The sequence below is a fragment of the Pelagimonas sp. genome (genome assembly GCF_058892305.1).
Window position 1 is genome coordinate 56,207 of sequence record NZ_JBZXVN010000035.1, and the last position, 57,671, is coordinate 113,877.

Below are 57,671 nucleotides of genomic sequence, written 5' to 3' on the forward strand. Positions count from 1 at the left end.
TGCTCAAGTTGGGTTCAGAGCAGACTTGCGGCGATGCGGCAGCATGGTCGCAGCAATTTCGCATGAGTCCCAAACTGCCAGATGACCGCAGGAGCCCAAAGCGGACCGAAAGGCAACCACTGACAATTAGGTTTCAGAAAATGCTGCACCGGCAACGTAGCAGGCCCAGCTTCCCCTAAGCTGCCGTTTGATCTGGAGTTGCCGAAGTTTTCAGGTCGATGTCGGTCTGGAGCTCTACCCCGTAGATGTTACAAGTTGTTCAAACGTCTGCGGCGGGCGTTAGAGTGTATCAGGTTAACGGTCGTTTACTTGATACACTTCTAGAATTATGATGACCACTGTCCGCTTGGGAAAGGCTCAATGCAAAATTAAACTTACAGACTTGATTTTAACTTTACGTCAATGATTCCCGTTCCTGTGTTGTTTCTAGAAGAGTGTTTCTAAATGCCTGATTTTATTCCTATTGTTCCCATTGGTGTTGTACGCCCGTTCATTTCGCCACATCCGGATGGTGGTTCATTTGTTTTCTGGACCGAGCGGCAATGGGACCCAATCACAGCGGATTACCTCGTTTCGATCTTTGTTTCGACGACATCGATAGATGGCCATTTTTCAGAGCCAATTGAACTTGTTCAAGGAAATGCTAGTTTTTCTGGTCTATCGATATTTTCTGCTCCGGTTATAGACATTAATGGCACTTTCACACTCGTTATCTTTGGTGCTTTACGGACTGACCCTGCCATTCGGTATACGTTTGCCCCAGATTTCACCCTAATTACGGGGCCCGTTGAGGTTGATAATTTGGCACCCAATTTTGGAAGCGTTTCTCTCGGGGATACCTATCTAACATTCGCGTCGGGCGAGACACTGATTATCGTTCCCGACGGCCAAATAGTCCTAATGAGTGTCGATGGCACTGTCCTGTCGAGGTTGTCTGGACAAGGAGATTTGCGGCAAGCCAACGTTTCAGAATTGGCCACCGGCGGCTTTTTGCTGGCCATACGAAACGACGATGGCGGCATAGATGTACGGCACTACGATGTGGTGGAAACCATCCTGCAAGAGCCGCAGCGCATCGACACATTTGATTTTCCCATGGGGTTTCGAGATCCAGTGATCACTGCCCTGAACGGCTCGGGCATAGCAACTGAGACATATGTCATCATCACTTCTACCCGTGCTTTGGGCGACGTCGGCGATGCTGCGGACAATACAGATACGATCAACATCTACCTTGTCTCGACACAGACCGGCGAAATCTTATCGTTTGATGAGGTGTCGTTTGAGACGGGTCTGCTTGCGATGTCAGACGCAGTCGTTCCCACATCTGATGGCGGGTTCGCTTTGGCCATTCATTACGGACCTTACGGGATCGGCGGTTCCTTCGCCATCCGCAGGTATGACGCAAATGGCGTGTTCCGCAGTGAGCATGTCGTCGGGGAGGGGCAAGGCTCAAGCAATAACGGTGGGTACGATCACCAACTCGTAGAGTTGGACGATGGATCATTGTTGTTCACGTGGCAGACGCCGACCCCTGAAGGCGGGCGTCGGGGGGGGCACCTTTTTGAAATTCTTCCTGCGGAGTTGCACGGGACTGACGACAACGATGTCTTATATGGCGGTGCAGGCGATGATCTGGTTTTTGGCTATGAAGGCCGCAACCACCTTTCAGGTGAGGCGGGAGATGACATCCTTATTGGCGGTTCAGGAATAGACATATTTGCGTCAAGCGAACAAGTCGGCGACTACGCGGCGAGTTTGTTGGGGGCGGACACAATGATCGGCGGACTGGGTGACGATTACTATTTCATTGATAACATCGGGGATGTAATCGTTGAATACTCTGACGAGGGGACCGACAGAGTTATTACTGAAATCTCTTTCGATCTCGGCTTAGACGGGCAAAATGCTGAAATGCTGTCTCTGTCAGGAACCGAAGATATAGATGGTTTCGGGAATAGCCTAGACAATCTTGTTTCAGGAAACGATGGTAATAACCAACTACGAGGCGGTGGCGGTGACGATACTGTTTATGCTCTAAGTGGTGTTAACCTCGTCCAAGGCGGTGACGGCTCAGATACCTTATACCTGTCGGGAGACACCTACCACACATCTGGTTACGCAGCTTTCAATGTCAGCTCCACAACCCAAGTGGGCACACAAGTTCGCATAAACCTAGAAGGACTCGTTCGCATAGAGGCGGTTACCGATGGCGGCACGCAAAGTGATACAATCCAGCTGAGCCACGAGAGCGACGCGTTTTTCTTACACGATGCTTATTCCGGCTTTCACGGAGCTGTAGTGCTGACGGGCGATTCCACTGGCATCGACAGCGCGGTTCGTTTCACCAACATCGAAGTCATTCATGGCATGGGTGGAGATGATATTATCGACCTGACCAGCTCTGATTACAGCCTTGCTGGCGTCGCCATGTTTATAGACGGTGGCGAAGGCGATGACGTTATCTGGGGGTCAGATGCCGACGAAACCGTTTCTGGTGGAAATGGCGATGATACAATTTTCGGCGGCATTGGCACCGATGTTCTAACGGGTGGCTCAGGGGCCGATGTGTTCGAATTTACGCGTACATCAGTCGATACATCAGTGACCGATTTCAACATTGAAGAGGGCGACACCTTGCGGTTCTACAATACAGGCGGTGCAGAGTTCGATGTATCCAATGCTGTTCTAACTGCTGATGGAATAACTATTTCTTACTTGGACATAGCTACAGGAATTGAACACGATATTTCTATTGCCCTCGTGCTGAACGCTTCGGACTTTTCAACAGCGTTACCGGATGTCTTGGGCGCGCTTGAAATCATCTAACTCCAAAACGGAATCAACTTAATTTCGGTTACCGGCCATTGGTTCGTACGCTCAACAGGCCTGCACCCCTAATTTTCCCTGACAGGTTCGTCAATGACCGGTTTTATCGCGGCGTTGCAGCGCATCTGTGTTAGGTTGCCGGGGTGATGGCTTGGCTTTGCAAAGCTCGCAACCTGAGCACAGCTGCCCTTGGTGGCCTGCGCAGCATCGAAGGCCTGACCATTTGCGGTTGAATGGCCGCTTTTGCCCGTCCGGCACGGAGCCTTCGCAGACGCAGCTAAGGTCTGGTTTCCGCCCTTCCTGCCCAAGGTGGAACCAATGCAGCTCCTTGCAGGTATGACTTGGAAGAACCAACAGCTGCCCCTAGTTAGACATGCCTCCTTCCAACACTGTTCGAAGACCCTTCGAACAGCCTTCGGCCTACCTTGTTTGAGCGTTTTAGAAGTGGTCGATTGACAGTTTGCAAATATCTCTGTCTCACTGGCAGATCCCTGGTATCCCCCCGAAGCCCTATCTAATTTGACATCAGGTCAGATCTTGGCCCAGTTCAAAACGACATAATCGTCATTGTCTCTTGTCAAACGGTCAGAACCGCCTCAAATCGCAAAAAAACCGTTTGCTGCAACTCTCTCTGTCTTTCTTTGCAAAAATCTATGTCGCGCTACAGCTACAACAGGCACAAAATTCACCTCCATCCATCTGATAACAAATGATAATTCAAGAAAATGTAAAAAACATTCACATCCGCTCTTGAAAACCCCGCCTCACGTCCCGATCTCTTCAATGTGAAAGACATTCACATACACACAGAACGGAGACACAAATGACCACCGCCACTTATTCCGCTGACGTTCCCGCCAATGCTGGTTGGTTCTCTAAAAGCGAGGCTTGGCTCGATCAGCGCGGCAAAGGCGCGTGGATTGCGGCCATGGTTCTTGGCTTTATCTTCTTCTGGCCCGTTGGCCTCGCCCTTCTTGCATATATGATCTGGAGCAAACGCATGTTCTCGAAATCCTGCCGTCACTCATCCCACCGCGCCGCCCGTCGCACAGCATGGTCGGCCATGAAGCCAAGCGGCAACACCGCATTTGACGCATACAAAGCCGACACACTTCAGCGCCTGCAAGACGAACAGGATGCCTTTGAAGCCTTCCTTGAGCGTCTGCGTGAAGCCAAAGACAAAACTGAGTTTGACCAGTTTATGGACGACCGCGAAAAGCGCGCCAAAGAAGTTATGGAAACTGAAGACGCCTAATCGCATACTTCCCATAGCCAACATCTGCCGGCCCTTTCCCTCGGGGCCGGTCATTTATCAAAGGAGCCCAAAATGTATTCCGAGCCGCTGTCCCATCTGCCCGACCCCCATCGTCAGGCCGAATTCTATGACGGCGTCGCCTTTAAACGCGGCATTGCCTGGTTCATCGACTGTGCTGTGATTATTGCGATTTCCCTGCCGCTGGCCCTATTCACCATTGTTGGGCTCTTTATGATCCCGGTGTTCTTTATGGTTGTTGGCTTTTTGTACCGTTGGTTCACGATCTCTGGTGGGTCGGCAACATGGGGTATGCGCCTAATGGCGATCGAATTGCGTGACGCCTATGGCCGCCGCTTGGACGGGCAACAGGCCTTGTTTCATACGCTGGGATATACCGTGACGATGTCGACGGTGATTTTGCAGATCATTTCGATCTTCTTGATGCTGACAAGCGAACGCGGTCAAAGCCTGACCGATATGTTCATGGGCACCACTGCGCTTAACCTACGTGCCTAAGCGCCTCTTAGGTTTTGGCAAGAAACTGCCACCACCATAGCGATATTAACCCAAACCCAAGAAAGGTCCCGGATTCTGGGGCCTCCTCAATTTCGGGGGGTTGGAGCTGCGCAAAAATATTGTTACCGTTTTGTTAAAGTCTTATCGGTTAACGGAAACAGATGCGCCATTCGCTACCCCTTGCCCCACAGTTCTATGTAACGGCCCCCCAACCCTGTCCCTACCTCGAAGACAGGATGGAGAGAAAGCTGTTCACCGCCCTGCAGGGCGATCAGGCACAGGTTTTGAATGATAGCCTATCCAAGCAAGGGTTTCGGCGGTCACAAAACGTGTTGTACCGCCCATCCTGTTCGGATTGCTCGGCCTGTATGTCGGCGCGCATTGTGGTTGACGATTTTAAACCGTCCCGCTCGCAACGGCGTCTGTTAAAACGCAATGTCCAGTATGAGCGCCGCGCCACAAGCCCTTGGGCCACAGACGAACAATACGAATTGTTCCGGAGCTATCTCGACAATCGCCACGCCGATGGCGGCATGGCGGATATGGATATTTTTGAATTTGCCGCGATGATCGAAGAAACACCGATCCGCTCACGGGTTATTGAGTACATCGACCGTGAGACCGGCACATTGGCGGCCACCTGTTTGACCGATATGTTCGATGATGGCCTGTCGATGGTCTATTCCTTTTATGATCCAGCCCATACCCGCGCCAGCCTTGGCACTTGGATGATTTTGGACCATATCGACATCGCACGCGCCGCGGGTCTGCCCTATGTCTATCTTGGCTATTGGGTGCCAGGCAGCGATAAGATGGGCTACAAAGCTCAGTTTGATGCGCTGGAAATCTATCGCAATGGCGGTTGGGAACGCCTTGGTGACCCCGAAGCCTATGAAGACGATCTGCATCCGTTGTCCAACGACCCGATAGCGGAACAGGTCGCAAATATTTCCTTTCCGGATGGTCGCAGTCAGTCCGGTTGATTTACGCTTAAAGAACCGAACCCCAAAACGCCGAGGCCACGGGCGACAGCAAAACTGCCACAAATGCGAGGACAACCAATCGGGTCATAGGGCTTAGGAATTGGCCCTCATCATTGGCTATGTGAAACCCCGAATGGGCGTATGGTAACCCGCGCAGCTTCATTTGGGTTTGCGAAGCCGTGGTCCTTTTCGCGCGGTGTCGCACCATTTCTGCATCCGCTTTGGCAAACAAATCACGTTGAATGCTGCTTTGCACATCCATGCGGCTGAGCGCTTCAATCCGAGTACCGGCCATTCTGCATTCCTTTAGTCTACTGTTGCGTGATCAACGTCTGATTGTTTGCAGGGTGGCGGTTGTTTGCGGTTCGTTAACGTAAGACCTGCGGCGCAGATGGTACGATTTTGAGGTTTTATCGAGGCATAGAAAAAGGGCCGCCCGCTTGGGCGGCCCTTTCTATTTGAATTTACGAGCAGATCAGTTTGACATCAAATCCGGTACGATGGTTACGATCGACGGGAAGTACCACAAGATCGCCAAGCCAACCACCTGGATCAAGACAAACGGGATCACACCACGATAGATGTGGCCGGTTGTGACCTCTTTGGGGGCAACGCCGCGTAGGTAGAACAGCGCAAAGCCAAAGGGTGGTGTCAGGAACGAGGTTTGCAGGTTCACCGCAATCATGATGGTCACCCATTTCGGATCGAAATGCGCGCCATAGATGACCGGGCCAACAATCGGAACCACGATGTAAATGATCTCGAGGAAGTCGAGAACAAATCCCAAGATGAACAACACCAGCATCACGATCAGGAACACCGTGCCGACGTCGTCAAAGCTCTTGAGGAACTGCTGGATGTAATGTTCACCGCCAAAGGAGATCACCACAAGGTTCAACAGCTGGGACGCGATCAGGATGGTAAAGACCATGCTGGTCACTTTCGCTGTTTCCCGTACAGCCGGGCTTAGAACCCCCGCCTTGAACAAGATCCAACAGCTGAACAGTAGCCCAAACAAAGCATAGAGATAGGCCGCATAAGCAAAGAAGAATGCAACCCAGCTCTCAAAGCTGACTTCGGATGTGTTGATGCGCAGATCGAAGTTTACCCCAATCAGGATCATCACAAGAACCGCCAAGGTCGAGTTCAGAATGATCTTTGGCGATCTGTCCTGCTCGGCCAATTTACGATAGGCGGCCAACATGATTGCACCCGCCGCGCCAAGTGCCGCCGCCGGTGTCGGGTTGGTGATCCCGCCAAGGATCGAGCCAAGAACAGCAACAATCAGCACCAACGGTGGGAAGACAACGCGCAACAGCTCATTTTTGGACAGGCGAACGAAGGCAAATTTACAGCCATAAAGTGCCAGGGCCCAAGGGATCAACATAAAGATCACTGTCCAGCCAGACGTTGTTGTCGGCGAGATCAGAACCGTATCGACCAACAACCCAAGCACCAAACCGCCTGCCCCAATCATCAACGGCATAGGATCAGACGATGGCGAAACGCCTCGGGCAATCGCCAAAATCAACCCCATGATCACCGTCAAAATCATGATACCAGTGCCGATAGGCGCGGCATTTGCCACTTTTTCAGCGCGCAGAGCAACGATCTCGTCTTCGGACAAACGGCGGCTTTCCTGCACCCCCCCCGAAGATTCAATCTTGGCCTGCTCGGCAATCGCCGCATCCCAAGCGTCTTGGCCATGCAGCTCGATCATCGAGGCCTGACATGTTTCGGAAACGTTTGTGCGCAAGCTGGCGGCTTGACCAATATCGGTAAAGCTGTCGACGCGTGTCGATTGATCACCCACAAGGCCCACTTGAGCACCAAGGATGGCCCCAGCAATCAATGCAACCGGAATGCCAAGGTACCATGTAAAGGCTTCGCCGCGTGTGACAGGCTCGCCACCGCCCTCGCCTAGCGCGACGGCCGGGGCTTTGGATGGGTTCAGCATCGCAAAGCCAAAGGCATAGGCCGCATAGAGTCCAGCCAACATCACACCGGGAACCAGCGCTGCTTGGAACAAGGTCCCAACCGACACAACCGCAGGTTCACCCAGATAAGTCAGAGCATCGGTACAACCGGCTTCGACCGCGCGGGTTTCTTGCGCTGCCGAATAAAGGTCTCCGGCCAAGGTGCCGAGCAGAACAATCACGATCGAAGGAGGAATGATTTGCCCCAAGGTACCGGACGCTGCGATGACGCCAGTCGCCAATTCGGGCGAATAATTATTACGCAACATGGTCGGCAACGCCAGCAAACCCATGGTGACAACAGTCGCGCCAACGATACCGGTTGACGCAGCAAGGAAGGCGCCAACAACAACAATCGACACAGCCAAACCACCGGGGAGCGGGCCAAAGACGCGCGCCATGGTCGTTAGAAGATCGTTTGCAATTTTGGAACGTTCAAGAACGATGCCCATCAAAACAAACATCAAAACCGCCAGAAGCGTTTCGATGGATTGACCAGCAATCACACGTTCGTTGATGCGGTTCACAATAAAGGACACGTTGCGATCAAGCGCATATTCCCAGCCGCGTGGGAAAACAGAATGCGCCTCGGTCGGCAGGTCGGGATTTCGGAACACCGAGATTTTCTCGGGCGCCATCCCACTGGCGACCAGTGCGTTATAGGCATCGGAACCGGTGTCGATTGCATGGTGAATTAGCAAACCGGCGCTATCAAGAGCGGCGATAATGCCAAAGGATATGATCCCTGCCCCACCGATGGCAAAGGCCACCGGAAAGCCGGAAAGGATCGCGGAAAAGAGCGTCAGAAAGACGATGATCAGGCCGATCTCGACGCCATCAAGTCCAAACAACATGGTGTGTCAGCCTCTCAGAATTCTGCGTGGTCGTAGGGCTCTTCGCCCTCTTCCAGCACATCTTTGTCAAAGTGTTTCGCTTCGGATTCAGGGCCTTCTTTCCATTCCAGATAGGACCGGAAGAAGAAGCACCAAGCCTGAATGAAGATCATGCCAACCATGATAACCATCAGGATTTTGAACAGGAAGTAACCGTTAAACCCGTTGGGGCTAAAGCCGATGGTTTCCACGTTCCATTTCATCAGCTTGGACTTTTTCATCAAAAGTTCCAGCGTGTTAGACGCGGCGGGTTTCGGTGTGATCAGATGACGCCACATGAAGTACCAGGAATACATCCAGATCAACGTCGCCATCGGGATCATAAAGAACATCGACCCGAACATGTCGATGACACGTTTCACCCGGAAACTCACGGCGGAATAGACAAGGTCAACCCTCACATGGCCACCCTGAACAAAGGTGTAGGTCAGGCATAGGGCCACAACAATGGCGTTATAAAGCTTGAGTTCTTCGCCATACCAGGAAATGTCGAATTGCAACGGCACGCCAAAGCCAAACACAATGTCAGGCCGGGTAAAAATCCGCTGCATAAAGACGATGATAACCTGTTGAAGCACCATCAAAAGGCCGGCCCAAGCCGCCAAACGGCCAATGGTGTTGGCAAAACCTTCCAGAACGCGCACGACGCCCCATAAGAAGGTGTTGCGCCATAGGCCAACAGCAAAGATCACCAAGAAAACAGTGATACAAACAAAGAAGAATTCGACGGAGCCACCGTAATACACAAAGCGCATCACCGCTTCTTTGTTGCTCCAATCCAGCCAAAGCTGCGGATGCGTGACCGCGTATCCGAAATTGTAAAACGCCATGGCGATATTTTGAAAGGTCCAGATGAGCCCATCGCCAACGGCGCCGATAGCAGCCCCAAGGCCGCCTGCGCCAGTTTCTTCCATGATTGTCCCCCTTAGCCCGCTCGACCGGGTGTATCTCTTGCTTCGGGTCTGCTGACCTGATGTGCGAAAAGGCCCCCGACGTGCAGGGGCCTTTCCAAAATGTCAAAGATCGGCTTAGCCGCCCAGAACGCGTACGCGCTGCTGAACGTAGTAACCGTCCGATTTGTTGATCCAGCTTGCGGACTGGGCCAGGGACTCTTCGAACGAAGCGCGGATTTTCGCGAACAGTTCGTCATCCATGTTTTCGTCCATGACTTCTTTGGACGCGGCACCGAAGGCATCCCAAACGTCGTCAGAGAACTGAAGGGTCTTCACGCCCTGCGCCTGTAGACGGGCCAAAGCGGCACCGTTGTTGGCCAGAGTTTCAGCCAGCTGGTACTGGGTTACGGCCATAGAGGCGTAGCGCAGGATCGCTTTGTGCTGGTCAGACAGCTCGTTCCAAACGTCGAGGTTGACGGAGGATGCCAGAGCTGAACCCGGCTCGTGGAAGCCCGCTGTATAGTAGATTTTCGCAACTTCTTGGAAGCCGGCGCGTTCGTCGGCCATTGGGCCAACCCACTCAAGACCGTCCAGAGCACCAGACGACAACGCCTGATAAAGCTCGCCACCTGGGATGTTCTGAACAGATGCGCCCAGTTTACCCAGAACCTTGCCGCCAAGGCCAGGCATGCGGAATTTCAGACCGTTGAAGTCATCCGCCGAGTTGATTTCCTTGCGGAACCAGCCACCGGACTGTGACCCGGAGTTACCTGCCAGCAGGCCTTTGAGGTTGAAGACTTCGCCAAGCTCGTCATGCAACTGCTCACCACCACCATGGTAGTACCAGTTCGACACTTCCTGCGCGGTGCCGCCGAAGGGAACAGCGGTGAAATAGGCGTAGCCTGGGTGCTGACCGATGTAATAGTAGTCGGCCGAGTGGTACATGTCTGCTTGGCCCGAAGACACAGCGTCAAACACTTCCAGAGCGCCAACAAGCTCGCCAGGCGCTTTTTTGTCGATTGTCAGGCTACCGCCGGACATTTCGGCAACCATGTTTTCGAGGTAAGTTGCAGCGTCATCCAGAACAGCAAAGCCGCGTGGCCAAGATGTTACCATTGTCAAAGTGCGGTTGCCCTGAGCGTATGCCGGGGCGGCCAATGTGGACGCGGCCGCAGCACCTGCTGCGCCAACGGTCGAGGCCTTTAGAAAAGAACGGCGATCCATGTAATATCCTCCCATGGGTATTTTTAGTGCACGTGGGCTCCCCACCCGCGCGCGGATCTTTGAAAGTGACCCGAGCCTAGGGCGTGACGCTACGGAGGGGAATACCCACTGATACGGAGTTGTGAACAAAAATAGGCGGAGCTTGCATCTTTCCGAAATTTTGAAACCAAAAGTATCAAAACTGAACCCCCGCGAACGATAGTCCGCCATTCCTCCCCTGACAAAAGCCACAAGAGTGTAGTTTTTCTACTGTCATAAAGCAGAAAATGTACATTTTCTGCACTTGCACAATGACTTAGACCGCGACTCTGCCCAATAATTACATATGGAATTTATCGCCATGCTGGACCGGTCAAATCTTCTCATCCATGTCCTTCGCCCTCGAAATGACCGAACGGTTGATGCCTTGAAGTGGACAGCCTCATTTGCCCAAATCATCGGTTACACGGCGACTGGAATGGGGTGGCTTTCATTGAATATCGGCTTCTTTCTTGTTGGACTGTTTGGCTGGCTTGCGGTCGGGATTTTCTGGCGCGACAAGGCGCTAATCCTAGTCCATCTTGTCGCGCTAGTGGCGATGATTGGCGGTGTGTTGACGCGATAGCACTTCGCATATTTGTATTTGTGGCCAAGCTGCTTTAGGTCGCTGGTATGGCCCGTTGGTTCAACCGCATCCGCATTTCCTATGGTCAGAAGATGTTTCTTCTGGCCTCGGTGCCGTTGATCCTTGCTGTCTCCGCTATTTCGTTTCTGGTCGCCGCCCAGTCTCGTGCCCTTGCTGAACGGGAAATCCACAGTCTTGAAGCCCAGCTTATCGAAGCCAAAAAGCGCGAGTTGCGAAATTATGTGACCCAAGCCCGGAACGGGTTTTACTTTGTCTATGGCTCTGCCGCGCCGAATGATGACCTGGCACAAAAGCAGGTTAAACAAATCCTGGCGGCGATGATCTACGGCGATGAAGGCTTCTTTTTTGTTTACGACTATGATGGCAACAACATCGTTTCTCCGCGTCAGACCGAATTGATCAACAAGAACTGGCTTGACTACAAAGACAGCGAAGGCACCCCAGTGGTTGCCGAATTCCTATGGACCGCCCGAAGTGGCGCTGGATATGTTGAGCATCTTTGGCCCAAACCCTCGACCGGGGTTGAGGCGCGGATGATCACTTATGTGACCTCCTTTCCGTCATGGCGATGGGCGGTTGGAACCGGGGTTTTTATAGACGACATTGTTGCGTCGGTTGCCGCCACTCGCGCCGAAGTCAAAACCCGGGTCCAGCGCACCTTCCTATATATTGGCGTGATCACCCTTGCGGCGTTGTTGGTTGTGTTCATGTCGGGGTTGTTCATCAATATCCGAGAACGACGGCTGGCAGATGCCAAACTCAAAGAGCTGACACAGCGGGTTTTTGACACCCAAGAAGAAGAACGCGGCCGCGTGGCCCGTGAATTACATGATGGGATCAGCCAAATCCTTGTTGGGGTGAAATATGCGCTGGATGTGACCAAACGCCGGTTTAGCCAAGGCGATGATCGCGCCCAAGACACGTTGGACAAGGGCATTGATAACCTTGGTCAGGCCATCAACGAAGTTCGCCGGATCAGCCGTGATTTGCGCCCCGGCGTTCTCGACGATCTCGGTTTGGGCCCTGCCCTTCACGCTTTGACTGATGATTTTCGCACCCGCACCGGTGTTGAAACCCACTTTGAAACCGCAGTGTTTCGCAATCGCCTTAGCCAGGATGCCAAAATCGCCCTGTATCGTATCGCTCAAGAAGCCCTTACAAATGTCGAGCGCCATTCCGGTGCGACACGAGTCAGCGTTTTGCTGCGCGGTCATCGCACCGGCGGCACTCTGCGGGTCGAAGACAATGGTTGCGGGGTCGAAGAAACCCGCGACACAACCGGCCCCGGAATCGGATTGCGCAATATGCAGGAACGCATGGAACAGCTCGGTGGGACGCTCAGGGTCTTGTCGAGCAAATCAGGGACCGTTATCGAGGCACAAGTTCCGCTGACCCATATGCTTCCGCCCGAAAAGGATGGCAGCAGCAAAGCAAAGGCCCGCGCATGAGAAAGCAGACCCGCGTTGTTATCGTTGACGATCACCCAATGGTGGCCGAAGGCATCGAAGCCATTCTGGACAGTTATGACGACATTTTGGTTGTCGCGACTTTGTCAGATGGCAAAGCCATGGTTGATCAGCTCGAAACACTGGCCCCGAATGTGATATTGATGGACCTGAACATGCCGGGTCTGGGGGGATTGTCCGCCACGGAAATGATCCTCGAGAAAGCCTCAAACACCCGCATTCTTGTGTTATCAATGCATGACAGCCCCGAATACATCAACACCGCGCTCAATCATGGTGCACGCGGCTATGTGCTCAAGGATGTTCCGACCGAGGAAATAAAAACGGCGATTGATGCGGTGATGGCCGGAGAAGTCTACCTCTGTACTGGGGCCGAAGGTGCGTTGGCACCATCTGATAGCCACCGAGAACCTCTTACCAATCGCGAACAAACGGTGTTGTTGCAATTGGCACAGGGGAAATCAAACAAAGAAGTGGCGGTTGTGTTGGATATTTCTGTACGCACGGTCGAAACCCATCGCAAAAATATCAAACGTAAACTTGGGATTAGCACCACAGCAGGCCTGACCCGTTATGCCTTGGAATATGGGGTTTTACAGGGAACAAGCACCAATCTCTAAGCGCTGTTGATTGATCTGAAAACACCTAGAAACACAAAAAAAACCACCCACATAATGTGGACAGGTTGTTGATAAAATGTACCTAGCTTTGATTAGCGTGTGCCCGAGGCACTGTCGGAAACGGCCAAAACCATAACCAACCCAAGACCCGCGACCGCAGCGGCGGTTCCTGCCCCGGTGGCACTAGATGATGCAGCAGCGGCAACGGCTGGGGCACCTGCGACGGCTTCATTATAATTATCCGCGTCAATCCGGCAAATTTGCTCACCTGAGCTTGCGACAACCGTTACGCCACCGCGTTCCTGACATTCTTGGGACGACACCTCAATGCGCTTGAGACGCGTGTCATTGCCGGTAAAATCCAAATACTCGCACCCTGAAACCGTAAACACCAAAGCCGAAACGCCCAGCGTTTTCATTGCGTTTGAAAAAGTCATTTTTGCCCCTTGTCGCGACTTGGCTATGCCCAAGTCACTGCGTTTTTCTTAATCTGTGTGAATCATGCGTTACCACACAGGTCACTGAAAGAGGCACGAAAAGCGTATAAAGGGGCACATGATGTGTCTATTTGGGTATTTCATGCAACGCGTTTCGCCCAAAAGTCTATTCAGGTGGCAAAAGGTTCACCTTAAAGCTGCACGCCAATTTCGGTGTCGTCACAATCGTCACTAAACAAATGAATCACAGCTGGTAGGATTCGTGCACCGGACCCCTGTTCCTTTGCCAAATCATTCGTCGCGCCCGGAACCTCACCAACAAAAACCGCAAAGGCCATCAGAACCGCCAAGATGGCGGCACGGGCCAACGTGAAATCTCTTTGAAACAAATTGCGTGTCATGATGTCCTCACAGGTTGTCTGCGTTGTTGGTTTATGATGCCTCTATTTTCGATCACGACACAATTCACGTTGCCGCGCGCAATTGTTGCAAAGGCAGATTCAATGGCCAGTTTCCGCTTGTCGTGTCTCAAATCGGCGAGAACCTGCAAATATCGTTGGGGTCTTGCCCCTAAAGCCCCCCTTGCGTGGTTGTGGCGACCAAAATCAACGCAACCAATGACAAGGCCTTGCAAACATCAAAATCTCTGAATCGGTGACTACGCAACATGGGATTCCCTCTTTCAAAAGGTAACTGAACTTGTTGGTTTAGTTTTAACTGACGTAGGATGAAAAATGCAATTCAAGCTTCTGTGCGCTCACGCACATCATATGAGTGCTGTTTCGCCGCAGCCCCGACGCGCGACACCGTGTTGGAGATGAAAACGCCCACACCGCATAGGTCAAAGTTCCACAAATGTCGCTCAACACCCCGACGCGCGCAACAACTGCAAAGAAACATCCGGTTCACGCGACATATTTTTCACATCATTCCCTGTTGACGCCCCGTCCGGTCTGCCATAACGTCCGCGCACGTGATTTAAAGGAGCCTTGGGCATGACTGCTCTAGTCGTCATTGTAGGAAAACAGCGCATGGGCCGGTAACGGACACCCTTTTAAGGACCCATGCGCCCCCGCCGGACCGACGGGGGCTTTTTTATGCGCGTAACATTGGAAAAAATCGTAGACGGAGAAGTGCGATGAGTGGTCAAATGACCGGTGCGAAAATGGTGGTACAAGCGCTCAAGGATCAGGGCGTGGACACAGTGTTCGGATACCCCGGCGGCGCAGTCCTACCGATCTATGACGAAATTTTCCAACAAAACGACATTCGCCATATTCTGGTGCGTCATGAACAAGGTGCGGTTCACGCGGCCGAAGGTTATGCGCGCTCGACCGGCAAGCCGGGTGTTGTTCTTGTGACCTCGGGCCCCGGTGCCACAAATGCGGTAACCGGTATCACCGACGCGTTGCTTGACTCGATCCCGTTGGTTGTTCTGACTGGTCAGGTACCGACCTTTATGATCGGCTCAGATGCCTTTCAGGAGGCCGACACCGTTGGCATCACCCGTCCCTGTACCAAGGCCAATTGGCTGGTCAAGGAGACAGACAAATTGTCGGGTATGATTCATGAGGCGTTCCATGTGGCCACTTCGGGGCGGCCCGGCCCGGTTTTGATCGACATCCCAAAAGATGTACAGTTCGCTTCGGCGACCTACACGCCAAAACCCAAAGCCTCAGCAAGCCACTACCAGCCACCTGTTAAAGGTGACGTTGAGACGATTACGCAATTGGTTGAAGCCATTGAAAATGCCGAACGTCCAGTGTTTTACACCGGTGGCGGCGTGATCAACTCTGGTCCGGGTGCGTCTCAATTGCTGCGCGAGTTGGTTGATGCGACGGGTATTCCAATCACGTCGACCCTTATGGGGCTTGGCGCTTATCCTGCCTCGGGCAAGGGTTGGTTGGGCATGTTGGGCATGCACGGTCTTTATGAGGCCAACCTTGCCATGCATGGCTGTGATTTGATGATAAACATCGGCGCGCGTTTTGACGATCGGATCACCGGCCGTCTAGATGCGTTTAGCCCGAATTCAATCAAAGCCCATATCGACATTGATCCCTCGTCGATCAACAAAGTCATCAAAACCGACATCCCGATTGTTGGTGATGTGGGTCATGTTCTCGAAGACATTCTTCGGATCTGGAAGGCCCGTGGACGCAAAGTAAACCGCGATGGCATCGCCCGTTGGGTTGCTCAGATTGATGAATGGCGCAAGATCAACTGTTTGGATTTCAAACAGGAAGGTCCGACAATCAAGCCACAACAGGCTTTGGCCCGGTTCGAAGAGCTGACCAAAGGCATGGACCGTTACGTCTGTACCGAAGTTGGCCAACACCAGATGTGGGCCGCACAATACTTGGGTTTTGAAGATCCAAACCGTTGGATGACGTCCGGTGGCCTGGGCACGATGGGCTATGGTTTTCCGGCCTCAATCGGGGTTCAGGTTGCGCATCCCGAAGCCTTGGTTGTCAACGTCGCGGGCGAAGCTTCGTGGCTGATGAACATGCAGGAAATGGGCACGGCCATTCAGTTCCGTCTGCCGGTCAAACAGTTCATTTTAAACAATGAACGCCTTGGCATGGTGCGTCAGTGGCAGGAGCTGCTGCATGGCGAGCGTTATTCCCACAGCTGGTCCGAAGCCCTGCCCGACTTTGTAAAACTGGCCGAAGCCTTTGGTGCCAAGGGGATTCAGTGCAAGGACCCAGCCGATTTGGATGACGCGATCATGGAAATGGTCAACTACGACGGCCCGGTGATCTTTGATTGTTTGGTCGAGAAACACGAAAACTGTTTCCCGATGATCCCATCGGGTGAACCGCACAACAAGATGCTGCTTGGTGAGGCCTCGACCAAAGATGCGATCGGCAATTCCGGAGCCGTTCTGGTTTAAGGCCGCTCCGCTATTATAACATCAAAGCCCGCCTTTCTGAGGCGGGCTTAGTCTTTTTGTACGGCCTGTTTGTGTCTCAAGATCGCCAATACCGGGTGTTCCGCTTGGTCTTCGATTTGCAGATGATACGATAACGATTTCAAAAGCTCTTTTCTGCGCACTGGTTTGGTTAAAAACCCATCCATGCCAGCCGCCATAGCGTCATCGTGATCTTTGCCAAAGGCATTGCCAGTCAAGGCGACAATTGGACGAAACGGCCAACCTAGATTGAGCTGGCGGGCCCTAATTTCACGGCATGCTTCCAATCCTGTCATCACCGGCATGGAAATATCCATTAGAATCAAGTCAAATGCCTCTGGCTTGTATAATTCAACGGCTTCTCTACCGTTGTTGGCCAAGGTAATGTCGACACCACAGCGTTCCAGAATTCGGCGCACGACCAATTGGTTGGTTTTGTTGTCTTCAACAACAAGAACCCGGGTTCCCGCCAAATCAACACGGTCCTCTTTAGGCTGCACTGTTAGAGTTTTTGTCACAGAACCAGGTCTGAGTGGCAAGGACAGGGCGATTTCGGTCCCCTGCCCTAAACGTGACGAAACCGAAATGCTCCCTTGCATTACGCCAACCAACCGCTTGGTAATTGCCAAGCCAAGACCGGTTCCTTGGTGCGCGCGGGATTGACTGCTATCCACTTGCTCAAATGGGTCGAAAACGGTGTTAAGCTGATCTGTTGGAATGCCGATCCCGGTGTCTTTTACAATGATTTCCAATGTTTCTGCGTACGCGATCCGTAAAAGAACCTGACCCGTCTCGGTGAATTTTACTGCATTCCCAAGAAGGTTTAGCAAAACTTGCCTAACGCGCAACGCATCGCCGACCAGAACTTGCGGTACGTTCTCTTCGACATCAATGAGCAGAGCCAAATTTTTACCCAACACCAGTGGGTTCAGTAGGTCTCTGATTTCCTGGGCCAAATTTCGGATATCAAACGGTTCTTGGGCCAATTCCAATCGACCGGCCTCGATTTTGGAAAAATCGAGAATATCAGAAATCAACGCCGTCAAAGCCACGGCAGAACCACGAATTGTATCGACGAATTCCTTTTGTTCACCGTCAAGGTGAGTCTCGGCCAAAAGATCCGCCATGCCGACAATGCCATTCATCGGCGTCCGGATTTCGTGACTCATTGTTGCAAGGAAATTGGATTTCGTTTGGTTCGCAACTTCGGCGGCATCGCGCGCTCTTGCCAGTTCGAAGGTATGTTCTTGCATGTCGGTGACGTCGGTATGGACGAGAACATAGCCCCCCGACGGTCGTTTGGCCGCGGTGGTGTGAAAGAATTTATTGGTGCTTGGAACCTCCATCATCACGGTTTCACCCGCGGCCAATAATTGGTTCACATCTCGCGCTTGTTGTAACACGCGTGCAGTGTCGCCGCGCCGCGCCAGTAAATGCAGGTATTCACTTAAAGGCATACCCGGTTTGATGTCGTCATCACTAAGGTTGAACAGATTTCGATAGGCTTTGTTGGTAAGAATAATCCGGTTATTCGGGTCCCCGGCGTCGGTGCCGGAGGTCACCAACAAGCCCTCATTCATGGCCTCAACGACCTCGGACATAAGTTGATTGGCCTCTTCCATTTCGGCTTGTCGTTTGGCAATGGCGCGTTCCAAGTTGCTTGTACGTTCCAACAACTCTTTTTCGGCCTCAACGGCAGTTTTTGATCCGGTGACCGATCCTGAAAGAATCATGGCTGCGCCCCGGTAGCCAAGGAACGCACCACTATCATCAAAGATAGGATCACCACTTGTTGTGACCCAATTCATACGTCCGTGTAAGAAGTCGTGTCGGTAAGTGAAATCACGAAACGGTCGATGGTTGTCCAAATCGTCAAGATGTTGTCGGGCTGTATCGCTTAACTCTGTCAGGCCGTAAAAATAATCACGCCGCGACATCCCAAGATAAATGCCAGCGTTTGAATTCGTTAGCCGTTCCCAGCTTTCAGAAAAATAGCTAAACCGATGATCCGCATCTGTTTCCCAGAACCAAAGCGGCAAAACACCTAGCACGCCGGCCACCTCGCCAGGCATGTCCTTTAAAACCTCTTCAAAGCCACCAATCGGAGGCCGAGTATGGGCCCCATCCTTCATTACAAAGCCTGTTTTGAACCGCATTCAAACTGGCTTTGACACTGGCGCATTGGCGTGAAGTATTGTTTAAGTATGCAAGCAGTTTCCAAGCAACTTTACGAAAAGGCCCGACATGTCGCCGCTAAAGATAAAAAAGGGGTCGAGCAAGCACTCGGCCTATAATCTACGCCCCACTTTTTCGGACATTCAAGAAACCCATACATTGGCAGTTTTGGTCGAAAATGAACCCGGCGTATTGGCGCGTGTGATTGGTTTGTTTTCTGGACGTGGGTACAACATCGAAAGTCTAACGGTTGCCGAGATTGACCACGAAGGTCACCTGTCGCGCATCACCGTTGTCACCACCGGCACGCCACAGGTTATTGAACAAATAAAAGCTCAATTGGGCCGAATCGTTGAGGTGCACGAAGTCCACGACTTGACCGTCGAAGGAAGCTCGGTCGAACGCGAGTTGGCTTTGCTAAAAGTGACTGGAACCGGCGACAAACGCGTCGAAGCGCTCAGATTGGCGGATATCTTCCGCGCCAATGTCGTTGATTCGACCTTGGAAAGCTTTGTGTTTCAAATCACAGGAACGCCCGACAAGATCGACGCCTTTGCAGATTTGATGCGCCCTCTTGGCCTTGAAGAAGTCGCGCGAACCGGCGTGGCGGCCCTTGCACGCGGCACCTGATACAACCGCCGTTATACCTTAGATATTGATACAACAACAAAGGCACCCAATTTGGGTGCCTTTTTGTTAGACCCGCTTAGGTCAGCACGCCCGTGCCGACGGAAATTGGACCACGTTGCTTGCATCACCTGCCTGTTTTCCTTGCAGGTTCATGGCAATGTCTGGTGCGTAGCCCGAATTCACATGTTGCAAGTTACGAGCCAATCGACAATCACGCTCCTCCTGCAGATCGAACTGGATCAAATCACCTGCGTCCAGTGCCATCCCGCGGTGCATGCAAGACTCAGCCGCCGCGTAATAGGCTAGGTTACCGTGATCCTCACACCAGATGACAGCTTTGCTATCCAACTCGTCTGCCCAGAGGACAACCCCATACATCCGTTCTTCCATGACGCACTCTTTGGTTATTTCCCCTTTAAAGTGACCGAAACTTTTTACATCGAATACGATTTTTCCCGCGTCGGGTCCTTGATTTTTGTGACGTAAATCTGCACCTTTGGTGCCAGTAAGCATCAGGGTTGACGCCAAGTAGCACCACCCCTTGTGACAATTTGGGACAGAACTCCCGCTAAGGTTCGAAGTTGGCGACACTAACAATCAGAAAGAGAAGGCGTATGCCCTCCGATCAAACCAAAAGCCTCTCAAAACGCCCAAGCCCGGCCGAGCTTCGTAGCATGCTTGGTGCCAACCTGCGTCAGCTGTCCAATCAAGCGGCGTCTATTTCCGCGCTTTGCCGCGATTTGGGGGTCAACCGGACACAATACAATCGTTATTTGGCCGGCGAGAGCTTCCCACGTCCAGATGTGTTACACCGCATTTGTTCCTATTTTCAGGTCGACGCGCGCATCTTGCTGGAACCGGTCGAAAAGATCGAAAATACCTCCGCAGGCTTGCTTACCGATCCTGCAATTGCCGAATATGTGACCGGTGCCTCCCGAAAACTCGAAGAAGCCGATTTTCCAAGTGGTTTTTACAGGTTTGCACGCCGCAGCTTCATGGAAGATCAAATGTATGTGCAGGGGCTAATCTACGTTTTTCGTCGCGGCAACAACACATTCCTAAAGGGGTTTGAAGCCAAAGACGCCATGAGCCAGCAAGGTTTGCCCACCGATCCTGGTACACGAGAATTCCGGGGCGCGATCCTACCTCAAGAGGACGGTGTCGCCGCCCTCGTGAGCCGCAAAGGCTCGGCCACCACATCTTTTAACTACCTCGCACGCATTCCATCGTTCGAGAACAACTTTTGGGTCGGCTATGTGACCCGCACCGTACGGGAGAACGTGGCAGGCCGCCGCGTTGAACGTCTGGTCTATGAACATCTGGGAACAAATACCGCCAAAGTATTGGCTGCGGCGCGTGTCTCTGGGTTCTGCGACCAAGAGGGCCTTGTGCCCTACCACAAGAACCTGCTGAAAGTTGGACAAAGCTTTACCTAAAGCCGCCAGCGGTAGGTCACACTCGCACGGGAAAGGGTTGGCATATTTGCCGACCCTTTTCTTTTGTACCCGCCGTACTAAGCGGGATCGCCATCTGAGCCATAGGCCAACATGTCATAGAGATGCCAAGTGGAATGGCCCAAAAGCGGCAGAGACAAGAACAAGCCAACGAAACCAGGTAACATCGACAAAAAGGTAAAGACAGCGATGAACCCGGCCCAGGCAAACATGACGACAGGATGGGCTTGAACATATTGGAATGACGTGATCATCGCGGTCACAAAATCGATCTCACGATCAAGCAACATCGGCAGCGCCAGCACCGTAATCATATAAAGTACCGAGGCAAAAACAGCGCCAACCAAAGTGCCAACGGTCAACATAGTGATCCCGTCCGTTGACAGGTAAACGTCAAAGGAACTGGAAACATTTGTCATGGTCGCTAGGCCCATAAAAAGCGCAAAGATCATATGCGCGACAAAGAACCAAAACAAAAACACAACGATGATGATGGCACATATCGACGGCAACTGGCGTTTGGATTGCCGCAAGATAACCGAAAGGATTTCCGGCCAATCCAAGGGGCGCCCCTGCTCGATCCGACGGCTGACATCATAAAGGCCGACGGCAAAAAACGGTGCGATGAGCGGGAATCCGATCGCCGCAAAAACCATCCAATAGCTTTGACCTGTCCACCAGGTGATCCAAGCCATAAGCCAGCCACACAAAACATAGGTCCCCGCGAATGCGATCGCGAAAATCGGGGCCTTTGTCAAATCTGCCCAGCCCCGCGCTAGCGCAGTTTTTAAATGCTCAAACGTCACATCCGACAGCGTTGGAACGCCGGGCTTTGGTGTATCGGGCATGTCCCCTCCTCCCTGAGACAAGTCCTAAATTTCATTCACTAAAGCGGATATGAGGATGTCACGCAAGAATTACACAGCCCACAAGCGTCGCATGCGACAATAGCGACGCCCCAGTCGAACCTTGACGCCCAAATTCCGTACACGGAATTTGTAGCACCAAGCCAATCTGGAGGTAAAAGAACCGAAAGGGTCGGTTAAACGTCGCCCTGCGCATCAGCGCGGCTTTTCCCGGATACCTGAAGCGCCAAGGTCGCGGCCATCAACCCGTCGAGATCCCCATCCAAAACACCTTTGGTGTCGGACGTCTCGTAGTTGGTTCGCAGGTCTTTGACCATTTGATAGGGCTGCAAGACGTAAGAGCGAATTTGGTTACCCCAACCGGCGTCCCCGGCATTTTCATGCACTTCGTTCACAAGCGCAGATCGCTTGTCCAACTCCATTTGGTACAAACGTGATTTCAGCGCCTTCATGGCGATGTCCCGGTTTTGGTGCTGCGACTTTTCGGAAGATGTCACCACAATCCCAGTTGGATGGTGGGTAATCCGGACCGCGGAATCTGTGGTGTTCACGTGCTGACCTCCCGCACCTGACGAGCGATAGGTATCAATGCGAATATCGGCAGGGTTGACCTCAATCTCGATATTGTCATCCACCACCGGATAAACTTTGACCGAAGTAAAAGACGTATGCCGCTTGGCTGCACTATCAAACGGCGAAATCCGCACAAGACGGTGCACACCGCTTTCGGACTTTAACCAGCCATACGCATTGTGACCGGAAATCTTGTAAGCGGCGGATTTGATCCCCGCCTCTTCACCGGCGCTTTCAGACTGCAGTTCAACGTCATAGCCATGCGCTTCGGCCCAACGCACATACATCCGCGCCAACATGCTGGCCCAATCACAGCTTTCAGTGCCACCGGCCCCTGAGTTGATTTCCAAAAACGTATCGTTGGCATCGGCTTCGCCGTCCAACAAGGCCTCAAGTTCTTTCTTGGCGGCCTTTTCAGTCAGCGCCGCAAGCGCGTCTTCGGCATCGGAAACAACTTCGGCGTCATCTTCCATTTCGCCAAGCTCAATCATCTCGACATTGTCGGCCATCTCTTGCTTGATCGAGGTATAGGTCTCCATCGCATCAACAAGCATCTGGCGATCGCGCATCAGCTTTTGCGCCGCCTCGGGATCATCCCACAGGTTCGGGTCCTCAACGCGGGCATTGAACTCTTCAAGCCGGTGTGGCGCAGTGTCCCAATCCAATCTCTGGCGCAGCAATTCGAGCGATTTCTCGATCTTATCGACATTGTTCTGTGCTTCTGCGCGCATGGGTCTGGTCCAGTTTCACTTATTCAGGTGATGCGTGATAACAAGGGCCGCGAAGGTGAGCAAGCAGCGGTACGCGGTGAAATGGATCTACAGGCGGCTTTGACAACATTTGGCCTAACACAACCGCGCGACTTGACCCAAACGGGCATCGCACGGCTTTGGCGCGTGAACGGACCAATGGGCCAAGATTGGGTGCTAAAGCTCTATCATGGGATGGACATGGGCAATGAAACCCAAGGTGTGTCGTTGATGAAAGCCTGGGCAACGGTCAGCCCACATCATACTCCTCGCATTCATGGTCAAATTGACAATGCACTGGTTATGGATTTCCTGCCCGGTCAAACCCTTGGCAATACGATCCGCGACGGTGACTGGAGTGCCAACAAGGACCTGGCGACATTTGCAATTGACCTGCATAGCCTCTCCTTGCCGCCAATGCGCAACCTGCCGAAACTGGAAACATGGTTTCAGCTACTCTTTGATTTGGAGGTTGCAGCCAATTGTCCACCCGGCGTCGCGCATGACATCGGCCGGGCAACCGTCTTGGCGCGGCACCTTCTTGCGACCCAAAGCAATCCAAGACCGCTGCATGGAGATTTGCACCATGACAATGTGTTTTATGCAAATCAGGGGTTTCGCACCATTGATGCCAAGGGGGTGATTGGCGAGCCAACCTATGAGTTGGCCAATGCCATGCGAAATCCCAAAGGCTGTGGCGCAGCGCTGCGTGACAAGGCTTTGCAACACCAGCGGCTCGACTGGTTTAGCAAATCCATGAACGTCGAAAAGAAACGATTGGCGCAATGGGCGGCGGCAAAAGCTGCGTGGTCCATCGCCTTGCGGGCCAAAGGAACGTTAAAGGCCGGCCCCGACGTCAATCGAGAGGCCGACCTTTTGAACTTACTTCTGGAGCTCGCAGACGAGGTTTAGAACAACCCGCCCGAGGACAATGTCCCAAAGCCCGCTTTGGGGCCGACCACGGCTTTTTTGCCGGTCGATGTTGTCACTTCACGCGCTTGGCCTGCCGCGTCATTCGGGCGGATCAAGTCAAAGCTTCCCGAAACAGCAAAGCTGCCGGTGATGCCTTGGCCACCAAAGATGATGTTCGCAGGATCGTCGATGCGGAAACACTCGGACACGACGTTTGGACCACTTGCGCTTTCGCCCAAACGGGCCCCGGAAAAGCGGTCAATTTTGATGAACTGACAATCTTCGGGAACTCGGAAGTCACCGCCACCGTATTTCTTGGTCGCCTTACGCATAAAGCGTGTGAACACCGGACCACACATGCCACCACCAGAGGCCCCGCGCCCCATCGGTTTTGGCGTGTCATAGCCAATATAACAGCCCGCCACGATATTGGACGTGAAGCCCACAAACCAAACATCCTTGGCATCATTGGTTGTCCCGGTTTTGCCCGCCGTTGGTACCCCCAATTTGACGGTCTTGCGCGCCGTGCCGCGTTGCACAACGCCGCGCATCATCGAGGTCAGCTGATAGGCGGTGATCGGGTCCATAACCCGTTCACGGTCATTCACAATCCGCGGGCTGCGGCCATCGCGCAGATTGGGGTCATCGCAATCCACACAAACCCGTTTGTTGCCTGGCGCGGCGTCATGGCTGAAAATTGTGGTGCCATAGCGATCTTGAACCCGGTCAATCAATGTCGGCTGAACCCGCTCACCGCCATTTGCAAACATCGCATAGGCCGCAACAACTTGATAAAGCGTGGTTTCATCGGCCCCCAAAGCGTTGGCCAAAACCCGTCCCATGCTCTCATACATGCCAAATTTTTCAGCATAAGACGCGACAACGTCCATCCCGACCTCTTGGGCCAATCGAATTGTCATCAAGTTTCGCGATTGTTCGATCCCGGTGCGCAGAGGCGTTGGGCCATAGAACTTGTTCGAGGCGTTTTTCGGGCGCCAAACACCATAAGGCGTATCAATTTCAATCGGAGCATCAACAACGATGGTCGCCGGGGTATAGCCGCTATCCAACGCCGCAGCGTAAACAAAAGGTTTGAAGCTTGATCCCGGCTGACGCTGGGCTTGGGTCGCGCGGTTAAACACCGAGTTTTGGTAACTAAAGCCCCCCTGCATCGCGATCACGCGACCGGTGTTAACGTCCATCGCCATAAACCCGCCTTGCACTTTGGGAACTTGGCGTAGGCTCCAACGGATAAAGTTTCCATTGTTGTCGTCACGCATTTCCCGCAGGTGGATCACGTCACCGCGTTCAAAATTGTCAAACAAATTGCCTTTGAACCAGCTGGTATCCCCACGCGGAACGGTGTTGCCGCGCGGATCGTTGGTTTCAATCCCTTCAATGCCAACCAGCAACTCGTTTTCGCGCACCTCAAGAACAACTGCCGGCAACCACTCGGACACAAGATCAATATCCCGCGCGACACGGGTTTTTGTCAGTGCTTCGCGCCAAGCTTCTTCGCTACCGAGCTGATCCGCGTCAAGGGTTTTCCCAGAGCCATTCCAACGCCCCAACCCACGGTCAAATTGTTCAAGCGCGCGTTGAAGCGAATGCGCCGCCTCGACCTGCATCTCTGGGTCAAGGGTTGCGCGGACCGAATACCCACCTGAAAAGAACTGATCCTCACCGAAGTTGCGGCTTAGCTGGCGGCGGATTTCATCGGTGAAATAATCGCGCGGCGGCAGCGACCGACCATAAGGCGCATAGTCACCGTTTTGAACCGACAACAGCGGCAAAAGACGCTCGGACTGGTAAGTCTCATAGGTGATGTAGCCGTTTTCATACATCTCTTTGAGCACAAAGTTCCGTCGGTTTGTCACCCGCTCCTTTTTTCGGACCGGATGAAAGCTTGATGGAGCTTTGGGCAACGACGCCAGAAACGCCGCTTCATGGGGCGCGAGATCACCAAGTGTCTTGTTGAAATAGACCTGCGCGGCGGCGGTCACACCATAGGCGTTTTGACCTAGGAAAATTTCGTTGAGATACAGCTCAAGAATCTTTTCCTTGCTCAACGCCTCTTCGACGCGGGTCGCTAGGATGATCTCTTTGATCTTACGTTCCATTTTGCGGTCACCCGACAAAAGGAAGTTTTTCATCACCTGTTGAGTGATGGTCGAGGCCCCGCGGACACTTCCTCCGCGCGATTGAACGGCTTCAACAGCGGCAGAGGCAATGCCGCGAACATCGTACCCTTGATGGGTGTAAAAATTCTTGTCTTCCGCCGAGACAAACGCATGTTTGACAAGTTCGGGGATTTCTTCGGCCGGGGTGAACAAGCGGCGTTCTTGGGCGAACTCGTCAATCACCTGACCTTCGGTCGAATAGATTCGGCTGATGGTTGGTGGTGTGTATTGCGCCAGATGTTCGTGGCTCGGCAAATCGCGGCCATACATCCAAAACACAGCCCCAATGGTCAGCGCGACCATCAAGGTGCCCATAGTCAAAACCGAAAAGATCGCTCCGAAGACCGAAAAGATGAACCTGGTCACGTCTGACCCCCAATACTGCTCAGGGCTTCATTATACGGCATGATTGCCATGGTCAAAACACATCCGCGCGGGGAATTGCCGATGTTGGTTTGCAAAACGGCGTCCTCAATCGCTTTATTGTCGGCGCAGACGCGATAATGCTTCGTCTTCAAGCGCCCAAGCGTTGATCCCGTCGCGAATCCCTGCTGCCATTCCGGCGCGCCAATTGGGGTCCTGAAGATTGTCGAGATCGCGTTGCGTTGACAAAAAACCAAGTTCGATCAAAACCGACGGAATATCGGCAGATTTCAGAACCGAAAAGCTGGCTTGGCGCTTGGGGCGTTTGTGCACATTCCCAAGCGCATTGCGAATCCCGCCGACCAAATGACCGGCAAGGGCATCTGAGCGCGGAGAATTGTCCAGCCGGGCAATATCCAAAAGAACCTGTGCAACCCGGTCATCCGTGCCGGACAAATCAACGCCCGACAAAAGATCGTCGCGGTCATGGCGTTCGGCCAAAGCAGCCGAGGCCGCATCCGATGCCTCTTGGGACAAGGTGTAGACCGACGCGCCATGGGCGACCCCTTCGGCCAAGGCGTCCGCATGTAGCGAAATAAACAGATCGGCTTGAGCCTCATGTGCCTTGGAAACACGGCGTTCCAAAGACACGAACACATCCTCTTCTCGCGTCAAGACGACACTGTAATGCCCTGTTCTAACAAGAACATCCCGAAGTTCCTGTGCAAAAAGTAACATCAGATCAGCCTCGTCAAAGCCATTGCGCTGCGCACCCGGATCAATCCCGCCGTGGCCGGGATCAAGTAACACAACCAACGGCCCAGCCGTGTCGTCGGGTTTGGCCCGTTGAACCACATTCTCCGGAACCTCCCATGCCGGATCAAACGGCATCCCGGACAGTTTCACGAACTCCGACTGATCTATTGGGACAAGACGCAAAGACAATTCTGCAGCCCCGGTGTCCTTGGCAACATTCAATTCGGCCACGTCAACTTTCATCGGAGCGCGGATCTCGGCCACAAGGCGAGACCAACCGGGGCGAAACGCCCCCATGCGTAGGCTGGCAATATGCTTGCTGGTGTTCATGGCGACTGGGTCCGTGTCGCGCCAATCCACTTCGCGGAAATCAACAACCAAACGCGCCGGTTCATCCAATGTGAACACCCGCCAAGGAACACCTTGGCTTAACTGCAACTCCAGCTCGGTGCCCCCACCCCAAAAAGGGTCACTGAAACCGCCGCCAAGAAAGCGGGCGAGACCGCTGCCGCCCTGCGACGTGTCTTGGGCCATAGCCAAAGTGCCAGCGCATAGTAGCGCCAATGTCGCGATCCATCTGCTCATGATTGGCTCTTTGGCCTCACCTGTTTTTCTTTTGGTTATCTTAACCGACGCGGATGCCTATCGGCTAGCCTTGCGTCTGTTGTCAGGCCGAAACATGCCCATGTTTCACCATAAAGCGACGCAGGCGTTCCAAGCCTTCGGCGATATCCGCCGTGGCGCGGGCGTAGGAAAACCGCAAAGTCCCTGCCCCACGTTGTTGATCAAAATCCATACCCGGCGTTACCGCGACGCCAACTTCGTCCAAAATCGCCCGTGCAAATCCTTGGCTATCATCGGTGATGTGGCTGATGTCCGCATAAACATAGAACGCCCCATCCGGCGGCGCGATGCGATCAAAGCCTGCGTTTGGCAATCCATCCAACATCAATTGGCGGTTTTTGCGGTAAACGTCCATGTTGGCCTGTAACTCATCCTTGGCCGTCAAGGCCCCGAGCGCAGCCACCTGAGCCGCATGGGGCGCGCAAATGAACATGTTTTGCGCCAATCGTTCGACCTGACGCACCTGCGGTTCTGGCAAAACCAACCAGCCAAGGCGCCAACCTGTCATCGAAAAATACTTAGAAAACGAGTTGATGACACAAACGTCGTCGGAGATTTCCAGCGCCGTGATGGCCTTTTTGTCGTATTCAATGCCATGATAGATTTCGTCCGACAGAAAGCTGGCTCCTTTGTCCTGCGCCGCTCCGATCAGGGCTCCAAGTTCCTCTCGGCCAAGCATTGTGCCACTGGGATTCGCCGGTGAGGCCACCATTATGCCCTGAAAATCCACGTCCCTGAGATCGTCCGGAACAAGTTGCAAGCGGTTCTTCGCCGAGGTTTGAATTTCGACCGGCACCAAATCCTGTGCCTTGAGGATTTGGCGATAAGAAGGATAGCCCGGAGCGCCAAGAGCAACACGATCTCCGGCGTCAAACAGCGCCGTAAAGGCCAGAACAAAGCCGCCCGATGATCCGGGTGTCACAACAACACGCGCCGGGTCCAAATCTATATTATACCAATCTTTATATAGACTTGCGATGCGTTCTCGAAGCGTTGGAAGCCCCAGCGCAACGGTATAACCAAGCGCATCATCTTGCATCGCCCGCATCAACGCATCCCGCGCAGCGGCAGGCGCTGGGGTGCTGGGCTGGCCCACTTCCATATGAATAATATGGCGTCCCTCGGCTTCAGCCTGTCGTGCGGCCTCCATCACGTCCATCACAATAAACGGATCAACCATTCCGCGCCTTGAATTCTGCATGCCGCCCTCTCTACTGTGCCGTGCAACGAGGCTTATGAGTGGCAGAGGCAGAACGCAATGATCCTTCCGAGATTGATGAGCATCTTGATTGTGCTGTCCCTATTACTCGCGGCCCCCGCGCGCGCCGGTATCTCGCTGCTGCGTGACGCCGACATCGAATATGGGTTGCGCAAGATCGCGGCCCCAGTGTTACAGGCCGCAGGTTTAAATGCGTCGCAAATCAGAATTGTTGTGGTCAATGACAGCGCAATGAACGCTTTTGTCGCCGATACACGCCACATCTTTATCAACTATGGCCTTATCATGCGGCTCGATAGTGCTGCGGCGTTGCAAGCCGTCATCGCCCATGAGGCGGCGCATATCGCCAATGGTCATATCACCCGTCGGTTGGGCAATGCGAGCATAGCTCGGACCGCTGCTGGGATTGGCATGATACTGGCGGCAGCTGCCGGGGCTGCAACCGGTGATGGTCGGGCGGCGGGGGCCATTGCCCTTGGCACCCAAAGCTCTGCATTGCGCTCACTTTTGTCCCACACCCGCGCCGAGGAATCCGCAGCAGATATTTCTTCAGTTCGCTACCTAAAACGCGCAGGGATCGACCCATCTGGGGCCGTCGACGTTCAAGATTTGTTTCGCGGTCAGGAATCATTGGCCGCCACGCGTCAGGACCCATATATGCGCACCCATCCGCTAAGCCGGGACCGTTTGCGCGCCCTCAAAGGGTTGGTGGCCGCAAACCCCGGTGGCAAACGAGACCCCTCGGCACAGTATTGGTTTGACCGGATGCGCGGCAAGCTCACCGCCTTTAAACGCGCCCCAAGCTGGACCCTGCGTCGGGCCAAATCCAGCGCGTCCCAAGATATTGCCCTGATGCGGCAAGCCGTAGCCCACCACCGCGATTCCAACATCAAAAAGGCGGTGCGCGCCATTGATGGGGCTTTGGCATTGCGCCCAACCGACCCCTATTTAATGGAGCTCAAGGGGCAGATTTTGCTGGAATCACGCAAATTTGAACAAGCCGTTGCCGTGTATCGACAAGCGGCGAAACGCGCACCGCGTGAGCCCTTGATCCTAGGTGGATTGGGTCGATCGCTTTTGGCTGCGGGTCATCCAAAAGACGCGCTAAAAGCGCTAGAAGCCGCGCGGGGGCGTGATTTTTCTGATGCGCGCATCCTTCGTGACCTAAGCGTTGCCTATGCGAAAACCGGAAAACCGGCCATGGCATCACTGGCGACCGCCGAACGCTACGCCCTACAAGGCCGGTTTAAGGATGCTGAAATTCACGCAAAACGCGCCGTGGACCGTTTGCCGCGCGGGTCTAGCCCGTGGCAGCGCGCCCAAGATGTGCTACATGCGTCAAAACAGGCCAAGCGCAAGCGCTGACTAGAATGGAGTGACCATGTTCAAATCCCGCCCTCTTTCCTCGGTACTGCTTAGCAGCGCCACCGCCGTGATGCTTACCATGTCTGCGCCGCTTCAGGCCGAAGGCTTGGATTTTGAAAACATGTCTGATGCAGATCGGGCTGCTTTTGGCGCGGCGGTTCGCGGCTATTTGCTCGAAAACCCCGAAGTGATATTTGAAGCGGCTGCAGTCTACGAAGAACAGCAAGCCGCACTCCAAGAGCGTGCTGATGAAACCCTCGTGGCAGACAATGCCGAGGCTCTCTACAATGACGGCTATAGCTGGGTTGGTGGCAATCCCGATGGCGACATCACAGTCGTGGAATTTTTGGACTATCGTTGCGGATACTGCCGCAAAGCCCACCCAGAAGTGGCTGAATTAATTGAAAAAGACGGCAACATCCGGTTGATCGTCAAGGAGTTCCCAATCTTGGGTGAAGCCTCGATGACCTCTTCTCGTTTTGCAGTTGCGGCACAAATCGTTGGTGGCGATGACGCCTACAAAGCCGTTCACGAAGCGCTGATTACGATGAAAGCCACCCCCGGCAAAGGCCCCTTAGTGCGTTTGGCAGGGACTTTAGGCCTTGATGGAGATGCGATCTGGGCCGAGATGGAGAGCGACGAAGTCACACGGCGCATCTCAGAAACCCGCGCCCTGGGTCAGAGAATGGGCATCAACGGCACACCTAGCTTTGCCTTTGGTGATCAGATGATCCGTGGCTACGCGCCTTTGGAAACCATGCAGGAAATTGTCGCTGAGCTTCGCAAGCAAGGTTAATATAGAAATGGGCGCTTGAGGATTTTCTCAAGCGCCCACAATACCTTAACCGATCAAGCTCGCGTTAAACTCTAACTATTCAGCAGCATCTTGCGCCGCTTGCGCATCTAAAACAGCGGCGCGTTTCTCGACTTCTTCGATGATGTGCTCGACCATCTGATCGTTGCTCATCTTATGGCTGGCTTTACCCGCCAGATAGACCATGCCGCTCCCGGCCCCGCCGCCGGTGAAACCAACATCAGTCATCAGCGCTTCCCCCGGACCATTCACAACGCAGCCAATGATGCTTAGACTCATCGGGGTTTTGATGTGCTCTAGACGTTTCTCAAGCGTTTCGACGGTTTTGATCACGTCAAACCCTTGACGCGCGCAACTGGGGCAGGAAATGATGTTCACACCGCGATGACGCAGCCCAAGGGATTTCAAGATTTCATAGCCAACCTTGACCTCTTCGACCGGATCGGCGGAGAGGCTCACCCGGATTGTATCGCCAATCCCCATCCACAAAAGGTTACCCATCCCGATCGCCGATTTAATCGTCCCGGATGTTAGCCCCCCGGCTTCGGTGATCCCAAGGTGAATAGGTGCATCGGTTTGCTCGGCCAGCTGTTGATAAGCGGCAGCGGCCATAAAGACATCGGACGCCTTCACGCTGATCTTAAACTCATGAAAATCATGATCTTGTAGGATTTTGATATGATCCATGCCGCTTTCGACCATCGCATCCGGACACGGTTCCCCGTATTTCTCCAACAGATGTTTTTCCAACGACCCGGCGTTCACGCCAATCCGGATCGAACAATTGTGATCGCGCGCGGCTTGGATGACTTCTTTGACCCGCGCCGCTGAGCCGATATTGCCCGGATTGATCCGCAAACAGGCCGCGCCGGCTTCGGCAGCTTCGATACCGCGCCGGTAGTGAAAGTGAATGTCCGCGACAATCGGAACCGGGCTTTCGCGCACAATTTCTTTGAGGGCACGCGCGCTGTCTTCGTCGGGAACCGACACGCGCACAATGTCCGCACCGGCTTCGGCTGCGGCCTGCACCTGCGCAATTGTGCCTGCGATATCAGTGGTTACCGTATTGGTCATGGTCTGAACCGAAATCGGGGCATCCCCCCCTACGGGCACGTTTCCCACCATAATCTGACGGGACGTACGACGGTAAATATTGCGCCACGGGCGAATGTGATTGAGGCTCATGAGTTCGGTCCTGATTGGAACAAAGCAAGTCGTGCTCAGATACATAATGCGCATGGTCAGCTATGACCAGCGCTGCACCTACGTCATTGCAGTTTTGTAGGAGTTAGTCTTGCGACAGGCTGAGTTCCGCAACAACCTTGGCAAGCGTTGGGTTCTGAGTCAGATCAGCAACAGCCATGTTCTGTGCCACATTGCCAGCCGACAAAGCAAGATTGTCCGCAATTGCACCGTTACCGCCATAAGGCCCATAGGTCTGACCGTTGACCGCGAAATAGATCGCCCCCGCATCACCGGTACGAATGGTAGGCGGCTGTTCAGTCTGAGGAACGCGATAAGACTGCCCCGGTTTCAGGATCGTCTCATGAATACGAGACCCGGACGGCGATTTGACCAAAATCCACGCTTCACGCGTTGCGACAATGGTTATGCCCGGCAAAGGATCAGCCAAAACTTTGGGAATACTTGGCGTAGCAGCAGCCAGCGCAACAGGTGCAGATGGCGCGAATGGACGGGATTTTAGGTCGAGTTCGACCAAAACTGTTTCCAAATCCGCATCAGATCCGGCTTGAACCGGGCTGTAACGGGTGGTCAAATCCTGAGCGACCAAAGAAACGCCCTCGGTCACCGAGCCATTTGGCCCCGCTGGACCGTAGCTAGTGCCATTAACCGCAAAGTACACGGCACCAGATTCACCGATCTGCATTCGCGGCGTCGCCGCATCCCCCGGCACAACATAGGTGTCACCCGCATTCAATATGCCGGAATAGAGAACGGAACCGACTTCATCTTTGACCTGAACCCAAGCCGGACGCGCCGCAACAACGGTCACACCGCGCGCATCAAAGGCGGGCAATTGCCCAACAGCAACAGGGGCTTGGCCGGGTTGTAGGGCCAAACCGTCGGCCAATGCAGCAGCGGCCAGGCTGCTATCTTGAACCTGTGGAAGGTCAGAGCGGGCGATATCGGAAAACACGCCGACGCTTTCGGGGTCCAACGTGGAAATTGGCGCATCACGGGCCACCAACACAGGCACATCCAAAGCCTGAGGACGGTACAAACGGTCAAACGCCTCGGTCGTCGGCGGGGTAAACACCCCTGCCCCATCCGAGGCAGCTGAGACGATTGTCGGCCCTTCGGATGTTGGCGCAATAGGTGCTGGACGCGCAGTACCAGCCGCATCAACAGGATCAAGTTCGCTCAACACAACGGGGGTTTGATCAACCGGCGTCACCTGAACACGTTGGACTTCTTGTAAAACGGTCCAGCCACCGTAACCGATGCCAGCCATCAAAGCGATCAAGACCAATGATGAACCGATTGCACCCGGCTCGATGCGCGACAAAACGGAATCTCCAACAGGCGCAAAGGGCATGTTGGGTTCGGCAAGAGGATCACGCACACGAGGGCGCAGCGCGCTTTCTTCGGATTTTTTGACCACCGACGCCTTGTCGGACATGCCGTGAGCAACCGAAAATCCGCTTTCGGCGCAGAAGGCGTCAAACGCTTCGTCCGGGTCCATTCCTAGATAGCGAGCGTAAGATCGCACATAACCGGCGATAAACCCAGGCGTGTCAAAGGCGGAAGGATCACAGTTTTCAATGGCGGCGATGTAGCTGGCTTTGATGCGCAGCTCACGCTGAACATCGAGCAAGGATTTACCAAGAGTCGCCCGCTCGCCCCGCATGAGATCGCCCAATTGCAAGGCAAAATCATCAAAGCTTTGCGGAGCCTCTTCAACCTGCTCCGGTTTATCGTGGGATTTGCGCCCGATCATCCAGACTGCCCCATTAACCTAGTTCCGTTTCACGCCTGCCCGTTATGGGCAACTCGATTCGAGTCGCCCACTTATTGCGGTCACATTACCATATCTCAACGGTTATGACAGGATTTCCACAGGTTACCCGGCCAATTCGGCGCGATTCAGCGCACAATGGCTCCACAACTCATCCATAGCGTGTACGAGTTTATCCATTTCATCGGGACCATGTACCGGTGACGGCGTAAAGCGCAACCGCTCGGTGCCACGCGGCACGGTTGGGAAATTGATCGGCTGAACATAGATTCCATATCCATCCAAAAGCATATCGGACAGCTTTTTGGTATGCACAGGATTGCCGACAATAACCGGAACGATGTGACTTCCGTGATCAATAATGGGCATTCCCAGCCCCTTGAGACGGGTTTTGAGAATTTTCGCCTGTGTCTGATGCTGTTCACGCAGTGACCGGTCATGCTTGAGGAAGCGAACCGACGCAGCCGCGCCCGCAGCTACCGCCGGCGGCATGGAGCTAGAGAAGATGAAGCCCGGCGCATAAGAGCGCACAGCGTCACACATTTTCGCGCTCGCGGCGATGTAACCACCAACAACACCATAAGCTTTTGCCAAGGTCGCGTTGATAATATCAAGACGATGCATCAAACGATCACGTTCGGCGACGCCGGCCCCGCGAGGGCCATACATGCCAACGGCGTGCACTTCGTCGATATAGGTCAGCGCGCCAAATTCATCGGCCAGATCACAAAGAGCTTCGATCGGACCAAAATCGCCGTCCATAGAATAGACCGATTCAAAGGCAATCAGTTTCGGTGCCTTAGGGTCGTCCGCCATCATCAACTCGCGCAGATGCTCAACGTCATTGTGACGGAACACACGTTTCGCGCCACCGTTGCGGCGAATACCCTCGATCATCGAGGCATGGTTAAGCTCATCCGAATAGATGATCAAACCGGGGAACAGTTTTGGCAACGTCGACAGGGTCGCATCATTGGCCACATAAGCACTGTTGAACAACAAAGCCGCCTCTTTGCCGTGCAGATCGGCGACCTCGGCTTCCAACGCTTTGTGGTAAACCGTGGTGCCGGAAATATTGCGTGTGCCGCCCGAGCCCGCACCGGTCGCGTCCAAGGCTTCGTGCATGGCTTCTAGTACAACGGGATGTTGGCCCATGCCGAGATAGTCATTGCCACACCAAACGGTAATGGGCTGCTCGCTGCCATCGGGTTTGGTCCAAGTCGCATGCGGGAAATTCCCGTTCTTACGCTCGATATCAATGAAGGTACGGTACCGGCCTTCTTCGTGAAGACGGTTTAGGGCTTCGTCGAGTTTCGCGGTGTAGTTCACCGGTGACCTCCTTCTTGTCATCTTCTTGTCATGGGCCTCAGCGCGGCAACGGCCCGTAGCAGTAGATCTCAGCATTCAATTTTACGAATGAATATCGTCCGCGCATCTTTATGTCTACGGTCTACGCGGGGACCAGTGGTCGCATCCTTGATTTACGTCAAGCATACCACCCGTCCCAGTCCGGCATACCCCACCCTTCGTCTCCTATCGGAAACGCGGTCTCATTCGCTGGACAGTTCCTAGGCCTCTGATAGGGTCGCGACAAGACACCCAACAAGGAGCAAACCCCGATGTCTCTCGACGCTGTTCTGTCACGGATCGACGATGATCTTCCCCATGCCATTGATCGCCTGATGGAGCTGTTGCGCATTCAGTCGATTTCCACCGATCCGGCCTATAAAACCCAATGTAATAAGGCCGCAGACTGGCTTGTGGCTGATCTCAAAGGCCTTGGTGTTGACGCGCAATCACGCGAAACGCCGGGCCATCCGATGGTGGTTGGCCATGTCGACGGGGACGGTCCGCATATCCTGTTTTACGGCCACTATGATGTGCAACCGGTCGATCCGCTTGAGCTCTGGGACAACGATCCGTTTGATCCCCAAATCGAAGACACCGCAAAGGGAAAAGTTATTCGCGGACGCGGGTCATCGGATGACAAAGGTCAGCTTATGACTTTCGTCGAAGCCTGTCGGGCTTGGAAAGCCGAGCATGGAAAGATGCCCTGCCGAATCACGTTTTTCTTCGAAGGAGAAGAAGAAAGCGGCTCGCCGTCCCTGGTTCCATTCCTTGAGAACAACAAAGACGAGCTGAAAGCTGATCTGGCTTTCATCTGTGACACCGGCCTTTTCGAATCGCGCGTTCCCGCGATCATCACCCAATTGCGCGGCCTCTTGGGCGAGGAAATGACAATCACAGCCGCCAACAAAGACCTGCATTCCGGCATGTTCGGTGGTCTGGCGATGAACCCGATCCGAGTGCTGTCTGGCATTCTTGCCAATTTACATGATGACAATGGACGCATTCAGGTTCCGAATTTCTATGACGGTGTCCCCGAATTGCCCGCCGAGATCGCTGATCAATGGAAGGCACTGGAGTTTGATCACAGCGCATTCTTGGGTGATGTCGACCTGTCCGTTCCAGCCGGTGAACAAGATCGCAGCCCGATCGAAATGATCTGGTCGCGCCCCACCGCCGATGTAAACGGCATTTGGGGGGGCTATACCGGCGACGGTTTCAAAACCGTGCTCCCCGCTCAGGCGCACGCCAAAGTCAGCTTTCGCCTCGTTGGTCAACAAGACCCACACGCCATCCGCGACAGTTTCCGCGCCTGGGTCAAAGCCCAGTTACCCGCGGATGTGACGGTTGATTTCAGCGGCCATGGGGCCTCGGCCGCCGGTCAAATGTCAACGGCGCACCCGGCCTTTGAACAATCCCGCGCCGCGCTTGGGGCCGAATGGGGTCATGAGGCGGCATTTGCGGGCTGTGGTGGTTCAATCCCTGTTGCGGGTCATTTCAATGGCATTCTCGGGATGGATGCGATGTTGGTTGGTTGGGGCAAAGACGATGACCAACTCCATTCACCCAATGAAAAATACGACGTCGAAAGCTTTCACAAAGGCATTCGGTCTTGGGCGCGTATTTTGGACGCCATAACCTAAACCTCTGTTGCCCTCGGTGACAAATACCCAAGGCGATTCGAATTCGCACTTGGTTTTGGTTAACCGAGGGTTATGCCCGACATTTCAAATGTCGTCACCCTGGGCAATGTCGCCCAATTGCCCCACCTTCCTTAGCGTCACATTCAATTCTAACGATTTAGGCACCCCGAATAAGGCCTTTCTGCCGTATTTCTTCGCAGCTTTGCCAAATTCATGAAGTACAAAGCTCTCATGTTGCGAACGACCAGTAAATTGACCCATCGTGATTTTCGGCACCGTATCCGGCGCGTTGATCGGCATTTCTACCGCACGGGGAATTGCGTCAACCAGGATGCTCGGAAAACCCGCCCCATTGGCGCTACGCTTTTGGGGTTCGGTTGGGCGTATTTGATTGTGTCACTCTCGACCAACCGCCCGGTCATCGAAGCGTCGCTTCGCCAAGGGGCCATTGATCCGCAGTATCATGATTGGATTATGGCCGGCCTCGCCTCGCTCATTGCCGTGTCCTTCATCATGCTGGGCACACATGTGTTCCGGTTTCTTTTTCAAAACGGCGCACGGCGTACAAACTCCGGTGGATTGTTGATCGGGTGCAGTGTCGCACTTGTTATGATCTACACCCCGCCTGAGGTCTGGCAAGCCGGGTTCCAAATGATGGATGAAAACTCTCAGGCCTTCATCCAAAGCGCCAGCGCGTCGATGGATATTGAAATGCCCGAAGTTGATCTCTCGCAAGTGTCCTTTGTGTCTTCCAACGGCAATTGACCGTTAGATCACGCCGTTAAACCGCTCTGGCAAAATGAACTGGGCGTCATAACTGGGCCGCTTAAAATGATAAAAGCCGGTTTCGCCACGCGGCTCCCAACTGCGATGCATGCGTTTGCGCACCCATCCCAAATCAAAGCCATCTTGCATTTTCAACTCGGCAAACGCGTCGAAAACCGCCCGGTCTTCGCCACGAGCTTCGGCAAACCAATGCCGCCCGATTGAGGCGTCTTGAATACCGACACCAACGTCCTGTGTCACTTGATTGCGCGCGTTCATCACCGAGGCATATTCTGAAAAATCGCAGAATTTCAGATGAAACAAATACAATTCATCCGGCGTATTCAGTTTGTCGTATTGGGTAAAATGCCCGCCCCGCGCGATTTTCGCGCCGTGGCTAACGATACAAGGTTTGGAGTAATGCGGCGCAAGACGCACATGGCGACGCGGCCCAAGGATATGATCTGTGATCGCCTCGGGCTCTTGATCGATCCGATGAATGACCTCTAGCCCAAGCGGCGTGATCATTTGGCGCTTGCTCTGGTCCTTGAGATAGCCAAGCAAATCACGCCCATCGCTAGGGTCAACAACAACAAGCTCATCCACGTCCCCCACGACCACATGGTCGTAGTAACATCGCAACCCTTGCACAAAATTGTTGAGCATCCGCCAGCGCTTCATGTCAAAGTTTGGATGAGGATCGCCGGGTATGCCAATGATATTGCAGCCCTCTGCAAGTTTGGCGACCTCTTCGCCCCGTCCATGATTGACGATATAGCAATTCTCGCGGCCAAACATTTCGCCATAGTGGCGTAGCCAGGCTTTGAGGAAAAACGCGTCATCACGCACCATTGTCAGGGCGGCGGCCACCGTTTGCATCTGCTAAGCCTCTTTGTCTTTTGTTTTCACGCAACAATAGCCGATCCATTCCGCTCTGAGAATCGCATTCTTTACCAAGAACGATTAACGTGACCGGCAAAACACCAAATAGGACACAGCCTATGTACCCCGAGCAGTTGCGCAGCATCGGTTGGCACATCCAACCCGGATCAGAACCACCCAAACGAATTCAAGTTTTTGGAGAGCGGTCTTCGGGGACCAATTTTGTCAAACGTCTCATCGGGCGCAATTCACATTTACAACCGATTGAAGATTTGGGTTGGAAACACGGGTTTCCACATATGACAGCAATCCCGTCTGATACCGCAATTGTTTGTGTTGTGCGCGATGCCCGCGCTTGGGCGTTGTCCATGCACGCCAAACCTTGGCATTGCCCTCCGGTGATGCAGGCCCTGCCCTTTTCCTATTTCATTCGCTCGGAATGGGCGACGATTGCCGATCGCAAACGTTACTTTCCGCAGGTCAAATCCTTGGGGGGCGAAGGCCAACCGCTCCAACATGATCGCCACCCCCTAACGGGCAAACCGTTCGCCAACCTCTTTGCGTTGCGTCGCGCCAAGTTGCAGGGGCTTTTGTCCTTTTACCATCGGGGGTGCACGTTGGTGTTTTGTCGTCTCGATGCCGTTCAATCCGCACCTGAACTGTTTTTGAAAACGCTACATCAAGACCTAAACGTTCCAGACTGGGACATGGACTATCGCCCTGTGGTCAAACGGCTTGGCTCCAAGTTTTTGGCCGCCGTTGAGCCTAGGCAAGAGACGCCGAAGTCTCTTTCTGATGATGATCTGGCGTTTTTACGTAGCCAAATCGACCCAGAGCAGGAATACGCTCTGGGCTTTGACTATCGCTAGGCTTCACGCGTGTTTCGCCGCCAGTGCCTCAACTGCGGCCAACACATCTGGCAGAGGTGGACAGGACTTGCGCGTTTCCAGCGAGACATGAAGCAAGAACTGATTGCAACTCGCAAGCAACGTTCCATCACGGGACCGTTTCATCTCATGCATGAGGCGAAGCTTTTTCCCTTCGCCCTGCGCAACCCGTGTTTCAACAAAAACCTCTTCGCCCGCATGGGTTTCCATGATGTAGCGAATGTTGGTTTCGGCGGTGAAATAGCTATTTCCCGCGGCGATATAATCTCGATCCGCGCCGACATGAAACATTAACTCTTCAGACGCGTCGCTGAAAATCTGACCATATCGGCCTTCGTTCATATGACCGTTAACGTCCGTCCAATCCACCGGAACGATCCGGCGCACCGTGATCAGAGGTGTTTCATCCGCCAATGGCCCGCGCAGGGCCGCATCATGGTCGGCAATCAACTTGCCTGCGGCGGCATTCTGGCCTTTGAGGGCACGTAAAATGGACACCAGATTGTTGTCGCGCAACTGCTCCAATTGCCGGATCGACATATGCCCGGACTGCGCATCCGATTGCCCGGCAATCAGGTCGACGAGCTCGTCGTTGAACTCGGGCACATCCATCAATTTGGTCCATGGCCATTTCAGTGCGGGGCCGAATTGAGCCATGAAATGCTTCATGCCCGCTTCGCCGCCTGCCACGCGATAAGTTTCGAAAAGCCCCATTTGCGCCCACCGCAACCCAAATCCATAACGGATCGCGTCGTCAATTTCCTCGGTGGTGGCAATCCCATCCTTGACCAGCCAAAGCGCCTCGCGCCAGACGGCTTCTAGAAACCGATCGGCAATATGGGCGTCAATCTCGGCCTTAACATGGAGTGGGTACATCCCGATATCGGTCAAAATTTCGGATGCTTTTTCAACAACCTGCGGCGCGGCATTGGCACCGGGCACCAGTTCGACCAAAGGGATCAGGTAAACCGGGTTAAACGGATGCGCGACTAGGATTTGCTCTGGGCGCACGGCCCCATCTTGCAATTCCGACGGCTTAAACCCGCTGGTCGAAGAAGCCAAAACGGCATCTGTTTCACAATGGGCCTGTAATTCGGCATAGACCTTTTGTTTAATATCCAAACGCTCTGGAACGCTCTCTTGAATATAGGCTGCGCCGTTCACTGCCTCCGCAATCGAGTCATGAAACGTTATGGTTCCGCGTTTCGGCATTGGCGCTTCGTACAACATCGGCAAACTGCGTTGCGCATTGGCCATGACCTCGCCAATCTTGCGCTCTGCTTCTGGGTCCGGGTCAAAAACCTTGACCGACCACCCCATCAAAGCAAAGCGCGCAGCCCAACCTCCGCCGATCACACCACCGCCAATAATCGCCGCAACTTTTGCCATGTTGCCTCTCCCTGTTCGCATTCTATCGAAGGTCTTTTACGCGGCTCAGGTCATACCCGTACCACTCCAAAATTTTGTGGGCGGCCTTCAAACGTTCGCCCGGACGGCCGGTTTTATCCATGATCCAAACCCGTCGTCCCCCCGGTTCGCCCAACACCGCAGTTCGATTATTGATATCAAGCCAATGGACCCAGATTTCCTCTTCACCAAGTAAAAACCGCCCTTTTCCGATTGGCTGAAAGGGTAATGCGGTCGCACCAAAACCAAATGTCGCCCCTTTGACCGTCACTGTTCTCTCGGGGACATCCATTGAAGATTGAACAACGACCCAATCGCCCGCCAAGCGATCGAGAGTCACATCCGCTTGTGATGCGACTGGGGCTGTTGGATTTCGCAATGGAATCTGAGTTTCTGGCATCGTGGTTACCGGCGTGCAAGCCATGGAAAGCGCCAGAAATAACAACGACAAGACATTGAAAGAATAAGATAAATTTCTTGAAGCCATCAAGCGTTCCCTTGGTTTGGCACAGGGTACGCGCCAAAAAGCGCTCAACTCCATGCCCAAAGCGACTCGCGTCATGCCTAAGGCGTCGCGATGTCCAAAACCTGCCTCATTTGGCCAACAGAGTGAAGCCGTCTGCTATACCAATCGACCTGGAGCCGCTGCCAATGCTTCACGATAAATCGCTGCTGTCTGGGGATAAACCCGCCGGCCGTTTTTCACGCCTATTCGACCTGTTTGAGCAAGGTTTGCCACAGGAAAAACTCAACGAGAATGAAACGCTCAGCACGCAAAAAGCTGAGCGTTTATTAGACCTTGCCCATCGTTCTTTATGTGATCGACCCTATAGGTCGCGTTTAACCGCGGAACCCTGTGGCAACGACGAATTTTTCCGACGAATCCGAGCGGCTGGCCGGGGGTTTGACATGGGCGACCTTGGTGAACCGTTGCTTTAACACCTGCTGAAGCGATCCTTCGGCCCCTCCCGCAAGAACCTTGGCAACAAAGGTGCCACCTTCTTCCAAGACATCAAAGGCAAGGTAGGCCGCAGCCTCGCAAAGCGCCATGATGCGCAAGTGATCCGTTTGCTTGTGGCCAGAAGCCGAAGCCGCCATGTCGGACATGACAACATCAGCCTTGCCGCCAAGCCAACCTTTGACCTTTTCATCGGCGTCGTCTTCCATGAAATCCAACTGATGAATTTCACATCCGGCAACAGGATCAACCTCTTGAAGGTCAATGCCGAGAATAGTGCCAACGGCCTTGCCCTGTTTCTCGCCCAAAGCATTCACGCGGCGGGCCGCAACTTGACACCAGCCCCCCGGCGCACAACCAAGATCGACCACCCGCGCGCCCGGAACTAGAAAACGATACTTATCGTCCAATTCCAATATCTTATAAGCCGCTCGACCACGATAACCATCGGCCTGTGCCCGTTTGACATAGGGGTCGTTCAATTGGCGTTGCAACCAAAGCGTCGACGAAAGCTTGCGCCCACGTGCGGTTTTTACTTTGACCTTGAGGTCGCGCTGGCCGCGCCCGGATGCGTTTTTAGGTGACTTGGCCATGGTTTCTGCCTCTTGCGGATTGCGCGGAACGATATTCGCCGAAAATCGGCACCTATCACAAAGGTCCGTCTTCCAAAACCCCATCAGCGGACATCTGCGCGTAAAGCAAGCCTTCGCGCAATCCCCTATCCGCAACACTCAGTCGATCTGTTGGCCAAACCCGCAACAATGCTTGTAAAATCGCGGAACCGGACATGATCAGCGCCTGGCGATCCGGCCCGATACGCGGATCTCTCCGACGCCCGGTCGGCCCCAAATCGAGGTAGCGACGGATCACGGCTTCGATCTGATCAGAGGACATGCGAAGGCCGTCTACCTTGGTACGATCATAGCGGCGCAGTCCCAGATGTGAGGCGGCGACAGTTGTCACCGTCCCGGATGTTCCAACGATTTGAAAGCCTTCTCGGGTCTGCTCATCCGCGTATGGGGCGAAATCCGCCAGTTGTTCTTCAAAGAACCAGCTCATCAAGGCGTAACGCGCCGCGTCATCGGACACATCAGAGAATTGATCCCGTAGGGTCGCAACACCTAAGGGCACGCTGATCCAATCGACGACTTTGGCCGTCGGAAACGGACTATCGGGCGGATGGAAACCCGCATGAAGACGCATGATAGCGCGGGGGCGATCGCGGGCCGGAACCGAGCTAAGGTCAATCCAGACAAGTTCAGTTGACCCACCGCCGATATCAACCACCAACAACTGTTCGGTTTTGGTCGACACCAGTGGCGCACAGGAAATCACCGCCAAACGCGCTTCTTCTTCGGGTTCAATAATCTCGAGTGGCAAGCCGGTTTCGCGGCGGACCTGATGCATGAACTCGCCACCATTGCCGGCGCGACGACAAGCTTCTGTCGCCACAAGGCGCATACGGGTTACCCCGTGGCGTTCAATTTTCTGACGGCACACTCTCAGAGCCGACACCGTTCGCCCCATCGAGGCGCGGCTTAGTCGACCATATTTCTCAAGCCCCTGCCCGAGTTGGACAGACTTCGAGAAACTATCAATCACATGAAACTGGCTACCCTTGGGTTGGGCAACCAACATGCGACAACTGTTCGTGCCCAGATCCAAGGCAGCATAAAGCGCATTGGGGTCTGGCCGTAATGGCGCGGTGCTCTCGACCGGTTTCGGGAAAGCGCCCGCAGCCTTGGGACGCTTGGGCGCCATAACTTTGCGCCCTCCGATTTCAACTTGAGTTTACGATACGCGGCGGATCGGCATCGCGCAAGACGCATGACGCCGTGGACCCAAAGGATTCTCGTAAAACTCTGACAAGAAATCATATTCGCCCTCAAGAAACGGGCGAATGGCGTCAATCGTTTTCCCATCCAAATCATCAATCGACAATTTGGCCTCGGAGGTATTGCGCCGTGGCATGTCAACATGCTGACGAGTCAAAAGGCTAAGATCATAGGCCAATTTTCCGAGCTCTTCGGTTTTATAGACCTTGTTATAGGCGTTCAAATTCCGCCCCACAAAAAGCCAGGCTTCAATCGCGTGGTGTTTCACACTTGAGGCCGCCTGTTTGTACACATCCAAGTTTTGGAAAAACTCATCCGGGCTTGGGTCACGCGGCACATTGGGCAACCAATCGCGACCGTCGCGCAATTTGATGCTGTTTTTTAGATCCCCAAACTGCAACACTCGGTTTGTATAGACGGACAGAAGCCGTTTGATCGGGTCGCGCACCACGCAAAACCGCCAATAGTCGCCAAATTCTTCGAAACGGTGCGGCCGAAACCGAGCCGTCGGGTAAATGTCATGCCATGTATATAGGGTAACATCCTTTTCGGCGGGTAAGCTAACCGATGGGTCCAGCCGCGCCAACGCTTCCTTGACCGAGGAGCACCCGGCCTTGGGAAGGGCCATATAGGCCAGCTTATGTGCGTCAACTGCGATGACCATTGGCCTGCGCCCCCTATCCTTGTCTCTCTTCTTCATATTCCCAGTTTGGGGCGAGAGTTTGGCGACAAGGTTAATTTGCCTCATGTTTATCCTGAAAACTTAGACGATCCCAAGAGGTTTAACAATCTTTGCGCAGGCCCTACCCTGTCGCTCATGGATTGGCACAAGTCGAAAACCGACAACGAACGCCACCGTCTCACAGCTAAAGGTTCTAAGAGGACCAAGAGGAATCAGCAAAATGCCAGATATCACGATCGTCTATTGGCGTGACATTCCCGCCCAAGTGATCGTGGGCAAAGGGCGCCGCGCCGCCAAGGTGCAATTGCCCGAACGCTTTGAACAGGCGATTGATCGCGCCGCCATGAAGGGTGGTCAGATTGATACCGACGCGTATTTGGCGGAATGGCGTAAAATTCCCTCTGGATCTCAGGACGGTGATCAAACCGAAGTGGCCGCATCAGAAGCCACTCGATTGGACACCGAATATGACCAAGAGCGCCTCAAGGTGCTTATTGCAAACGATGGTTGGGCATAAGTCCTGCCATGAAGCTGAGGGAGGCCATCATGGCTCTGCTGAATTTCCGCAAGCGCAACGACGCAACACAGACCGGACAGCGCAACGCTGATCTTGAGGCCTTTCTCGAAGGTTATTCCATCGAGGTGATGCCACGCACCGCGGGCAAGATTGACGATTTTCGCGCTCTTTTACCGGCCGATACACGCGTGTACATCGCCCATATCGAAGGCACGCCAATCGCTGAAATGGTTGCGACGGCCAAACGTTTGGCTGACCAAGGCTACACTGTGATGCCGCATTTCCCGGCGCGTATCATCAACGACGCCGCGACCTTGGAAGACTGGATCGCCATGTATCAGGGCGAAGCCGGAGTGGAGCAGGCGCTGCTTTTGGCAGGTGGTGTTGCTCAGCCCCACGGTGATTTCCACAGCTCGATGCAATTGCTGGAAACCGGCTTGTTCGACAAGGCGGGCTTCAAACGACTGCACGTCGCAGGCCACCCCGAGGGCAACAAAGACATTGATCCAAATGGCGGCGATAACGCCGTGATGGACGCGTTGCGCTGGAAGCAGGCGTTCAACGAGACCACAGATGCAGAGATGGCCTTGGCGACACAGTTTGCCTTTGATGCCGATCCGATCATCGCCTGGGCCGATCGTCTCGCCTCAGAAGGTATTGATATTCCAATTCATATTGGCATAGCTGGCCCTGCCAAATTGCAAACTTTGATCAAGTTCGCCATCGCCTGCGGTGTCGGCCCGTCGCTCAAGGTTTTGCAAAAACGCGCTATGGATGTATCCAAGCTGCTCTTGCCCTATGAACCAACGGACGTGTTGACCAAACTGGCCTCTCACAAAGCCGCGAACCCCGACTTCAACATCGAACGCGTGCATTTCTTCCCACTTGGCGGCATCAAAACCAACGCCAATTGGGCCATCAATAACGGCGGCCCTGCGGCCGCGCCCGTAGCGCCTATCCAAGGATAAAGTATGACCCGTACTATCATTGAATCCAAAAGCAAAACCGCGATCATCGGTTTTGATCAGCCCTTCTGTGTGATCGGCGAACGGATCAACCCAACAGGCCGTAAAATCCTGAATGCTGAACTTGAAGCCGGAGATTTTTCACGGGTTGAGGCCGATGCCCTTGCTCAGGTTGCTGCCGGGGCCACGGTATTGGATATTAACTCTGGCGCGGTGTTTTCCAACAAAATGGCCGAAGATCCACGCTATGCGGACAACAATTTTGTTGAACCTGACTTAATGAAAGCGCTCGTCGAAAAAGTTCAAGCAGTTACTGACTGTCCGCTCTGCATTGATAGCTCGGTTCCCGGCGCGCTTGAATCCGGCCTTGCCGCCGCCGAAGGGCGTCCGTTGCTGAATTCCGTTACCGGTGAAGAAGAGCGCCTTGAACTGGTTCTACCGCTGGTCAAAAAATACAACGTTCCGGTTGTGGCGATTTCGAATGACGATACCGGAATTTCCGAAGACCCGGATGTGCGTTTTGCCGTGGCCAAAAAGATCGTCGAACGTGCCGCAGATTTCGGCATTCCTGCTCATGATATCGTTGTTGATCCACTGGTTATGCCAATTGGCGCAATGGGTACGGCTGGCCTTCAGGTCTTTACCCTTGTGCGTCGTTTGCGCGAAGAATTGGGTGTAAACACCACCTGCGGTGCGTCCAACATCTCCTTTGGTTTGCCCAACCGACACGGCATCAACAACGCGTTTTTGCCCATGGCAATGGGCGCAGGCATGACATCGGCGATCATGAATCCAATCGCCCTGCCCGTTGGCCCCAAAAAGCTTGCTGAAAAGAAAGCCGAAGTCGAAGCCGCCGGAATCGTTTTGCCCGCCGACTTGGATGATGAGGCCTTTTGCAAATTGTTCGGTTTGGGGAGCACCAAAGCCAAGGCCGGTAAGGAAATGGAAGCCATCCGCGCGGCCAATTTCCTCACCAACAACGACGAAGGCGGGGCCGAATGGATCAAATTCAACAAAGCCCCAGGTGAAGGCGGAGGCCGAGGCGGCCGTCGTCGCCGTCGCGGTTAACCTCAAACGCCCGCCCTCACCGGCGGGCGTTTTTTTTAATACGTTGACGGCCCATCCTGACCCCATCATGGATAAGTTGATCGGTCTTGTCGGCCCATTTGATCACGCAGTACTTACCTCATAGGTAAGTGTTTTGCGCTAAATCTCTGCTATTGTGGCCCAATGACCCATTTTGCAGACGATTTGAAAACCTGGCGGACCACGCGTCGCTTGTCCCAGCTGGCTTTGGCCACCGAATGCGGAATATCAGCGCGGCACCTGTCATTCTTGGAAACTGGGCGCGCCCGTCCGAGCCGCGGCATGATACTTCGCTTGTCCGAAACCCTGAACATGCCGCGCCCTGCTCGCAATCGCCTCTTGGTCGCAGCAGGCTTTGCCCCGGTCTACCCCGATTTGAAACGCGAAGCGGTTGCTCTTGCGCCCTTTTCTCAGGCTATAGATCGGATGTTGGATCGCCATGCCCCATACCCAGCCGCAGTGATGGATCGGCTTTGGCGTATCACTCAAATGAACAAACCCGCCGAAACACTGTTTTCTGGCATCGGCTTGACCGTCGGACAAAGCATGATTCAGTTACTATTGGAAACCAATGTCGGCCCAGAAGCCATTGAGAATTGGCCCGAATTTGGACACCATATCACAATGCGCTTGCGTGCTGAAAGCGCCGAGGCCGGTGGTATCGCAGAACTCGATCAAGCCGCTGAATTGTTGGCCCATGACCCAACGATAAAGGCCTATGAGCCCCCGGTTCCTTTGCCGCCCGTAACGCCAACGATATTTCGGGCGGGTCCAACACGTTTGTCTTTGTTTAGCACCCTGGCCCAATTTGGCAGTGCCGAGGAAGTCACCTTGTCGGACTTAAAAATCGAGCTGATGTTCCCTGCCAACGAGGAAACGCGCCTGTTTTTGGAAGGTCTTGCGACCTAGTCAGGTTACTTTCCAATCATTTAGCGCGTTTCTTAATCTTGCCCGCCGCTTCGGCCAAATCGCGGGCAATGGCAAAGGCCCCTTTGATCTTATCCGCATCACTGCGCCAGTCGCGCCGGACGATGATCTTGTTGTCCTTGATCTTGGCCAGATCCCCTTGCGCGCGCATGAATTCAACCAACCCTTCAGGTCGCGCGAATTTATCGTTGTGAAACTGAACGGTTGCCCCCTTGGGACCGCCATCCAATTTGGCAATTCCGGCGCGTTTACACATTGCTTTGATCCGCACCACAAGCATCAACGTGTTGACCTCGCGCGGCAATTTCCCAAAGCGGTCAATGAGTTCTGCGGCGAAACCTTCCAACTCAACCTTGGTGCTAAGGGAGGACAATCGACGGTACAATCCTAGGCGCACATCGAGGTCTGGCACGTAGTCTTCGGGGATGAGAACCGGAACACCCAAGTTAATTTGCGGTGCCCATTGGCCATCATCATCGGTAAGCCCTTCCATCTTGCCAGACTTGATCTTGGCAATCGCTTCTTCAAGCATGGACTGATAAAGCTCATACCCAACATCACGCATCTGACCGGATTGCTCTTCGCCCAAAAGGTTGCCAGCGCCTCTGATATCAAGGTCTTGCGAGGCGAGGCTAAAGCCAGCGCCCAAAGTGTCGATCGACCCTAGCACCCGCAAACGCTTCTCGGCTGTTGCGGTCAATTTGGCGCGGGGTTTAGTCGTTAGATAGCAATAGGCCCGAGTTTTCGAACGCCCCACACGGCCCCGGATTTGGTATAGCTGGCTAAGGCCGAACATATCAGCACGGTGCACAATCATGGTGTTGGCCGTCGGAATATCGAGGCCGGATTCAACAATCGTTGTGGCCAACAACACGTCGTATTTACCGTCGTAAAACGCATTCATACGGTCATCAAGTTCCCCAGCTGCCATTTGACCATGGGCCACAACGTAGGAAATTTCTGGCATCTGCTCTTTGAGGAATTCCTCGATCTCGGGAAGGTCGGCAATGCGGGGCACCACATAGAAAGACTGACCACCTCGGTAATGCTCACGCAGCAGTGCTTCGCGCACGGTTACTGCATCAAATTCCGATACATAGGTGCGGATCGCAAGACGATCGACGGGCGGCGTTCCGATGATCGACAGATCGCGAACCCCGGTCAGGGAAAGCTGCAACGTGCGCGGAATTGGCGTTGCGGTTAGGGTCAGAACATGAATGTCGGAGCGCAGTTGTTTGAGGCGTTCCTTGTGCTGAACGCCAAAGTGCTGCTCCTCGTCAATGATCAAAAGACCCAACCGCTCAAACCGGATTCCCTTGGCCAAAAGCGCATGGGTGCCAACGGCGATGTCAACGGTTCCGCGCGAAATCCCTTCGCGGGTCAAAGTGCCCTCTTTCGTGCCTACAAAGCGCGATAAAGGCGCGACCTGTAGAGGAAAGCCCCTAAATCGGTCCGCAAATGACTTGTAGTGTTGACGCGCCAACAGGGTTGTCGGCGCAATCACCGCGACCTGAACACCCGACATGGCGGCGACAAACGCCGCGCGCATGGCAACTTCGGTTTTGCCAAATCCAACATCACCGCAAATCAAACGGTCCATCGGTTGGCCCGAATGCATGTCTTCCATCACGTCCTTGATGGCGTTTAACTGATCGTCGGTTTCCTGATATGGAAAACGCGCGGCAAAGCTTTCGTTGGCGCCAACCGGTGGGTCCATCACCGGGGCTTTGCGCAAGGCCCGCTCCGCAGCAATGCGGATCAGCTTGTCGGCCATCTCGCGAATGCGTTCTTTGAGACGGGCTTTTTTGGCCTGCCACGCGCCACCACCCAGCTTGTCCAAGAACCCTTCGTCATGGCCATATTTGCTCAGCAGTTCGATGTTTTCGACTGGCAAATAGAGCTTGGACTCTTCGGCATATTCCAGACTGATGCATTCATGCGCCGCACCGGCGGCTGTAATGACCTCAAGCCCAAGGTAGCGACCAATCCCGTGATCGACGTGGACCACCAAATTTCCGGGGCTAAGGCTTTGGGTTTCGGTGAGGAAATTTTCGGCTTTGCGGCGTTTGCGCGGCGCCCGGATCAGACGATCACCCAGAACATCTTGCTCAGAAATAACCGTAATTTCTTGGCCGTCCCATGGCGCTACAAAGCCAGCTTCAAGCGACCACACCGCCAGATGGAGACCGCGTTTGCCGACGCGCGTGCCATTGGCAACCGGAATCGCCTCGGCCAGCCCTTCATCTTCGATCAAGCCGGTTAGACGTTCGCGGGCGCCGTCGGAATAAGAGGCGATGAGCACCGGACCATTCGCCATTCGGGCCTTAACATGATCGGCCAATGATCCAAAAAGGCTTATGTTTTCCTGTTGACGCTCTGGTGCGAAATTGCGCCCAATACGCCCGCCCGCATCAACAACACCCGGGCCAGAGGCTTGTGGGAGTGGATGAAATTGTACAACGCGCCGCCCCTCAATGGCGACTTCCCAGGCGGTATCGTCCAAATATAACAAGCCCGGTGGTACTGGTTTATAGACACTGCCCATCGTCTTTTTCTGGGTCAGCGCATGCGCCCGTGTTTCGTATTGATCTTCGATACTTTCCCAGCGCGACAGACGCGACGGAGTCATCTGATCATCGAGTAAAAGCGGCACACCAGGCAGGTAATCAAACAGTGTTTCCAACCGCTCGTGGAAAAACGGCAACCAATGTTCGATGCCTTGATGTTTGCGCCCGGCACTGACCGCCTCGTAGAGCGGATCGTCTTTGACCGAGGCACCAAATTCGATGCGGTAATTCTGACGGAACCGCGTGATCGCAGCCTCGTCCAGAATGACTTCGGACACAGGAGCAAGTTCAACCATGTCCAGCTTTTCGGTGGTACGCTGTGTGGCCGGATCAAAGCGGCGCGCCCCGTCCAGAACATCACCAAAGAAATCAAGCCGAACCGGCCCGCCTTCTCCGGGTGGAAAAATATCAACGATACCGCCTCGAATGGCGTAGTCACCGGGTTCTGTCACAGTTGGGGCCTGACTAAAGCCCATGCGCACCAGGAAACCGCGCAGGGCCTCTTCGTCGACACGGGAATCAACCCGCGCGACAAAGGCCGCTTCGCGCAAGACATCACGCGCCGGAACACGCTGCATTGCCGCGGATAAGGTGGTTAACAGAATGTATTGGCTTGGCATTCCGTGCAGGAAGCCAGCCAATGCCGCCATACGAGCAGCAGAAATATCCGCGTTGGGCGACACACGATCAAAAGGCAAACAATCCCAGCCCGGAAAGCTAACAACCGGGACATCTGGGGCCAAGAACGCCAGAGCATCACGCATGGACGCCAGCCGTTTGTCATCGCGTGCGATATGAATGACCGGCCCAGAAGCGCGTGCCATTTCATCCAGAACGAGACGGGCATCAAACCCTTCGGGGGCACCGCCCATTAATACATGTGTGTCAACCATATGGACCGAATGCCTTTCGGCACCCGCAAGGTCAACCACGAGTTTACTTTGACACGCGCGTTAAACCGCGATTAACGACCTAGCGCGCCATATATTTCAGTGAATAAAGGACGACAGGTTGTGGTACATACCCCACATGGCGGTCAGGAAAATCGACACCATGCCAATCATTTGCGTGCTCATCCGATGAATCCGCAAGCGACGCCAAAGGGCATCTCCGCTATCTTCGCCTGCTTTGACTTTGCGCGCCGAATAGATGCTTAGCAAGCCAACAAATGTCAGTGGGAACATCAGCAGGAAAATGGCCTGTGCGAATTCCACACCATAGTAAATGCCAAGGATCAACAAAGCCGTCAAAATCCCCGAAACAAGAGCGGTCATCCAAAGCCCGGCTTCTTGCACAATGAACAAAAACCGGTTGGCATTGATACGGACCAGATCTTCGAGATCTTTTTCTGCCTGCCCGCCGTTGCGGCGCGCCCGCGCAACCATGTCGAACGGCACACCCAAAACCCAATGGCTAATAGATGACCAGGTCACGGCCAAGATAATCCAGTACCACAGGTTCGAAAACGACCGGGTGTCAATGACTTCAAAGACGGTGGTGTACCAGTCCAATGTGCTGCTCTTTCCTTGTGCCGGCCTATTCCGGCGACGGCGAATTAATAGCGAATTGTCTGTGTTTCGCGACCCAGTGGCACGAAACGCCAAATGGGGCTTGAGACAATGGACATTCCATGCCACCCAAATGCGACGTTTACAAGGACTTCACTATGAAACCGACTGTTGCCCCCTTTCCCGCCACCCGCCTGCGCCGTTTGCGCCGCACACCTGCGATCCGTGCTTTGGTTCAGGAAACAACACTCAGTCCCGGTGATTTCATTTGGCCGGTATTCGTGCGTGATGGCGAAGGTGTTGTCGAACCCATTCCCTCGATGCCGGGAGTAAACCGGCTCTCGGTTGACAAGGTTGTCGAGGCCGCACGCGAGGCCTATGCGCTTGGCATCCCGTCGATCTGCCTGTTTCCCTACACCGACCCAAGCCTTAAAACCGAGGATTGCGCCGAGGCGTGGAATCCAGAAAACCTTTCAAACCGGGCGACCCGCGCCATCAAAGAGGCGGTGCCCGGCATTGCCATCATGACCGATGTTGCGTTGGACCCCTATAATATCAATGGCCATGACGGGTTTGTTGAGGACGGTGTGATCGTCAATGACCGCACAGTTGAGGCCTTGGTCAAGCAAGCCATGTCACAGGCCGAAGCAGGCGCAGATATCATCGGCCCGTCGGACATGATGGATGGCCGGATCGGCGCATTGCGCGATGGGTTGGAATCTGGCGGGCACCACGATGTTTTGTTGTTAAGCTATGCGGCCAAATTTGCCTCGGCCTTTTATGGGCCATTCCGCGATGCGGTTGGGGCGTCTGGCGCGCTTAAGGGCGACAAAAAGACCTATCAGATGGAAGCCGGAAATTCAGACGAGGCGATGCGTCTGATTGAACGCGACTTGTTGGAAGGGGCCGACATGGTCATGGTCAAACCGGGCATGCCCTATCTCGATATCTGCCGCCGCGCCAAAGACATGTTCGGCGCACCGACATTTGCCTATCAGGTGTCGGGTGAATACGCGATGTTGGCCGGGGCTGGCGAACGCGGTTGGGTCGACGGCGAAAAAGTCATGTTAGAAAGTCTCGTGGCCTTTAAACGTGCGGGATGTGACGGTATTTTGACCTATTTTGCCCCGGCTGCCGCTAAAATCCTAAACGGCTAGCAATCTTTCGCCCAAGACACAAAAGCGCGCGGCAAGGTGAGGTGACAAGCCTTGTTTTGCTGCGTATAAGACCAATTAACCGGCACCAAAAGCCGGATCTGGGCCGCAGGCAAGCGATTGGCCCAAAGGAATGGCAAGGAACGAGCGACATGACCCTTTCGAGACGAAAATTGACCTTTGGCCTTGGCGCGACTGCGCTGGTGGCCGCCTGTGGTAACGGCGTCGGGAGCCGTGGCCCGGCAACTATTGACGCCCGCGTCGACAGCACGCTAAGCCAGCTTTATTCGGATTACCCATCGACCCGCGACTTGGCGGCAAAATCAGTTGGTATTTTGGTAATGCCTCTTGTGACCGAAGCTGGGTTTGGCCTTGGCGGAGCCTACGGCAAAGGCGCGCTACGCGTTGGAGGCGCAACCGTTGACTATTATTCCTTGGCCAAAGCTTCGGGCGGGTTGCAAATCGGTGCCCAACAATACGCGCATGTCTTGTTCTTCATGACAAACGACGCCTTGGCGACTTTCCGTCGTTCGCCCGGCTATGCAGCCGGGGCCAACATCGAATACGCGACACCCGAACGGGGCGAAAAGCTGTCGACGGAGACCACAACGGCGCTGTCTCCGGTCATTGCCATTGTGTTTGGTCAGGCAGGTTTGCGCGTGGGGGCGACGTTGGAAGGTGTCAAATACACCCGCATCATCCCTTGATGCCTCCTGTTGGCCAACCAAAAATTTTCCAGACATCGAAGCACCGGGGACCTTCCCCGGTGTTTTTGTTTAGTGGTACTTGAACTCCCCAACCACATTGCGCCATTCCCCCGGCGAAATCATTTTACGATGCGTAAAGCGCACCGAATGAAGCGGTCCTTCGATCTCATCGTGCCAAAAGGCGATAAAATCGAATAGCTTGTCGTGATCAGGGGCCAAATCGTAGTCCTGCCAGACGAAGCTGTTCAAAACATGCGGGTAATCAGGCATGTGATAGAACAATTCCGCCGTGGTGAGACCATAGCCTTTGAGCATCAATTCGGTTTCAGATGTCTGCATTTCGCGCCTCTTTGTTTTTGTTGTAAAAGAAGGCTGCGGCAAAAATCTTTACTTTTCAATAAAAACAGTCTGTTAGCAGACAATGTGGCCGGCTGCTAAGATTGGACAGAAACGCTGCCATTGCACCCTACATCCTGCATCTGTTATAAAACCTTCAACAAGATGTGGCAGATAACCGAGTAGGCAATCTACGTGAACGACACGCCAGAAACTCCTGATAATACAGACGAAAACCCGCCCGCATACAGTGGTCCGGCAATCTCCATCGAACAGGAGATGAAAACCAGCTACCTCGATTATGCGATGAGCGTGATTGTTAGCCGGGCGATTCCCGATGTGCGGGACGGTTTGAAACCCGTTCATCGACGCATTTTGTATCATATGTATGATGGTGGCTACACGCCCGACAAATCCTATCGCAAATGCGCCAAACCCGTTGGTGAAGTCATGGGGAACTATCACCCCCACGGCGATAGCGCGATCTACGACGCTCTTGTGCGTATGGCGCAGGACTTCTCGATGTCGCTGCCACTGATTGATGGTCAGGGCAACTTTGGCTCGATGGATGGCGATAGCGCCGCTGCCATGCGTTACACCGAATCTCGACTTGAGAAATCGGCGCTGAACCTGTTGCAGGATATCGATAAAGACACCGTTGATTTCCAAGACAACTATGATGGCAAGGAACGGGAACCCACGGTTCTCCCGGCTCGCTACCCCAACGTGTTGGTCAATGGGGCCGAAGGCATTGCGGTTGGTATGGCCACCCGTATTCCGCCGCACAACCTTGGCGAAGTTATCACCGCCGCGCTTGCGTTGATCGAAAACCCCGATCTGAGCAGCGAGCAGTTGATTGACTTCGTCCCTGCCCCAGATTTTCCAACCGGTGGTGTGATCCTTGGTCGGACAGGTGCGCGCAAAGCCTATACCGAAGGCCGCGGCAGCGTCATCATTCGCGCCAAAACCCGGGTCGAAGAGATCCGCAAAGATCGCTACGCCATTGTGATCGACGAGATTCCCTATCAGGTGAACAAATCGACCATGATCGAACGAATCGCTGAAGCGGCCCGCGACAAAAAGATCGAAGGCATCGCCCATGTTCAGGACGAATCCGACCGCAACGGTGTGCGAGTCGTGGTTGAACTGAAACGTGATGCAACAGCCGAGGTTGTTCTCAACCAGCTGTTCCGCTTTACGCCCATGCAGACAAGTTTTGCCTGTAACATGCTGGCCTTAAACGGCGGACGCCCGGAGCAGCTCACGCTGCGCGGGTTCCTCACGGCTTTCTTGGATTTCCGCGAAGACGTGATTTTGCGGCGCACAGCCTATTTGCTCCGCAAGGCCCGCGAACGTAGCCATATCCTTTGCGGTTTGGCCGTTGCGGTATCTAATGTTGACGAAGTGGTCGCCACCATCCGCGCATCGGCCGATGCCGCCGAAGCCCGCGCCAAATTGATGGAGCGGCGATGGCCTGCGCATGAGATTCTGCCATATATTGCCTTGATCGACGATCCGACCCACAAGGCGAACGACGACGGCACTTATAATCTCTCTGAAACACAGGTCCGAGCGATCTTGGAACTGCGTTTGCAGCGCCTGACACAACTCGGTGTCAAAGAAGTTACCGATGAGCTGGAAGAACTGGCGGCTAAGATCAAGGAATACCTTGATATTCTAAGCAGCCGTGACCGCATCATGACAATTATCTCGGATGAAATGCGCAAGGTTCGCGATGATTTCGCCGTACCTCGCCGTACCGAGATCGTTGATTGGGCCGGTGACATGGATGATGAAGACCTGATCGAACGGTCCGATATGGTCGTCACCGTCACCGCCGAAGGTTACATCAAACGCACGCCGCTTGTTGATTTCCGCGCCCAAAAGCGCGGCGGGAAAGGCGTGTCCGGCGGCGCGATGAAAGACGACGATGTGGTGACCACGCTATTTGTGGCCAACACGCATACGCAATTGTTGTTCTTCACCACCGATGGCATGGCCTACAAGCTCAAAACTTGGCGCTTGCCGCAAGGCTCGCGCACGTCCAAGGGCAAGGCTATTGTCAACCTGTTGCCGATCCCATCGGGTGTCTCCATTGCCGCGATTATGCCGGTCGATCGGGACGAGGATGATTGGGATGATTTGCAAGTTGTCTTTGCCACATCCGCTGGAACTGTGCGCCGTAACAAGCTGTCAGACTTCACAAATGTGAAATCCAACGGCAAGATCGCGATGAAGTTCGAAGACGATCACGCAGACACAAAGCTGATCGATGTACGCATTGCGGAAAATGACGACCACGTCATGTTGGTCACTGATAGTGGCCGTGCGATCCGCTTTCCGGCCACCGATGTTCGGGTCTTTAACAGCCGCGCTTCGGTTGGTGTGCGGGGCATCAAACTGCTCGGTGATGACAAGGTCGTGTCGATGGCCGTTATTCGTCAGTTCGAAGCAACGCCAGATGAACGCGCAGCCTACCTCAAAATGCGCCGTGCCATGGCCGGTCTTGCCGATGATGCAGAACTGCCGACGGAAGAAGAAGGCAACGCCAACGCTCAGCTCAGCCAAGAACGCTATGCCGAGATGTCAGCCGCCGAAAACCTGCTTTTGACGATCACATCAAAAGGCGCTGGTAAGTTGAGCTCCAGCCACGATTATCCGGTGCGCGGACGCGGCGGCATGGGTGTTCAAGCCTTTGACAAAGCGATGCGCGGCGGCCCCCTTGTGGCCAGCTTCCCGGTTGAAATGGGTGACCAGATCATGTTGGCCACATCAACAGGTCAATCGATCCGCGTGCCCGTTGACGGCATTTCCTTCCGCTCGCGAGGGGCTGGCGGCGTCAACGTCTTCCGCACCGGCAAGAAAGAAGTTGTTGTTTCGGTTGCGCGGATTGCCGATCAAGGTGACGACGACATCGAGGATGCCGAAGTGATCTCCGAAAGTGGTCCCGAGGGAACCAGCGACGAGTAAGCACAGCAGCTTTTCCAACAAACACCGGCCGTGGCTCCCCGCTTCGGCCGGTGTTTTGCGTTTTAAGAGGGTTTCAATCTCTGTCTGGCAATTTGCGCTCAAAGGAGATTTTGATGAACCTCTACACATGCATGATTGATCTGAAAAATGATTCCAAAGCGCTGGCCTTTGCCCATGCTGCCGAGATTTGGTTGGACCATTTGATGACCCAAGGCGTCATCCTGCGTTGGCATTTATACCGAC

49 protein-coding genes (1 of these 49 cut by a window edge) are annotated in these 57,671 nt (G+C 54.0%); 24 read left to right on the top strand and 25 right to left on the bottom strand.

Going from position 1 to position 57,671, the window contains the following annotated elements:
* Positions 1–444 precede the first annotated feature (444 nt).
* The 4 genes from AC5EFR_RS15030 (at position 445) to AC5EFR_RS15045 (ending at position 5,583) form a co-directional block, all read left to right on the top strand.
* A complete protein-coding gene (locus tag AC5EFR_RS15030; protein ID WP_493576606.1) occupies positions 445–2,829 on the top strand; it encodes a calcium-binding protein in 2,385 nt (794 codons plus the stop codon).
* An 823-nt stretch (positions 2,830–3,652) separates the two neighbouring features.
* Positions 3,653–4,084, top strand: coding sequence for a DUF2852 domain-containing protein (locus AC5EFR_RS15035; protein ID WP_493576607.1), 432 nt, complete (start codon positions 3,653–3,655; stop codon positions 4,082–4,084).
* Between the two features lie 72 nt (positions 4,085–4,156).
* Positions 4,157–4,600 carry an RDD family protein gene (locus tag AC5EFR_RS15040; protein WP_493576608.1) on the top strand — a complete coding sequence of 148 codons (444 nt, stop codon included), beginning with the start codon at positions 4,157–4,159 and terminating at the stop codon, positions 4,598–4,600.
* 161 nt (positions 4,601–4,761) lie between these two features.
* Positions 4,762–5,583 (top strand): arginyltransferase, encoded by an 822-nt coding sequence (locus AC5EFR_RS15045; RefSeq protein ID WP_493576609.1) that lies wholly within the window; start codon positions 4,762–4,764, stop codon positions 5,581–5,583.
* A gap of 7 nt (positions 5,584–5,590) precedes the next feature.
* On the opposite strand, the gene AC5EFR_RS15050 is transcribed toward AC5EFR_RS15045, so the two are convergent.
* From AC5EFR_RS15050 to AC5EFR_RS15065, 4 genes are all read right to left on the bottom strand, one after another.
* On the bottom strand, positions 5,591–5,878 hold the full coding sequence (locus AC5EFR_RS15050) for a hypothetical protein (RefSeq protein WP_493576610.1): 288 nt from the start codon (positions 5,876–5,878) through the stop codon (positions 5,591–5,593).
* Between the two features lie 180 nt (positions 5,879–6,058).
* On the bottom strand, positions 6,059–8,413 hold the full coding sequence (locus AC5EFR_RS15055) for a TRAP transporter large permease (protein ID WP_493576611.1): 2,355 nt from the start codon (positions 8,411–8,413) through the stop codon (positions 6,059–6,061).
* 14 nt (positions 8,414–8,427) lie between these two features.
* Positions 8,428–9,366, bottom strand: coding sequence for a TRAP transporter small permease subunit (locus AC5EFR_RS15060; protein WP_493576612.1), 939 nt, complete (start codon positions 9,364–9,366; stop codon positions 8,428–8,430).
* A gap of 114 nt (positions 9,367–9,480) precedes the next feature.
* Complete coding sequence (locus AC5EFR_RS15065; RefSeq protein WP_493576613.1) at positions 9,481–10,569, bottom strand: TRAP transporter substrate-binding protein; 1,089 nt, start codon at positions 10,567–10,569, stop codon at positions 9,481–9,483.
* A gap of 340 nt (positions 10,570–10,909) precedes the next feature.
* Between AC5EFR_RS15065 and AC5EFR_RS15070 the strand changes: the two genes are divergently transcribed.
* Genes AC5EFR_RS15070 through AC5EFR_RS15080 form a run of 3 tightly spaced genes read left to right on the top strand, consistent with a single transcriptional unit; the run spans position 10,910 to position 13,280 of the window.
* A complete protein-coding gene (locus AC5EFR_RS15070; protein WP_493576667.1) occupies positions 10,910–11,173 on the top strand; it encodes a DUF6552 family protein in 264 nt (87 codons plus the stop codon).
* Between the two features lie 47 nt (positions 11,174–11,220).
* Positions 11,221–12,642, top strand: coding sequence for a cache domain-containing protein (locus AC5EFR_RS15075; RefSeq protein ID WP_493576614.1), 1,422 nt, complete (start codon positions 11,221–11,223; stop codon positions 12,640–12,642).
* Positions 12,639–13,280 (top strand): response regulator transcription factor, encoded by a 642-nt coding sequence (locus AC5EFR_RS15080; RefSeq protein ID WP_493576615.1) that lies wholly within the window; start codon positions 12,639–12,641, stop codon positions 13,278–13,280. Before AC5EFR_RS15075 ends, AC5EFR_RS15080 begins: the two co-directional genes overlap by 4 nt.
* A 92-nt stretch (positions 13,281–13,372) precedes the next feature.
* Here AC5EFR_RS15080 and AC5EFR_RS15085 read toward each other — a convergent pair whose 3' ends face one another.
* Positions 13,373–13,717: a hypothetical protein gene (locus tag AC5EFR_RS15085; RefSeq protein ID WP_493576616.1), complete on the bottom strand. Its 345-nt coding sequence runs from the start codon at positions 13,715–13,717 to the stop codon at positions 13,373–13,375.
* Between the two features lie 191 nt (positions 13,718–13,908).
* The gene (locus tag AC5EFR_RS15090; RefSeq protein WP_493576617.1) at positions 13,909–14,118 is read right to left on the bottom strand and encodes a hypothetical protein; all 210 of its coding nucleotides are present in this window, start codon (positions 14,116–14,118) and stop codon (positions 13,909–13,911) included.
* A 737-nt stretch (positions 14,119–14,855) separates the two neighbouring features.
* Here AC5EFR_RS15090 and AC5EFR_RS15095 point away from each other — a divergent pair.
* A complete protein-coding gene (locus AC5EFR_RS15095; RefSeq protein ID WP_493576618.1) occupies positions 14,856–16,610 on the top strand; it encodes an acetolactate synthase 3 large subunit in 1,755 nt (584 codons plus the stop codon).
* Positions 16,611–16,657: 47 nt separating this feature from the next.
* Here AC5EFR_RS15095 and AC5EFR_RS15100 read toward each other — a convergent pair whose 3' ends face one another.
* Entirely contained in the window at positions 16,658–18,784 is a 2,127-nt protein-coding gene (locus tag AC5EFR_RS15100) for a hybrid sensor histidine kinase/response regulator (RefSeq protein ID WP_493576619.1), read from the bottom strand.
* Positions 18,785–18,872: 88 nt separating this feature from the next.
* On the opposite strand from AC5EFR_RS15100, the gene ilvN reads away from it, so the two are divergent.
* Positions 18,873–19,433, top strand: coding sequence for an acetolactate synthase small subunit (gene ilvN / locus AC5EFR_RS15105; protein ID WP_493576620.1), 561 nt, complete (start codon positions 18,873–18,875; stop codon positions 19,431–19,433).
* Positions 19,434–19,514: 81 nt separating this feature from the next.
* On the opposite strand, the gene AC5EFR_RS15110 is transcribed toward ilvN, so the two are convergent.
* Entirely contained in the window at positions 19,515–19,946 is a 432-nt protein-coding gene (locus AC5EFR_RS15110) for a hypothetical protein (RefSeq protein ID WP_493576621.1), read from the bottom strand.
* A 101-nt stretch (positions 19,947–20,047) separates the two neighbouring features.
* Here AC5EFR_RS15110 and AC5EFR_RS15115 point away from each other — a divergent pair, with 101 nt between their 5' ends.
* The gene (locus tag AC5EFR_RS15115; RefSeq protein ID WP_493576622.1) at positions 20,048–20,869 is read left to right on the top strand and encodes a helix-turn-helix domain-containing protein; all 822 of its coding nucleotides are present in this window, start codon (positions 20,048–20,050) and stop codon (positions 20,867–20,869) included.
* 77 nt (positions 20,870–20,946) lie between these two features.
* Here AC5EFR_RS15115 and AC5EFR_RS15120 read toward each other — a convergent pair whose 3' ends face one another.
* Together AC5EFR_RS15120 and prfB are read right to left on the bottom strand one after the other, a co-directional pair.
* Entirely contained in the window at positions 20,947–21,735 is a 789-nt protein-coding gene (locus tag AC5EFR_RS15120; protein ID WP_493576623.1) for a DUF2189 domain-containing protein, read from the bottom strand.
* Positions 21,736–21,929: 194 nt separating this feature from the next.
* Positions 21,930–23,057, bottom strand: a complete 1,128-nt coding sequence (prfB, locus tag AC5EFR_RS15125; RefSeq protein WP_493576624.1) for a peptide chain release factor 2 — start codon at positions 23,055–23,057, stop codon at positions 21,930–21,932.
* Positions 23,058–23,087: 30 nt separating this feature from the next.
* Here prfB and AC5EFR_RS15130 point away from each other — a divergent pair, with 30 nt between their 5' ends.
* Positions 23,088–23,987 carry an aminoglycoside phosphotransferase family protein gene (locus AC5EFR_RS15130; RefSeq protein ID WP_493576625.1) on the top strand — a complete coding sequence of 300 codons (900 nt, stop codon included), beginning with the start codon at positions 23,088–23,090 and terminating at the stop codon, positions 23,985–23,987.
* On the opposite strand, the gene AC5EFR_RS15135 is transcribed toward AC5EFR_RS15130, so the two are convergent.
* The 3 genes from AC5EFR_RS15135 to AC5EFR_RS15145 form a co-directional block, all read right to left on the bottom strand.
* Positions 23,984–26,533, bottom strand: coding sequence for a penicillin-binding protein 1A (locus tag AC5EFR_RS15135; RefSeq protein WP_493576626.1), 2,550 nt, complete (start codon positions 26,531–26,533; stop codon positions 23,984–23,986). The two genes, AC5EFR_RS15130 and AC5EFR_RS15135, sit on opposite strands and share 4 nt — an antisense overlap.
* A 114-nt stretch (positions 26,534–26,647) precedes the next feature.
* On the bottom strand, positions 26,648–27,871 hold the full coding sequence (locus AC5EFR_RS15140) for an N-acetylmuramoyl-L-alanine amidase (protein WP_493576627.1): 1,224 nt from the start codon (positions 27,869–27,871) through the stop codon (positions 26,648–26,650).
* A gap of 82 nt (positions 27,872–27,953) precedes the next feature.
* Complete coding sequence (locus tag AC5EFR_RS15145; protein ID WP_493576628.1) at positions 27,954–29,111, bottom strand: pyridoxal phosphate-dependent aminotransferase; 1,158 nt, start codon at positions 29,109–29,111, stop codon at positions 27,954–27,956.
* Positions 29,112–29,186: 75 nt separating this feature from the next.
* Between AC5EFR_RS15145 and AC5EFR_RS15150 the strand changes: the two genes are divergently transcribed.
* On the top strand, positions 29,187–30,494 hold the full coding sequence (locus tag AC5EFR_RS15150) for a M48 family metalloprotease (protein WP_493576629.1): 1,308 nt from the start codon (positions 29,187–29,189) through the stop codon (positions 30,492–30,494).
* 16 nt (positions 30,495–30,510) lie between these two features.
* The gene (locus AC5EFR_RS15155) at positions 30,511–31,290 is read left to right on the top strand and encodes a DsbA family protein (protein ID WP_493576630.1); all 780 of its coding nucleotides are present in this window, start codon (positions 30,511–30,513) and stop codon (positions 31,288–31,290) included.
* 75 nt (positions 31,291–31,365) lie between these two features.
* Here AC5EFR_RS15155 and ispG read toward each other — a convergent pair whose 3' ends face one another.
* The 3 genes from ispG to hemA form a co-directional block, all read right to left on the bottom strand.
* A complete protein-coding gene (gene ispG / locus AC5EFR_RS15160; protein ID WP_493576631.1) occupies positions 31,366–32,493 on the bottom strand; it encodes a flavodoxin-dependent (E)-4-hydroxy-3-methylbut-2-enyl-diphosphate synthase in 1,128 nt (375 codons plus the stop codon).
* A 103-nt stretch (positions 32,494–32,596) separates the two neighbouring features.
* On the bottom strand, positions 32,597–34,267 hold the full coding sequence (locus AC5EFR_RS15165) for a helix-turn-helix domain-containing protein (protein ID WP_493576632.1): 1,671 nt from the start codon (positions 34,265–34,267) through the stop codon (positions 32,597–32,599).
* 123 nt (positions 34,268–34,390) lie between these two features.
* Complete coding sequence (hemA, locus tag AC5EFR_RS15170) at positions 34,391–35,614, bottom strand: 5-aminolevulinate synthase (RefSeq protein ID WP_299928393.1); 1,224 nt, start codon at positions 35,612–35,614, stop codon at positions 34,391–34,393.
* Positions 35,615–35,904: 290 nt separating this feature from the next.
* Between hemA and AC5EFR_RS15175 the strand changes: the two genes are divergently transcribed.
* Both AC5EFR_RS15175 and AC5EFR_RS15180 read left to right on the top strand, forming a co-directional pair.
* Positions 35,905–37,275, top strand: a complete 1,371-nt coding sequence (locus tag AC5EFR_RS15175; protein ID WP_493576633.1) for a M20/M25/M40 family metallo-hydrolase — start codon at positions 35,905–35,907, stop codon at positions 37,273–37,275.
* 231 nt (positions 37,276–37,506) lie between these two features.
* A complete protein-coding gene (locus tag AC5EFR_RS15180) occupies positions 37,507–38,040 on the top strand; it encodes a hypothetical protein (protein WP_493576634.1) in 534 nt (177 codons plus the stop codon).
* Positions 38,041–38,043: 3 nt separating this feature from the next.
* Here the strand turns inward: AC5EFR_RS15180 and AC5EFR_RS15185 are convergent, their stop codons facing one another.
* Entirely contained in the window at positions 38,044–38,919 is an 876-nt protein-coding gene (locus AC5EFR_RS15185; RefSeq protein ID WP_493576635.1) for a glycosyltransferase family 2 protein, read from the bottom strand.
* A 302-nt stretch (positions 38,920–39,221) separates the two neighbouring features.
* On the opposite strand from AC5EFR_RS15185, the gene AC5EFR_RS15190 reads away from it, so the two are divergent.
* A complete protein-coding gene (locus AC5EFR_RS15190; protein WP_493576636.1) occupies positions 39,222–39,791 on the top strand; it encodes a hypothetical protein in 570 nt (189 codons plus the stop codon).
* 3 nt (positions 39,792–39,794) lie between these two features.
* On the opposite strand, the gene AC5EFR_RS15195 is transcribed toward AC5EFR_RS15190, so the two are convergent.
* From AC5EFR_RS15195 to AC5EFR_RS15215, 5 genes are all read right to left on the bottom strand, one after another.
* Positions 39,795–41,198, bottom strand: coding sequence for a carnitine 3-dehydrogenase (locus tag AC5EFR_RS15195; protein WP_493576637.1), 1,404 nt, complete (start codon positions 41,196–41,198; stop codon positions 39,795–39,797).
* Positions 41,199–41,220: 22 nt separating this feature from the next.
* Complete coding sequence (locus AC5EFR_RS15200) at positions 41,221–41,640, bottom strand: lipocalin (protein ID WP_493576638.1); 420 nt, start codon at positions 41,638–41,640, stop codon at positions 41,221–41,223.
* 416 nt (positions 41,641–42,056) lie between these two features.
* Positions 42,057–42,767, bottom strand: a complete 711-nt coding sequence (locus AC5EFR_RS15205) for an RlmE family RNA methyltransferase (protein WP_493576639.1) — start codon at positions 42,765–42,767, stop codon at positions 42,057–42,059.
* Positions 42,768–42,822: 55 nt separating this feature from the next.
* A complete protein-coding gene (locus AC5EFR_RS15210) occupies positions 42,823–43,935 on the bottom strand; it encodes a Ppx/GppA phosphatase family protein (protein WP_493576640.1) in 1,113 nt (370 codons plus the stop codon).
* 30 nt (positions 43,936–43,965) lie between these two features.
* Complete coding sequence (locus AC5EFR_RS15215; protein ID WP_493576641.1) at positions 43,966–44,673, bottom strand: sulfotransferase family 2 domain-containing protein; 708 nt, start codon at positions 44,671–44,673, stop codon at positions 43,966–43,968.
* A 238-nt stretch (positions 44,674–44,911) separates the two neighbouring features.
* Between AC5EFR_RS15215 and AC5EFR_RS15220 the strand changes: the two genes are divergently transcribed.
* The 4 genes from AC5EFR_RS15220 (at position 44,912) to AC5EFR_RS15235 (ending at position 48,168) form a co-directional block, all read left to right on the top strand.
* Positions 44,912–45,208: a virulence factor gene (locus AC5EFR_RS15220; protein ID WP_493576642.1), complete on the top strand. Its 297-nt coding sequence runs from the start codon at positions 44,912–44,914 to the stop codon at positions 45,206–45,208.
* A 29-nt stretch (positions 45,209–45,237) separates the two neighbouring features.
* The gene (locus tag AC5EFR_RS15225) at positions 45,238–46,176 is read left to right on the top strand and encodes a methylenetetrahydrofolate reductase (RefSeq protein ID WP_493576643.1); all 939 of its coding nucleotides are present in this window, start codon (positions 45,238–45,240) and stop codon (positions 46,174–46,176) included.
* A gap of 3 nt (positions 46,177–46,179) precedes the next feature.
* Positions 46,180–47,241: a methyltetrahydrofolate cobalamin methyltransferase gene (locus tag AC5EFR_RS15230; RefSeq protein ID WP_493576644.1), complete on the top strand. Its 1,062-nt coding sequence runs from the start codon at positions 46,180–46,182 to the stop codon at positions 47,239–47,241.
* A gap of 162 nt (positions 47,242–47,403) precedes the next feature.
* Positions 47,404–48,168, top strand: coding sequence for a helix-turn-helix domain-containing protein (locus AC5EFR_RS15235; RefSeq protein ID WP_493576645.1), 765 nt, complete (start codon positions 47,404–47,406; stop codon positions 48,166–48,168).
* Between the two features lie 16 nt (positions 48,169–48,184).
* Here AC5EFR_RS15235 and mfd read toward each other — a convergent pair whose 3' ends face one another.
* Both mfd and AC5EFR_RS15245 read right to left on the bottom strand, forming a co-directional pair.
* The gene (mfd, locus tag AC5EFR_RS15240) at positions 48,185–51,646 is read right to left on the bottom strand and encodes a transcription-repair coupling factor (protein WP_493576646.1); all 3,462 of its coding nucleotides are present in this window, start codon (positions 51,644–51,646) and stop codon (positions 48,185–48,187) included.
* Between the two features lie 96 nt (positions 51,647–51,742).
* Positions 51,743–52,264, bottom strand: coding sequence for a component of SufBCD complex (locus AC5EFR_RS15245; protein ID WP_299928431.1), 522 nt, complete (start codon positions 52,262–52,264; stop codon positions 51,743–51,745).
* Between the two features lie 155 nt (positions 52,265–52,419).
* On the opposite strand from AC5EFR_RS15245, the gene hemB reads away from it, so the two are divergent.
* The gene (hemB, locus tag AC5EFR_RS15250) at positions 52,420–53,418 is read left to right on the top strand and encodes a porphobilinogen synthase (RefSeq protein WP_493576647.1); all 999 of its coding nucleotides are present in this window, start codon (positions 52,420–52,422) and stop codon (positions 53,416–53,418) included.
* 149 nt (positions 53,419–53,567) lie between these two features.
* Positions 53,568–54,122: a lipid-binding SYLF domain-containing protein gene (locus AC5EFR_RS15255; protein ID WP_493576648.1), complete on the top strand. Its 555-nt coding sequence runs from the start codon at positions 53,568–53,570 to the stop codon at positions 54,120–54,122.
* 69 nt (positions 54,123–54,191) lie between these two features.
* On the opposite strand, the gene AC5EFR_RS15260 is transcribed toward AC5EFR_RS15255, so the two are convergent.
* Positions 54,192–54,461, bottom strand: a complete 270-nt coding sequence (locus AC5EFR_RS15260; RefSeq protein ID WP_493576649.1) for an usg protein — start codon at positions 54,459–54,461, stop codon at positions 54,192–54,194.
* 192 nt (positions 54,462–54,653) lie between these two features.
* Between AC5EFR_RS15260 and gyrA the strand changes: the two genes are divergently transcribed.
* The gene (gene gyrA / locus AC5EFR_RS15265; protein WP_493576650.1) at positions 54,654–57,428 is read left to right on the top strand and encodes a DNA gyrase subunit A; all 2,775 of its coding nucleotides are present in this window, start codon (positions 54,654–54,656) and stop codon (positions 57,426–57,428) included.
* Positions 57,429–57,541: 113 nt separating this feature from the next.
* Positions 57,542–57,671 carry the 5' portion of a DUF6614 family protein gene (locus tag AC5EFR_RS15270; protein WP_493576651.1) on the top strand. 221 nt of this gene lie beyond the right edge of the window, so only the first 130 of its 351 coding nucleotides appear in the window; the start codon lies at positions 57,542–57,544; the stop codon falls past the right edge of the window.

Excerpts from the sequence above, each read along its gene's own strand:
- AC5EFR_RS15210 (WP_493576640.1), bottom strand. The coding sequence starts at position 43,935 with ATGGCGCCCAAGCGTCCCAAGGCTGCGGGCGCTTTCCCGAAACCGGTC.
- AC5EFR_RS15155 (WP_493576630.1), top strand. The coding sequence starts at position 30,511 with ATGTTCAAATCCCGCCCTCTTTCCTCGGTACTGCTTAGCAGCGCCACC.
- AC5EFR_RS15235 (WP_493576645.1), top strand. The coding sequence starts at position 47,404 with ATGACCCATTTTGCAGACGATTTGAAAACCTGGCGGACCACGCGTCGC.
- AC5EFR_RS15255 (WP_493576648.1), top strand. The coding sequence starts at position 53,568 with ATGACCCTTTCGAGACGAAAATTGACCTTTGGCCTTGGCGCGACTGCG.
- AC5EFR_RS15085 (WP_493576616.1), bottom strand. The coding sequence starts at position 13,717 with ATGACTTTTTCAAACGCAATGAAAACGCTGGGCGTTTCGGCTTTGGTG.
- AC5EFR_RS15145 (WP_493576628.1), bottom strand. The coding sequence starts at position 29,111 with ATGCAGAATTCAAGGCGCGGAATGGTTGATCCGTTTATTGTGATGGAC.
- AC5EFR_RS15195 (WP_493576637.1), bottom strand. The coding sequence starts at position 41,198 with ATGGCAAAAGTTGCGGCGATTATTGGCGGTGGTGTGATCGGCGGAGGT.
- AC5EFR_RS15040 (WP_493576608.1), top strand. The coding sequence starts at position 4,157 with ATGTATTCCGAGCCGCTGTCCCATCTGCCCGACCCCCATCGTCAGGCC.
- AC5EFR_RS15220 (WP_493576642.1), top strand. The coding sequence starts at position 44,912 with ATGCCAGATATCACGATCGTCTATTGGCGTGACATTCCCGCCCAAGTG.
- AC5EFR_RS15035 (WP_493576607.1), top strand. The coding sequence starts at position 3,653 with ATGACCACCGCCACTTATTCCGCTGACGTTCCCGCCAATGCTGGTTGG.
- AC5EFR_RS15190 (WP_493576636.1), top strand. The coding sequence starts at position 39,222 with ATGACAGCAATCCCGTCTGATACCGCAATTGTTTGTGTTGTGCGCGAT.
- AC5EFR_RS15045 (WP_493576609.1), top strand. The coding sequence starts at position 4,762 with ATGCGCCATTCGCTACCCCTTGCCCCACAGTTCTATGTAACGGCCCCC.
- AC5EFR_RS15065 (WP_493576613.1), bottom strand. The coding sequence starts at position 10,569 with ATGGATCGCCGTTCTTTTCTAAAGGCCTCGACCGTTGGCGCAGCAGGT.
- AC5EFR_RS15090 (WP_493576617.1), bottom strand. The coding sequence starts at position 14,118 with ATGACACGCAATTTGTTTCAAAGAGATTTCACGTTGGCCCGTGCCGCC.
- AC5EFR_RS15080 (WP_493576615.1), top strand. The coding sequence starts at position 12,639 with ATGAGAAAGCAGACCCGCGTTGTTATCGTTGACGATCACCCAATGGTG.
- AC5EFR_RS15225 (WP_493576643.1), top strand. The coding sequence starts at position 45,238 with ATGGCTCTGCTGAATTTCCGCAAGCGCAACGACGCAACACAGACCGGA.
- AC5EFR_RS15180 (WP_493576634.1), top strand. The coding sequence starts at position 37,507 with ATGTTGCGAACGACCAGTAAATTGACCCATCGTGATTTTCGGCACCGT.
- AC5EFR_RS15175 (WP_493576633.1), top strand. The coding sequence starts at position 35,905 with ATGTCTCTCGACGCTGTTCTGTCACGGATCGACGATGATCTTCCCCAT.
- AC5EFR_RS15120 (WP_493576623.1), bottom strand. The coding sequence starts at position 21,735 with ATGCCCGATACACCAAAGCCCGGCGTTCCAACGCTGTCGGATGTGACG.
- AC5EFR_RS15055 (WP_493576611.1), bottom strand. The coding sequence starts at position 8,413 with ATGTTGTTTGGACTTGATGGCGTCGAGATCGGCCTGATCATCGTCTTT.
- prfB (WP_493576624.1), bottom strand. The coding sequence starts at position 23,057 with ATGCGCGCAGAAGCACAGAACAATGTCGATAAGATCGAGAAATCGCTC.
- AC5EFR_RS15075 (WP_493576614.1), top strand. The coding sequence starts at position 11,221 with ATGGCCCGTTGGTTCAACCGCATCCGCATTTCCTATGGTCAGAAGATG.
- AC5EFR_RS15205 (WP_493576639.1), bottom strand. The coding sequence starts at position 42,767 with ATGGCCAAGTCACCTAAAAACGCATCCGGGCGCGGCCAGCGCGACCTC.
- AC5EFR_RS15050 (WP_493576610.1), bottom strand. The coding sequence starts at position 5,878 with ATGGCCGGTACTCGGATTGAAGCGCTCAGCCGCATGGATGTGCAAAGC.
- AC5EFR_RS15110 (WP_493576621.1), bottom strand. The coding sequence starts at position 19,946 with ATGCTTACTGGCACCAAAGGTGCAGATTTACGTCACAAAAATCAAGGA.
- AC5EFR_RS15100 (WP_493576619.1), bottom strand. The coding sequence starts at position 18,784 with ATGCGGTTCAAAACAGGCTTTGTAATGAAGGATGGGGCCCATACTCGG.
- AC5EFR_RS15215 (WP_493576641.1), bottom strand. The coding sequence starts at position 44,673 with ATGGTCATCGCAGTTGACGCACATAAGCTGGCCTATATGGCCCTTCCC.
- AC5EFR_RS15130 (WP_493576625.1), top strand. The coding sequence starts at position 23,088 with ATGCGTGATAACAAGGGCCGCGAAGGTGAGCAAGCAGCGGTACGCGGT.
- AC5EFR_RS15200 (WP_493576638.1), bottom strand. The coding sequence starts at position 41,640 with ATGGCTTGCACGCCGGTAACCACGATGCCAGAAACTCAGATTCCATTG.
- AC5EFR_RS15060 (WP_493576612.1), bottom strand. The coding sequence starts at position 9,366 with ATGGAAGAAACTGGCGCAGGCGGCCTTGGGGCTGCTATCGGCGCCGTT.
- AC5EFR_RS15165 (WP_493576632.1), bottom strand. The coding sequence starts at position 34,267 with ATGATCGGGCGCAAATCCCACGATAAACCGGAGCAGGTTGAAGAGGCT.
- mfd (WP_493576646.1), bottom strand. The coding sequence starts at position 51,646 with ATGGTTGACACACATGTATTAATGGGCGGTGCCCCCGAAGGGTTTGAT.
- AC5EFR_RS15030 (WP_493576606.1), top strand. The coding sequence starts at position 445 with ATGCCTGATTTTATTCCTATTGTTCCCATTGGTGTTGTACGCCCGTTC.
- hemB (WP_493576647.1), top strand. The coding sequence starts at position 52,420 with ATGAAACCGACTGTTGCCCCCTTTCCCGCCACCCGCCTGCGCCGTTTG.
- AC5EFR_RS15095 (WP_493576618.1), top strand. The coding sequence starts at position 14,856 with ATGAGTGGTCAAATGACCGGTGCGAAAATGGTGGTACAAGCGCTCAAG.
- AC5EFR_RS15140 (WP_493576627.1), bottom strand. The coding sequence starts at position 27,871 with ATGAGCAGATGGATCGCGACATTGGCGCTACTATGCGCTGGCACTTTG.
- AC5EFR_RS15150 (WP_493576629.1), top strand. The coding sequence starts at position 29,187 with ATGAGCATCTTGATTGTGCTGTCCCTATTACTCGCGGCCCCCGCGCGC.
- AC5EFR_RS15185 (WP_493576635.1), bottom strand. The coding sequence starts at position 38,919 with ATGCAAACGGTGGCCGCCGCCCTGACAATGGTGCGTGATGACGCGTTT.
- ilvN (WP_493576620.1), top strand. The coding sequence starts at position 18,873 with ATGTCGCCGCTAAAGATAAAAAAGGGGTCGAGCAAGCACTCGGCCTAT.
- AC5EFR_RS15230 (WP_493576644.1), top strand. The coding sequence starts at position 46,180 with ATGACCCGTACTATCATTGAATCCAAAAGCAAAACCGCGATCATCGGT.
- AC5EFR_RS15260 (WP_493576649.1), bottom strand. The coding sequence starts at position 54,461 with ATGCAGACATCTGAAACCGAATTGATGCTCAAAGGCTATGGTCTCACC.
- AC5EFR_RS15115 (WP_493576622.1), top strand. The coding sequence starts at position 20,048 with ATGCCCTCCGATCAAACCAAAAGCCTCTCAAAACGCCCAAGCCCGGCC.
- ispG (WP_493576631.1), bottom strand. The coding sequence starts at position 32,493 with ATGAGCCTCAATCACATTCGCCCGTGGCGCAATATTTACCGTCGTACG.
- AC5EFR_RS15070 (WP_493576667.1), top strand. The coding sequence starts at position 10,910 with ATGCTGGACCGGTCAAATCTTCTCATCCATGTCCTTCGCCCTCGAAAT.